This window comes from Mesorhizobium sp. CNPSo 4670 (genome assembly GCF_057784235.1).
On record NZ_JBWJFQ010000030.1, the window covers coordinates 1 to 57,671 of the forward strand.

The 57,671-nt window shown below is 59.5% G+C and carries 46 protein-coding genes, 1 tRNA gene and 1 riboswitch (1 of these 48 running past the window's edge); of the genes, 24 read left to right on the top strand and 23 right to left on the bottom strand.

The genetic code is table 11. The features are described from left to right. The first annotated feature begins 104 nt into the window (after nt 1–104). Complete coding sequence (locus AC0ZT5_RS32320; RefSeq protein ID WP_488499727.1) at nt 105–854, top strand: enoyl-CoA hydratase-related protein; 750 nt, start codon at nt 105–107, stop codon at nt 852–854. Nucleotides 855–922: 68 nt separating this feature from the next. Here AC0ZT5_RS32320 and ppk2 read toward each other — a convergent pair whose 3' ends face one another. Beyond that, complete coding sequence (ppk2, locus tag AC0ZT5_RS32325) at nt 923–1,831, bottom strand: polyphosphate kinase 2 (protein WP_488499728.1); 909 nt, start codon at nt 1,829–1,831, stop codon at nt 923–925. Nucleotides 1,832–2,012: 181 nt separating this feature from the next. Between ppk2 and AC0ZT5_RS32330 the strand changes: the two genes are divergently transcribed. From AC0ZT5_RS32330 to AC0ZT5_RS32340, 3 genes are all read left to right on the top strand, one after another. Continuing rightward, nucleotides 2,013–3,278 carry an ATP-binding protein gene (locus AC0ZT5_RS32330; RefSeq protein WP_488499729.1) on the top strand — a complete coding sequence of 422 codons (1,266 nt, stop codon included), beginning with the start codon at nt 2,013–2,015 and terminating at the stop codon, nt 3,276–3,278. Nucleotides 3,279–3,394: 116 nt separating this feature from the next. Continuing rightward, nucleotides 3,395–4,120, top strand: a complete 726-nt coding sequence (phoU, locus tag AC0ZT5_RS32335; RefSeq protein WP_184877678.1) for a phosphate signaling complex protein PhoU — start codon at nt 3,395–3,397, stop codon at nt 4,118–4,120. 91 nt (nt 4,121–4,211) lie between these two features. Next, a complete protein-coding gene (locus AC0ZT5_RS32340) occupies nt 4,212–5,222 on the top strand; it encodes a magnesium and cobalt transport protein CorA (protein ID WP_095082303.1) in 1,011 nt (336 codons plus the stop codon). Between the two features lie 147 nt (nt 5,223–5,369). On the opposite strand, the gene AC0ZT5_RS32345 is transcribed toward AC0ZT5_RS32340, so the two are convergent. Continuing rightward, nucleotides 5,370–5,888, bottom strand: a complete 519-nt coding sequence (locus tag AC0ZT5_RS32345; RefSeq protein ID WP_457152058.1) for a GcrA family cell cycle regulator — start codon at nt 5,886–5,888, stop codon at nt 5,370–5,372. A 356-nt stretch (nt 5,889–6,244) separates the two neighbouring features. On the opposite strand from AC0ZT5_RS32345, the gene AC0ZT5_RS32350 reads away from it, so the two are divergent. The 3 genes from AC0ZT5_RS32350 to AC0ZT5_RS32360 all read left to right on the top strand — a co-directional run bounded on the left by AC0ZT5_RS32350 (nt 6,245) and on the right by AC0ZT5_RS32360 (nt 9,486). Continuing rightward, on the top strand, nt 6,245–7,444 hold the full coding sequence (locus AC0ZT5_RS32350; protein WP_488499730.1) for an acetylornithine transaminase: 1,200 nt from the start codon (nt 6,245–6,247) through the stop codon (nt 7,442–7,444). Between the two features lie 17 nt (nt 7,445–7,461). Beyond that, nucleotides 7,462–8,373, top strand: coding sequence for an ornithine carbamoyltransferase (argF, locus tag AC0ZT5_RS32355; RefSeq protein ID WP_457152060.1), 912 nt, complete (start codon nt 7,462–7,464; stop codon nt 8,371–8,373). A gap of 78 nt (nt 8,374–8,451) precedes the next feature. Next, nucleotides 8,452–9,486 (top strand): Hsp33 family molecular chaperone, encoded by a 1,035-nt coding sequence (locus tag AC0ZT5_RS32360; protein ID WP_488499731.1) that lies wholly within the window; start codon nt 8,452–8,454, stop codon nt 9,484–9,486. Between the two features lie 42 nt (nt 9,487–9,528). Here the strand turns inward: AC0ZT5_RS32360 and apaG are convergent, their stop codons facing one another. Further along, nucleotides 9,529–9,921, bottom strand: a complete 393-nt coding sequence (apaG, locus tag AC0ZT5_RS32365; RefSeq protein WP_095084266.1) for a Co2+/Mg2+ efflux protein ApaG — start codon at nt 9,919–9,921, stop codon at nt 9,529–9,531. Between the two features lie 221 nt (nt 9,922–10,142). Between apaG and AC0ZT5_RS32370 the strand changes: the two genes are divergently transcribed. Next, a complete protein-coding gene (locus tag AC0ZT5_RS32370; RefSeq protein ID WP_488499732.1) occupies nt 10,143–11,294 on the top strand; it encodes a ceramide glucosyltransferase in 1,152 nt (383 codons plus the stop codon). Between the two features lie 14 nt (nt 11,295–11,308). Here AC0ZT5_RS32370 and AC0ZT5_RS32375 read toward each other — a convergent pair whose 3' ends face one another. Further along, nucleotides 11,309–12,499, bottom strand: a complete 1,191-nt coding sequence (locus tag AC0ZT5_RS32375) for an O-succinylhomoserine sulfhydrylase (RefSeq protein WP_488499733.1) — start codon at nt 12,497–12,499, stop codon at nt 11,309–11,311. A gap of 57 nt (nt 12,500–12,556) precedes the next feature. Further along, nucleotides 12,557–12,634: riboswitch (SAM riboswitch) on the bottom strand. A 138-nt stretch (nt 12,635–12,772) separates the two neighbouring features. Between AC0ZT5_RS32375 and AC0ZT5_RS32380 the strand changes: the two genes are divergently transcribed. After that, nucleotides 12,773–13,867, top strand: a complete 1,095-nt coding sequence (locus AC0ZT5_RS32380) for a 2'-deoxycytidine 5'-triphosphate deaminase (RefSeq protein WP_457152064.1) — start codon at nt 12,773–12,775, stop codon at nt 13,865–13,867. Between the two features lie 100 nt (nt 13,868–13,967). Beyond that, nucleotides 13,968–14,741: an ABC transporter substrate-binding protein gene (locus AC0ZT5_RS32385; RefSeq protein WP_095084265.1), complete on the top strand. Its 774-nt coding sequence runs from the start codon at nt 13,968–13,970 to the stop codon at nt 14,739–14,741. A gap of 17 nt (nt 14,742–14,758) precedes the next feature. Here the strand turns inward: AC0ZT5_RS32385 and AC0ZT5_RS32390 are convergent, their stop codons facing one another. The 5 genes from AC0ZT5_RS32390 to chvE form a co-directional block, all read right to left on the bottom strand. Beyond that, on the bottom strand, nt 14,759–15,193 hold the full coding sequence (locus AC0ZT5_RS32390; RefSeq protein ID WP_488499734.1) for a hypothetical protein: 435 nt from the start codon (nt 15,191–15,193) through the stop codon (nt 14,759–14,761). Nucleotides 15,194–15,218: 25 nt separating this feature from the next. After that, on the bottom strand, nt 15,219–16,211 hold the full coding sequence (gene araD1 / locus AC0ZT5_RS32395) for an AraD1 family protein (protein WP_488499735.1): 993 nt from the start codon (nt 16,209–16,211) through the stop codon (nt 15,219–15,221). Between the two features lie 193 nt (nt 16,212–16,404). Then, a complete protein-coding gene (gene mmsB / locus AC0ZT5_RS32400; RefSeq protein ID WP_095082262.1) occupies nt 16,405–17,697 on the bottom strand; it encodes a multiple monosaccharide ABC transporter permease in 1,293 nt (430 codons plus the stop codon). Continuing rightward, a complete protein-coding gene (gene mmsA, locus AC0ZT5_RS32405; RefSeq protein WP_488499736.1) occupies nt 17,694–19,226 on the bottom strand; it encodes a multiple monosaccharide ABC transporter ATP-binding protein in 1,533 nt (510 codons plus the stop codon). The genes mmsB and mmsA overlap by 4 nt, the downstream gene beginning before the upstream one ends. A gap of 121 nt (nt 19,227–19,347) precedes the next feature. Beyond that, a complete protein-coding gene (chvE, locus tag AC0ZT5_RS32410) occupies nt 19,348–20,418 on the bottom strand; it encodes a multiple monosaccharide ABC transporter substrate-binding protein (RefSeq protein WP_184877702.1) in 1,071 nt (356 codons plus the stop codon). A gap of 311 nt (nt 20,419–20,729) precedes the next feature. On the opposite strand from chvE, the gene AC0ZT5_RS32415 reads away from it, so the two are divergent. Beyond that, nucleotides 20,730–21,719 carry a LysR family transcriptional regulator gene (locus AC0ZT5_RS32415; protein ID WP_477225371.1) on the top strand — a complete coding sequence of 330 codons (990 nt, stop codon included), beginning with the start codon at nt 20,730–20,732 and terminating at the stop codon, nt 21,717–21,719. Nucleotides 21,720–21,828: 109 nt separating this feature from the next. Next, nucleotides 21,829–22,080 (top strand): hypothetical protein, encoded by a 252-nt coding sequence (locus AC0ZT5_RS32420; RefSeq protein ID WP_477289846.1) that lies wholly within the window; start codon nt 21,829–21,831, stop codon nt 22,078–22,080. Here AC0ZT5_RS32420 and AC0ZT5_RS32425 read toward each other — a convergent pair. Next, nucleotides 22,069–22,164 (bottom strand) — tRNA-Gly (locus AC0ZT5_RS32425). The two genes, AC0ZT5_RS32420 and AC0ZT5_RS32425, sit on opposite strands and share 12 nt — an antisense overlap. Nucleotides 22,165–22,416: 252 nt before the next feature. Further along, entirely contained in the window at nt 22,417–23,325 is a 909-nt protein-coding gene (locus AC0ZT5_RS32430) for a hypothetical protein (RefSeq protein WP_488499737.1), read from the bottom strand. Between the two features lie 131 nt (nt 23,326–23,456). On the opposite strand from AC0ZT5_RS32430, the gene AC0ZT5_RS32435 reads away from it, so the two are divergent. The 3 genes from AC0ZT5_RS32435 to AC0ZT5_RS32445 all read left to right on the top strand — a co-directional run bounded on the left by AC0ZT5_RS32435 (nt 23,457) and on the right by AC0ZT5_RS32445 (nt 25,492). Further along, nucleotides 23,457–24,242 (top strand): hypothetical protein, encoded by a 786-nt coding sequence (locus AC0ZT5_RS32435; RefSeq protein WP_488499738.1) that lies wholly within the window; start codon nt 23,457–23,459, stop codon nt 24,240–24,242. 331 nt (nt 24,243–24,573) lie between these two features. Further along, entirely contained in the window at nt 24,574–24,984 is a 411-nt protein-coding gene (locus AC0ZT5_RS32440) for an XRE family transcriptional regulator (RefSeq protein WP_488499739.1), read from the top strand. Nucleotides 24,985–25,168: 184 nt separating this feature from the next. After that, on the top strand, nt 25,169–25,492 hold the full coding sequence (locus AC0ZT5_RS32445; RefSeq protein WP_488499740.1) for a hypothetical protein: 324 nt from the start codon (nt 25,169–25,171) through the stop codon (nt 25,490–25,492). Nucleotides 25,493–25,759: 267 nt separating this feature from the next. Here the strand turns inward: AC0ZT5_RS32445 and AC0ZT5_RS32450 are convergent, their stop codons facing one another. The 4 genes from AC0ZT5_RS32450 to AC0ZT5_RS32465 form a co-directional block, all read right to left on the bottom strand. Beyond that, nucleotides 25,760–29,095 carry an AAA family ATPase gene (locus tag AC0ZT5_RS32450; RefSeq protein WP_488499741.1) on the bottom strand — a complete coding sequence of 1,112 codons (3,336 nt, stop codon included), beginning with the start codon at nt 29,093–29,095 and terminating at the stop codon, nt 25,760–25,762. Between the two features lie 206 nt (nt 29,096–29,301). Continuing rightward, complete coding sequence (locus AC0ZT5_RS32455; RefSeq protein WP_488499742.1) at nt 29,302–30,744, bottom strand: exonuclease domain-containing protein; 1,443 nt, start codon at nt 30,742–30,744, stop codon at nt 29,302–29,304. A gap of 1,176 nt (nt 30,745–31,920) precedes the next feature. Then, on the bottom strand, nt 31,921–32,244 hold the full coding sequence (locus AC0ZT5_RS32460) for a hypothetical protein (protein WP_488499743.1): 324 nt from the start codon (nt 32,242–32,244) through the stop codon (nt 31,921–31,923). A gap of 332 nt (nt 32,245–32,576) precedes the next feature. Further along, nucleotides 32,577–33,068 (bottom strand): hypothetical protein, encoded by a 492-nt coding sequence (locus AC0ZT5_RS32465; protein ID WP_488499744.1) that lies wholly within the window; start codon nt 33,066–33,068, stop codon nt 32,577–32,579. A 172-nt stretch (nt 33,069–33,240) separates the two neighbouring features. On the opposite strand from AC0ZT5_RS32465, the gene AC0ZT5_RS32470 reads away from it, so the two are divergent. After that, complete coding sequence (locus tag AC0ZT5_RS32470) at nt 33,241–34,242, top strand: hypothetical protein (protein WP_488499745.1); 1,002 nt, start codon at nt 33,241–33,243, stop codon at nt 34,240–34,242. Between the two features lie 380 nt (nt 34,243–34,622). Here the strand turns inward: AC0ZT5_RS32470 and AC0ZT5_RS32475 are convergent, their stop codons facing one another. From AC0ZT5_RS32475 to AC0ZT5_RS32495, 5 genes are all read right to left on the bottom strand, one after another. Beyond that, a complete protein-coding gene (locus AC0ZT5_RS32475; RefSeq protein ID WP_488499746.1) occupies nt 34,623–38,048 on the bottom strand; it encodes a DEAD/DEAH box helicase family protein in 3,426 nt (1,141 codons plus the stop codon). A gap of 57 nt (nt 38,049–38,105) precedes the next feature. Continuing rightward, complete coding sequence (locus AC0ZT5_RS32480; RefSeq protein ID WP_488499747.1) at nt 38,106–38,453, bottom strand: protein NO VEIN domain-containing protein; 348 nt, start codon at nt 38,451–38,453, stop codon at nt 38,106–38,108. Between the two features lie 67 nt (nt 38,454–38,520). Then, entirely contained in the window at nt 38,521–38,739 is a 219-nt protein-coding gene (locus AC0ZT5_RS32485; protein ID WP_488499748.1) for a hypothetical protein, read from the bottom strand. Nucleotides 38,740–38,931: 192 nt separating this feature from the next. Then, nucleotides 38,932–40,110, bottom strand: coding sequence for a restriction endonuclease subunit S (locus tag AC0ZT5_RS32490; protein ID WP_488499749.1), 1,179 nt, complete (start codon nt 40,108–40,110; stop codon nt 38,932–38,934). Next, nucleotides 40,110–41,684, bottom strand: coding sequence for a type I restriction-modification system subunit M (locus AC0ZT5_RS32495; RefSeq protein WP_488499750.1), 1,575 nt, complete (start codon nt 41,682–41,684; stop codon nt 40,110–40,112). The genes AC0ZT5_RS32490 and AC0ZT5_RS32495 overlap by 1 nt, the downstream gene beginning before the upstream one ends. Before the next feature lie 272 nt (nt 41,685–41,956). Between AC0ZT5_RS32495 and AC0ZT5_RS32500 the strand changes: the two genes are divergently transcribed. The 7 genes from AC0ZT5_RS32500 (at nt 41,957) to AC0ZT5_RS32530 (ending at nt 54,007) form a co-directional block, all read left to right on the top strand. Continuing rightward, the gene (locus tag AC0ZT5_RS32500) at nt 41,957–43,951 is read left to right on the top strand and encodes a hypothetical protein (RefSeq protein WP_488499751.1); all 1,995 of its coding nucleotides are present in this window, start codon (nt 41,957–41,959) and stop codon (nt 43,949–43,951) included. Continuing rightward, entirely contained in the window at nt 43,951–44,922 is a 972-nt protein-coding gene (locus AC0ZT5_RS32505; RefSeq protein WP_488499752.1) for an OmpA family protein, read from the top strand. The genes AC0ZT5_RS32500 and AC0ZT5_RS32505 overlap by 1 nt, the downstream gene beginning before the upstream one ends. Beyond that, nucleotides 44,919–46,247, top strand: a complete 1,329-nt coding sequence (locus tag AC0ZT5_RS32510) for an EH signature domain-containing protein (RefSeq protein WP_488499753.1) — start codon at nt 44,919–44,921, stop codon at nt 46,245–46,247. The genes AC0ZT5_RS32505 and AC0ZT5_RS32510 overlap by 4 nt, the downstream gene beginning before the upstream one ends. Further along, nucleotides 46,244–49,333 carry a DEAD/DEAH box helicase gene (locus tag AC0ZT5_RS32515; RefSeq protein ID WP_488499754.1) on the top strand — a complete coding sequence of 1,030 codons (3,090 nt, stop codon included), beginning with the start codon at nt 46,244–46,246 and terminating at the stop codon, nt 49,331–49,333. The genes AC0ZT5_RS32510 and AC0ZT5_RS32515 overlap by 4 nt, the downstream gene beginning before the upstream one ends. 475 nt (nt 49,334–49,808) lie before the next feature. Beyond that, complete coding sequence (locus AC0ZT5_RS32520) at nt 49,809–51,659, top strand: DUF262 domain-containing protein (protein ID WP_488499755.1); 1,851 nt, start codon at nt 49,809–49,811, stop codon at nt 51,657–51,659. Between the two features lie 144 nt (nt 51,660–51,803). Beyond that, entirely contained in the window at nt 51,804–53,600 is a 1,797-nt protein-coding gene (locus tag AC0ZT5_RS32525; RefSeq protein ID WP_488499756.1) for a DUF262 domain-containing protein, read from the top strand. A 20-nt stretch (nt 53,601–53,620) separates the two neighbouring features. Further along, complete coding sequence (locus AC0ZT5_RS32530) at nt 53,621–54,007, top strand: hypothetical protein (protein WP_488499757.1); 387 nt, start codon at nt 53,621–53,623, stop codon at nt 54,005–54,007. Between the two features lie 68 nt (nt 54,008–54,075). Here the strand turns inward: AC0ZT5_RS32530 and AC0ZT5_RS32535 are convergent, their stop codons facing one another. The 3 genes from AC0ZT5_RS32535 to AC0ZT5_RS32545 form a co-directional block, all read right to left on the bottom strand. Continuing rightward, nucleotides 54,076–54,897 carry a hypothetical protein gene (locus AC0ZT5_RS32535; protein WP_488499758.1) on the bottom strand — a complete coding sequence of 274 codons (822 nt, stop codon included), beginning with the start codon at nt 54,895–54,897 and terminating at the stop codon, nt 54,076–54,078. Between the two features lie 117 nt (nt 54,898–55,014). Further along, complete coding sequence (locus AC0ZT5_RS32540; RefSeq protein WP_488499759.1) at nt 55,015–56,097, bottom strand: hypothetical protein; 1,083 nt, start codon at nt 56,095–56,097, stop codon at nt 55,015–55,017. Nucleotides 56,098–56,276: 179 nt separating this feature from the next. Continuing rightward, nucleotides 56,277–57,209, bottom strand: coding sequence for a 5'-nucleotidase (locus AC0ZT5_RS32545; RefSeq protein ID WP_488499785.1), 933 nt, complete (start codon nt 57,207–57,209; stop codon nt 56,277–56,279). A 115-nt stretch (nt 57,210–57,324) separates the two neighbouring features. On the opposite strand from AC0ZT5_RS32545, the gene AC0ZT5_RS32550 reads away from it, so the two are divergent. Then, on the top strand, nt 57,325–57,671 hold the 5' end (the start) of the coding sequence (locus AC0ZT5_RS32550; protein WP_488499760.1) for a hypothetical protein. Its footprint extends 739 nt past the window's final position; only the first 347 of its 1,086 coding nucleotides appear in the window; it begins with the start codon at nt 57,325–57,327; the stop codon falls past the right edge of the window.

Below are 57,671 nucleotides of genomic sequence, written 5' to 3' on the forward strand. Positions count from 1 at the left end.
CTCGATGTGGTGCGTTCGCGCCGCAATCATTTTGCTCCCGTGCTGACCAGGGGATACCCCGACATGCTCGGCCAAAGGCGTGCGTCGTGAAATCGGAGACAGTCATGAGCCCCCATCCGCAACCAGAACTCCGCAACCACACGTTAATGGTCACCGTATCGTCGAATGACGGCCGGCCGGTGCTGGACAGAAGAGCCTATGAAAGCCTGGCAAAGACCTTCCATGAAGCCGCCGACAATGAGGAGGTGCGCGTCGTCGTGCTGCGCGGCCTGTCAGGCTGCTTCTGTCTCGGCGGCGATTTCTCCGAATTCCTTGACGCCACCAAGCACCAGAAACTGATCGCCGCCGTCACCGATCTGTTTCGCACGCTGGCGACGTTTCCCAAGCCCATCCTAGCCTGCGTCGATGGCGATGCCGTCGGCGTCGGCTGCACGATCCTGTTCCATTGCGACATGGTGATCGCGTCCGATCAAAGCACGTTCCGGGTGCCGTTCGTCGATTTTGGCCTGGTCCCGGATGCCGCGACCAGCATCCTGGCGCCGCAGAAACTCGGCTATGCCGGTGCTTTCCGCTTCTTCTGCCTCGGCGACACGCTTCGCGCCGAGGATGCCAGGGCGCTCGGCCTCGTCGCCGAGATCGTGCCGGGCGGCAGCGTCGAGGACGCGGCCCTCGGCCGGGCGAGACAACTTGTCAAGAAGCCGGTCGCCGCCTTGCTGCAGACGCGGGGCCTGCTCAAGGGCAACACCAGCGCGCTGTGCGACCGTATCGATCAGGAGATTTCGCTTTTCCAGCAGGCGCTGCAGGACGACACCACGCTGCGGCGCCTGCAGCGCATAGCCCGGCTGGTGGCTTGAACGGTCCGACCGAAAGGCGTCGACGACGAACGCGCCGCGCGGCCTCTGGCAGCGCGGCGCAAAAGACGTCAGTCTTGCTTTCCCAGAAACGACGGCCCTTCGCCAATGATTTTCCTGTCTTCCTTGCCGATGATGTCGAGATCGCGCCCGTCATAGGGCAGCGACAGGAGGATGCGCCGAATGACCGCCAGTCGGGCGCGCCGCTTGTCATTGGCCCGTATGATGATCCACGGCGCGAATTCCTTGTGGGTGCGCTCGAACATCGTGTCGCGGACCTTGGTGTAGTCGTCCCACTTGGTGATGCCGGCAACGTCGATCGGCGAAAACTTCCAGCTTTTCAGCGGGCTGAAGCGGCGATCGTGAAAGCGCTCGAGCTGCGTCTCCTGGCCGATGTTCAGCCAGAATTTGAAGAAGTGGATGCCCTCATTGGCGATCATCCGTTCGAAATGCGGTGTCTCGTCGAGAAATTGCTCGTGCTGCTGCGGCGTGCAAAAACCCATCACCGGCTCGACGCCGGCGCGGTTGTACCAGGAGCGGTCGAAGGTGAGGAACTCACCCGATGTCGGAAAATGGTCGACATAGCGCTGGAAGTACCACTGCCCCTGCTCGGTCGGGGTCGGCTTGGTCAGCGCCACGTTGCGCGCGGTACGAGGGTTGAGGTACTGGCGCAGCACGAAGATCGTGCCGCCCTTGCCAGCGGCGTCGCGGCCCTCGAACAGCGCCATCACCCGTTTGCCGGTCGACTGCAGCCACGCCTGCGCCTTGACCAACTCGATCTGCAATTTCTCGAGCGTCTCGTCATACTCGTCGCTTTTCATCTTCTTGTCGTAGGGGTAACCGCCGGCGGTCAGCTTTTTGTCTTCGACCCAGTCGGGAAGCACGGGATTTTCAATGTCGAATTCCCGCTCCTTGCCGCCGATCCTGATCTTCAGCGGGCCCGAAGTCGGCGCGGCGGGAGTTTCCTTGGCTTTTTTCATCGAGACGAACCCTTTTCTGCTTCCGGACTCATGCTATTGGGAGCCACTACAGCACTTTTGATTTTGCGCATGATCCTTTCAGAAAATCGATTCCGATTTTCTAGGTCATGCGTTAGACCGGTCCAGCGGAAGTTCCCGTCACCGGTCGGGTGCGAGGCATAGGGTGCGGGCGCGCGAGCGAATGGCTGACCTGGACGCAGAGCAGAGAGGCACGGCGCAAGGCCTGGCCATCCGACTGTGGAACAGCCGCTGGCTGCTGATTGCCGGCGTCGTCGCGATTCTCGCCGTCTATGCTTTGGCCGCGATATCCGGCTTTGTCGTCCTTGCGGCGCTGGCGCTGCTGCTTGCAGCGGCAATGCTGCCGGTCACCGGCACGCGCCAATCGGCCGAGAACGCCGCGGCAATCGAGGCAATCGGCCTGCAACGGCTCTCCGGCGAATATCTTGCCGCCGCCGTCGCCGACCCGCTGATCATCTTCGACCGGACCGCCACCATCGTCCACGCCAATGCCGCCGCTTTCGCCGCCTTCGGCGGGATTGCGCCCGGTCTGTCGCTGTCGCTGAAATTCCGGGCGCCGGAAATGCAGGCTTTGCTGGACGGCGTGCTGTCGGGCGATGTCGCCTCTGACGTCGTCGACTATACGGAGAAGCTGCCGGTCGAACGGGCTTACCGGGTGAGTGCCTCCTCGGTCGGCCACGGCACCGATCTCTATGTGCTGGTGTTCAAGGACCAGAGCGAAGCGCGCAGGATCGACCGCATGCGCGCCGATTTCATAGCCAATGCCAGCCACGAACTGCGCACGCCGCTCGCCTCGATCTCCGGCTTTATCGAAACGCTGCGCGGACCGGCCCGCAACGACCCGGCGGCGCGCGACCAGTTCCTGCAGATCATGCAGAGCCAGACCGGGCGCATGGCGCGCCTGATCGATGATTTGTTGTCGCTGTCGCGGCTCGAGATGAAGCCCTATCTGAAGCCGGGAACCGAGGTCGACCTGCGCGAGACGGTCGACAGCGTCATCGATTCGCTCGGACCGCTGGCCACGGAAAACAGCGTTGTCATTGAACGGGACTACGCCGACGGGCCGCTTGATGTGCCGGGGGATCGCGACGAGCTCTTCCAGGTTTTCGAGAACCTCCTGGAAAACGCCTGCAAGTACGGGCAGTCGGGCGGCCGCGTCGTGGTGTCGATCGCGCGCGGCGATCCCGGCTCGGAGCCAGGCATCGACGTCACCATCAGGGACTTTGGCCCCGGCATTCCCGAGGAACACATTCCGCGCATCACCGAGCGCTTCTATCGCGTCGATGTCGAGACCAGCCGCACCCAGAAGGGAACAGGCCTCGGTCTGTCGATCGTCAAGCATATCCTGACCCGCCACAATGGCCGGCTTTCGATCAAGTCCGAGTTCGGCAAGGGCGCTGCCTTCTCGGTTCATTTGCCGACGCACTGATACTGCCCTAGTTTTCCACGGGACCGTTTCTTTTTTCTGTCATCCGGCTAGCGTATCAGCGGGGGATTCGAGGAAACGACTCAAAAACAAGACACCCCGTGGGAAGGCATTTTGCCATGCAGTCCGTGCATATCATGAGCGCCTATGACGAGGAGCTGAAATATCTGTCGAAGCGCATCGCGGCGATGGGCGGCCATGCCGAGCGTATGGTCGAACAGGCGGTTGCCGCCCTCGTCAATGCCGACCCCGGCCTCGCCCAGAAGGTCATCCGAGACGATGCCGTGCTCGATGAAGGGCAACGCGAAATCGACGACAAGGCGATCATCATCATCGCCAAGCGCCAGCCGATGGCGACGGACCTGCGCGAGATCGTAGGCGCCATCCGCATTTCCGCCGACCTCGAACGGGTCGGCGACCTCGGAAAGAACGTTGCCAAGCGGGTGGGCGCCGTCACCGACGGACGCCAGCCGACCAGCCTGTTCCGCGGCCTCGAAGCCCTGGCCAATCTGGCGCTGACCCAGCTCAAGGAAGTGCTCGACGTCTACGCTTCGCGCTCGGTCGACAAGATCGGCTTTGTGCGCGACCGCGACGACCAGATCGACGCCATGTACACGTCGCTGTTTCGCGAATTGCTGACCTACATGATGGAAGATCCGCGCAACATCACGCCATGCACGCATCTGCTGTTCTGCGCCAAGAACATTGAGCGCATCGGCGATCACGCCACCAACATCGCCGAGACCATCTACTACATCGTCACCGGTGAGCAGATGCCGGCCGAGCGGCCGAAGGGCGACAAGACCGACAAGATCAGCCTTTCCGTAACGCCTCCGGTTAATTGAACGGTCGCGCTCTCGAACCATCGTCCGAATTGCGCTAGACTTTCCGGGCTTTCCTGTATCCTCGTCCGTGGATTGGCTTCGGGAGGTTGTGATGGAAAATGTTCGGAACCTGACTCCGGCGCCTGCGCCGACATCCGGCATTATCGCTTGCGGCGTCTACACGGCTGGGCGTCGCATCGCCGATATTCCCATCGAGGAAGCCGGCGAATGGGCAAAAAAAACCGGTCATGTCGTCTGGATTGGCCTGCTCGAGCCCGACCGCAACCTGCTGCTTCGCGTCCAGGCGCAGTTTCACCTGCATGAACTGGCGATCGAGGATGCCGAGCACCCGCACCAGCGGCCGAAGATCGAGCAATATGGCGACGCCTTGTTCATCGTCGCCCGCACCGCGCAGCTGATCGACGGCCGGGTCACCTTCGGCGAGACCCATTTGTTCGTCGGCAGCGGCTATATCGTCAGCGTCAGGCATGGCCCGTCCACGTCCTATGCCGCCGTTCGTCAGCATTGGGAAAGCTGCCCGCATTCGCTGGCCAAAGGCGAGGATTTCGTCCTCTACGCCATTCTCGATTTCATCGTCGACAATTACATGCCCGTGCTCGAGCAGATCGAGGACGAGGTCGAACTGATCGAGGACAGGGTCCTCTTGAAGCCGATGACAGGTCCCGACATCGAGCGGCTCTATATGCTGCGCCGCGATCTTTTGCGCTTGCGCAATGCGGCACTGCCGCTGGTTGAGGTTTGTCGCCGGCTGACCAGTGCCGACCTGCCGCAGATTCACACCGCCATGCATCCGCTGTTTCGTGACGTGACCGACCACATCCGCACCGTGCAGGAAAAAATCGACAGTCTGCGCGAGGTGCTGGCGTTTGCTTTCGAGGCCAGCCTTCTGGTCGGCCAGAGCCAGGAAACGGCGATCTCCAAGAAACTCGCCTCCTGGGCCGCCATCCTGGCGGTGCCGACGGCATTCGCCGGCATTTACGGCATGAATTTCAGCGACATGCCGGAACTGAAGATGGAATATGGCTACCCGGTGGTGCTGGCCACGATCGCGCTGATCTGTTCGTTTCTCTACTGGCGCTTTCGCAAGAATGGCTGGCTGTGAAAGAAGCGAATAGCGAACAGGGAGTGGCGAATAGGGGAAAAACTGGATTGCCTCCTCGCGGACGCTCAATCAGTTCCTATTCGCTATTCGCTATTCGCTATTCGCTATTCGCTATTCGCTATTCGCTATTCGCTATTCGCTATTCGCTCAGCGACTCCGCCGCCGCTCCGATGCCGGCTGGAACGCCACGCGGGCGTGGTACTTGCAGTAGGGGCCGGTTTCGGCGGCTTCGTTGCCGCAGAAATTGAAGTCCTCCGAAAGCGGATCGCCGTTCGGCCATTTGCAGGTCCGCTCGGTCAGCTCGACGAGCTGCAGATGCCGTGAGATCGGCACCACGACATTCTCGACCGGGCGGATATAGTGGCGTGCCACAGGTTCGGCGTCGAACTGCGTCTGCAACGCCGTTGCGCCGATCGATGTCGTGACATGACGGACCGTGCTTGCGGCGCGCGACACCGATTTCTGAACGGTCGATCCTTGCGCCGCCTTCTTCTGGCGTGCCGGCGTGGCGGTCGACCGCCCGCGGCCCGACAGTTTCAGCCGGTGCACCTTACCGATGACCGCATTGCGGCTGACCCCCCCAAGCTGCGCAGCAATCTGGCTTGCGCTCAGACCCTCGGACCACAGTTTTCTGAGAAGTTCTACCCGCTCGTCAGTCCAGTTCATGAGACCGCTCCTGCTAAGCGTGCGGCAATCGGAATCCACTCCCGGCCCGGCAACATTTGCCGGGGCAGACACCACATATATCTGGTGATTAGGTCCGCCGCACGAAATCTAGTTATTTCTTGACTACAACTACTCTATGCGCTGACTCGGTGACAAGAGTCCCAAGTGCAACACGAATCGGTTTTTTAGGTTTTCCCCAACTTGCCCGGTCGCTCGTGAGCCGGCGTTGCGTCGGAGGGCTTGCCGCGGGGCACTACGCGACGTTTTCGTTGACTTCATGGCCGAAAAACACGATAAGCCGCACAGGCCGCCGCTTTGGCGGCTTTTTTGATTTTCCGGTACCGGAGACGCATATAATGAGCGGTTCGGCGCTTTACGAGACCTTTGCTCGCGCACCCCTGGCCTTCGACCATGGGGAAGGCACCTGGCTGGTTACCGACAAAGGCGAGCGATATCTCGATTTCGCCGGCGGCATCGCCGTCAATTCGCTGGGTCACAGCCATCCGCACCTGGTCTCAGCACTGACCGAGCAAGCCGCGAAGCTCTGGCATGTTTCCAATCTCTACGAGATTCCGGGGCAAAGCCGGCTCGGCGAGCGGCTGGTGGACGCCACCTTCGCCGACAAGGTGTTCTTCACCAATTCCGGCGCCGAGGCCCTGGAATGCGCGATCAAGACGGCGCGGCGCTACCATTTCGTCAAGGGACATCCCGAACGCTTCCGCATCATCACCTTCGAGGGCGCCTTCCACGGCCGCACGCTGGCGACCATCGCGGCCGGCGGTCAGTACAAGTACCTTGAAGGGTTTGGACCCAAGGTCGAGGGCTTCGACCAGGTCGGCTTCGATGACATCGATGCGGCCGAAAAGGCGATCACGCCGGAGACCGCGGCGATCCTGATCGAGCCTGTACAGGGCGAGGGGGGCATCCGCCCGGTGCCGACGCAATCGCTGAAGCGGCTCAGGCAGTTGTGCGAACAGCACGGCCTGCTGCTGATCTACGACGAGGTGCAGTGCGGCATCGGCCGGACCGGCAAGCTGTTCGCGCATGAATGGTCCGGCGTCACCCCCGACATCATGGCGATCGCCAAGGGCATTGGCGGCGGCTTCCCGATGGGCGCCTGCCTTGCCACGGATGAGGCGGCCATTGGCATGACGTCCGGTGTGCATGGCACCACTTTCGGCGGCAACCCGCTGGCCATGGCGGTCGGCAACGCGGTGCTCGACGTGGTGCTGGAAGACGGCTTTCTGGAAGATGTCCAGCGTAAGGCGTTGCTGATGAAGCAGGGGCTGGCGGCGGTCGCCGACGAGTTTCCCGAGGTCATCGAGGACATCAGGGGCACCGGGCTGATGCTCGGTCTCAAGTGCGCCATGCCCAACACCAAGGTGAACATGGCATTGCGCGACCAGCACCTGCTGGCGGTTCCGGCCGGCGACAACGTCATTCGCCTGTTGCCGCCGCTCACTGTCACTGATGCCGAGATCCACGACGCGCTCAACCGCATCCGCGCCGGCGCCAAGGGCCTGGCGGAGGCGATCGCCGCCGCCGCCGCGAAGTAATCCCGGAACCATTGCTGATGTCAGTTCGCCATTTCACCGATCTTTCCGCCGTTTCCGAAGGCGATCTGCGCTTCATGCTTGATGATGCGGTGGTGCGAAAGGCTCGCCTCAAGGCCGGCGAGCGGACCAGGCCGCTCGAAGGCAAGGTGCTGGCGATGATCTTCGACAAGCCCTCGACGCGCACCCGCGTGTCCTTCGACGTCGGCATGCGCCAGCTCGGCGGCGAAACCATCATGCTGACCGGCACCGAGATGCAGCTCGGCCGCTCCGAGACCATTGCCGACACCGCCAAGGTGCTGTCCCGCTACGTCGACGCGATCATGATCCGCACCACCTCGCATGAGCGGCTGCTCGAACTGACCGAGAATGCCACCGTTCCGGTCATCAATGGACTGACCGACGACACCCATCCCTGCCAGCTGATGGCCGATATCATGACCTTCGAGGAGCACCGCGGTCCGGTTGCCGGCAAGACCATCGCCTGGACCGGCGACGGCAACAATGTGTTGCATTCGCTGCTCGAGGCCTCGGCGCGGTTCCGCTTCAACCTCAACGTCGCCGTGCCCGAAGGCAGCGAGCCGGAACAGAAGCATATCGACTGGTCGCAGGCGCATGGTGGCAAGCTGCACTTCACCCGCTCGCCCGAGGAAGCCGTCGACCAGGCCGACTGCGTCGTCACCGATTGTTGGGTGTCGATGGGCCAGGAGCATCGCGCCCGCGGCCACAACGTGTTCTCGCCCTACCAGGTCAATGCCAAGCTGATGGCGAAGGCCAAGCCGGAGGCGCTGTTCATGCACTGCCTGCCGGCGCACCGCGGCGAGGAAGTGACCGACGAGGTCATTGACGGGCCGCATTCGGTGGTCTTCGACGAGGCCGAGAACCGGCTCCATGCCCAGAAGGCCGTGCTCGCCTGGTGTCTCGGCGCTTGATCTCTGGGGGTGTGATGCCTATCTGCGCCGCATCACGCAAATCAAGCGCGTTTCGAAGCATGCGCCCTCCAGGGCGGCATGGCCGCGCCCTGGAGCATTGTCATGTTGGAAACCTATCAAGTGACTGAACATCACCCCAAACTCGGCGAATTCGGCTACGCCGGCGACGATCACGTCGTACCCTTCGAGGTCGGCCCGCTCGATGTGCGCGGCCGCACCGTCCAGCTCGGGCCGATGCTCGACGCCATCCTCAGCCGTCACGACTATCCCGAGCCGGTCGCCCGCCTGCTGGCGGAAGCCTGCGTGCTGACGGTGCTGCTCGGCACCTCGCTCAAATTCGAAGGCAAGTTCATCCTGCAGACCCGCACCGACGGGCCGGTCGACATGCTGGTGGCGGATTTTTCCACGCCCTCGGCACTGCGCGCCTATGCCCGCTTCGATGCAGACCGGCTGGAGGCGCTGGTCGCGGCCGGCGAAACGTCTCAGCAGACGCTGCTCGGCAGCGGCGTGCTGGCGCTGACCATCGACCAGGGCGCTCACACGCAGCGCTATCAGGGTATCGTCCAGCTCGATGGCGAAACGCTGGAAGACGCGGCCCGCACCTATTTCCGCCAGTCGGAGCAGATCCCGACCGATATCAGGCTTTCGGTGGCCAAGCTGCTGACACCCGGCGTCGGCGGCGCTCGCCAGCAGTGGCGTGCGGGCGGCATCCTGGCGCAGTTCCTACCGCAGTCGCCCGAGCGCATGCGCGTTCCGGACCTGCCGGGCGGCGATGGCGATCCGCGCGAGGAGATCCACGATCCGGCCGACAATTCCTGGCAGGAGCTGCTGGCATTGCTTGGCACCATCGAGCCGACCGAACTGATCGACCCGACGATCGGCGCCGAGCGGCTGCTGTACAGGCTGTTCCACGAGCATGGCGTGCGCGTCTTCGGCGGCGTACCGGTTGCCGACCAGTGCTCATGCTCGAGGGACAAGATCCGTGGCATCCTCGAGGGATTCTCGGCGCAGGAGATCAAGGACAGCACCGAAGACGGCGGCATCCACGTCGCCTGCGAATTCTGCTCGAAGCAATATGACTTCGATCCGGCGGAATTTGTGGCGGCCCAGTAGAGAACGCGCCTCACCGGCTGCTTGGCGGCCGGTGAGGCGAAGCTAATTCACCGTCCGCCGCGTCCCCGGCAGATCGAGCGAGAAGGCGGGGATGGCGATGTCGAACGTCTCGCCCCGCTTGTTGCGCATCGTATAGTGCCCGACCATGATGCCGGACGGTGTCGAAAGCGGGCAACCGGACGTGTATTGATAGCTGTCGCCGGGATTGAGTTCGGGCTGGTCGCCGACGACGCCGGGACCGCGCACCTCCTCGACCCTTCCGGTGCCGTCGGTGATGTGCCAATAGCGCGACAACAGCTGCACGAACTCATCCGACTGGTTGTCGATCGTTATCTGATAGCCCCAGACATAGCGGTTCTCCGACGGGTCTGAGCGGTCCTCCAGATAGAACGGCCTGACCTGCACTTCGATGTTGCGCGTCACGGCGCGGTACATAAGCGGCTCCAAAACAATCCAGGTCGAACTGTCCTCGCTCCGGGCGAGCAGGTCAACGTGCGCGTCTTGTCGCGCCCGGCCTGAAAGGCAGGTGCCGACAAAGAATGTCATTTAAGTGACACATGACAATGGTGGTGTGCACGAAGCGGGCGACTCGGCGCTCTGTCGAACTGTTGAAAACGGCCATCACGCGCCGTCTTTTCTGGAATGGCCAGGTCTCGATGGAACTCACCCTCATAGCCGCCGCCCTTTCGATCGCTCTCATCCTTTCAAACCTCGCCAGCATCCTGCTCGCCGCTTCGCGTCTGAAGCGGCGCAGCACCGTCGCGCCGCCGGCCGGCAGGTCGCGGCCGGTGTCGATTATCGTGCCGTCGCGTGGCGTCGAGCCGTTCACGCAGGAGACGCTGGAGCGCGCCCTCTCGCTCGACTGGCCGCGCTACGAACTGGTCTTCTGCGTCGCCCATGCCGACGATCCGGTGGTCAGGCTGATCCGTGCCGCCATCGCCCGTTCTCCCAAGGTGCCGGCGCGGCTGCTGATCGGCGACGACCGCATCAGCGCCAACCCGAAACTCAACAATTGCGTCAAGGGTTGGGAGGCAGCGCGCCACGATTGGGTTGTCCTGGCCGATTCCAACGTGTTGATGCCGAGAGACTATGTGCAGCACCTGATGGCTGCATGGCGGCCCGACACCGGCCTTGTCTGCTCGACGCCGATAGGCTCACGGCCCACTGGCTTCTGGGCCGAGGTCGAATGCGCTTTCCTCAACACGCTGCAAGCGCGCTGGCAATATGCTGGCGAGGCGCTTGGCCTCGGCTTTGCCCAGGGCAAGAGCATGCTCTGGAACAAGCCGATGCTCGACGCCAGTGGTGGCATCCGTGCGCTCGCCGCCGAGATCGCCGAGGACGCTGCCGCAACCAAGCTGGTCAATGGCCTTGGCCTGCGCGTCAATCTCGTCGCCGCGCCCTTCGAGCAACCGCTCGGCCGGCGCACCTTTGACGAGATCTGGTCGCGTCAGGCCCGTTGGGCGCGCCTGCGCCGCGTCACCTTCCCATGGTTTTTCGCACCCGAAATCCTGACCGGGGCAGTGGTGCCGCTGGCACTCGCGCTGTTGGCGGCGGCAAGCGCCGGCGTCAGCATCTGGGCAACCGCCATTGCCGTGCTGGCGGCCTTCTACCTTCCGGAATGCGCCCTGGCCTGGTCCAAGGGCTGGTACCTGTCGCCGCGCATGGTCGCGGCGATCATGTTGCGCGACCTGATCCTGCCGGCGATGTGGGCGCGCGGCTGGCTGGGTGGCGCCGTCGACTGGCGCGGCAACGCGATGACCATCGGCACCAAGGCAGCCGAGCTGGAAGAGACGCCGTCCGGCGCCTGATGGCCAAAGGCCTTTTACTTTGCCGACTTCAGCGCCTGTTCGATGTCTTCCAGAAGATCGTCGGTATCCTCCAGGCCGACCGACAGCCTGAGCGTGCCCGGCCCGATGCCGAGTTCGGCACGCGCCTCGTCGCTCAGATTCTTGTGCGTCGTCGTCGCCGGATGGGTGATCAGGCTCTTGGCATCGCCGAGATTGTTGGAGATCAGCACGATGTCGAGCGCGTTCTGCAAGGCGAAGGCCGCCTGCTTGCCGCCCTTGACGTCCAGGCAGATCAGCGTCGAGCCGCCCGACATCTGCTTCTTGACGATGGCCGCCTGCGGGTGGTCGGAGCGGCCGGGATAGATGACGCGGGCGATTTCGGGCCGCTCGGCCAGGAAATCCGCGATCCTGCCGGCGCTTTCCGTCTGCTGGCGCACGCGCAGCGGCAGCGTCTCCAGCCCCTTCAGCAGCGTCCAGGCATTGAACGGCGACAGGCTGGGGCCGGTGTGGCGGAAATAGTCGTGCAGATTCTCGTCGATCCACTTCTTGTCCGACAGGATGACGCCGCCGAGACAGCGGCCCTGGCCGTCAATATGCTTGGTCGCCGAGTAGACGACGATGTGCGCACCGAGCTGCAGCGGCTTCTGCTGCAGGGGCGTGGCAAAGACATTGTCGACGATCAGCCGCGCACCGATCGAATTGGCAAGCGCGGCAACCGCGGCGATATCGACCACTTCCAGCGTCGGGTTGGTCGGGCTTTCCAGGAAGAACAGCTTGGTGTTCGGCTTGACCGCTTTTTCCCAGTTGGCGATGTCGGTGCCGTCGACCAGCGTCGCCTCGATGCCATATTTCGGCGCCAGCGTCTCGACCACCCAGCGGCAGGAGCCGAACAGCGCGCGTGCTGCCACGATATGATCGCCGGCCTTGGCGCTGCACAACAGCGAGGCCGTCACCGCGGCCATGCCGGATGCGGTGGCGCGCGCGTCCTCGGCGCCTTCGAGCGCGCACATGCGCTTTTCGAACATGTCGACGGTCGGGTTGGCGTAGCGCGAGTAGATGAATCCCGGCTCCTCGCCCTTGAAGCGGGCTTCGGCGGCCTGCGCCGTTTCGTAGACATAGCCCTGGGTCAGGTACATCGCTTCGGAGGTTTCGCCGAAACCGGAACGCAGGGTTCCGCTATGCACGAGTGTCGTTTGAGGCTTCCAGTTACGCTTCTTGGTGCTCATCGCTTTTGTTCCAGACACAAAAAAACCGGCCGCGAAAGTCGCAACCGGTCCATACGGCCTTGCGGCCCGACGGTCCTTTAGCGACTTGTTTAACGTGGCTGCAAGCCGACCGGCCAAATCACCACGGGATAACGACCCTTTAGACCCGCGCCACGCTTGCGTCAATTGCCGGCTTGATTAAGAGGTTTGTACCAAGCAGGTTCCGCAGCAGTGTTCCGCGGTTTCGCGGCAAGAGCCTGCGAACAGAAAATCGCCTGGCCTAGGAGTGGAGCCTTGCGGCAGACAGGCATTCTTCCCGATCAGGACATTTCGGCGCTGTTCCGGTCCGGCGCGCTGAAGTCGGCGCGCGCGTTCGATGCCGATCAGATCCAGCCGGCGAGCCTGGATCTGCGGCTCGGCGACAAGGCCTGGCGGGTGCGGGCCTCGTTCCTGCCGGGCCCCAACCACAAGGTTTCGGAAAAGCTCGACCGGCTGCAACTGCACGAGATCAATCTTGCCGAGGGCGCGGTGCTGGAGACCGGCTGCGTCTATATCGTGCCCTTGCTTGAAAGCCTGGCATTGCCGGCGGACATTTCGGCCTCGGCCAATCCGAAGAGTTCGACCGGGCGGCTCGACATCTTCACCCGCGTCATGACTGATCGCGGCCACGAGTTCGACAAGATCGCCGCCGGCTATCACGGCCCACTCTATCTCGAGGTCAGCCCGCGCACCTTTCCGATCGTCGTGCGTACCGGTTCGCGTCTGTCCCAGATCCGTTTCCGCACCGGCAATGCACTGCTCTCGGAAGCCGAGCTGCATGACCTGCATCGCGCCGAGATGCTGGTCGCAACCGAGCCGCCGAACATTTCCGGCGGCGGCATCGCACTGTCGATCGATCTCAACGGCGATCAGAACGGCCTGGTCGGCTATCGCGGCAAGCATCACACCGGTCTCGTCGATGTCGACAAGCGCGCAGCACAAGAGGTCGTCGACTTCTGGGAGCCGATCCACAAGAGCGGCGCCGGCGAACTGGTGCTCGATCCCGATGAATTCTACATCCTCGTCAGCCAGGAAGCGGTGCATGTGCCGCCGCTCTACGCCGCCGAGATGACGCCGTTCGATCCGCTGGTCGGCGAGTTCCGCGTCCACTATGCCGGCTTCTTCGATCCGGGTTTCGGCCATTCGGCGTCCGGCGGCACCGGCAGTCGCGCAGTGCTCGAAGTGCGCAGCCACGAAGTGCCGTTCATCCTCGATCATGGCCAGATCGTCGGCCGGCTGGTCTACGAGCATATGCTGAAGCGGCCGCAGGCGCTCTACGGCACCGATCTCGGCTCCAACTACCAGGCGCAAGGCCTGAAGCTGTCCAAGCATTTCCGCCCCGCGCGCTGAACCCAGTTCCCGTCGGGCAATAGACTTGCCTGCGCTGGCTCGCCATGCTTGGCTGCCTTTCTGGTCGCCAAGCTGGCGGCGTTCAAGGGGAACCAAGAAAATGCGGATTTCGAAATGGATCATATCGGCAGCAGGTGCTGCCGTGTTGCTGATGGCGGCCGGCTCTCTGTCGGCGCAGGCTGCTGAGAAACTGAAGATCGGCACCGAGGGTGCCTATCCGCCGTTCAACACCATCACCCCCGACGGCAAGGTCGTCGGCTTCGATATCGACATCGCCAATGCGCTGTGCGCGCAGATGAAGGTCGAGTGCGAGATCGTCACCCAGGACTGGGACGGCATCATCCCCGCCCTGCAGGCCAAGAAATTCGATGCCATCATCGCCTCTATGAGCATCACCGAGGAGCGCAAGAAGCAGGTCTCCTTCACCAACAAATACTATACGACTCCGCTCGCGCTGGTGGCGCCGAAGGATACCGAACTCACCTCGACTGAACCGGCGGCCCTTGCCGGCAAGACGGTCGGCGCCCAGGCCTCGACCACGCAGGCCGACTATGCCCAGAATGTCTATGGCAAGGCTGGCGCGGAGGCGAAACTCTACCCGACCCAGGAAGAGGCGATCACCGATCTGACGAACGGCCGTCTCGATGCCGTCATCTCTGACAAATTCGTGCTGGTGGACTGGTTGAAGAAGGCAAGCGACGGCTGCTGCAAGCTGGTCGGCGACGTCAAGGGCACGGAGACCCAGGCCGGCATCGCCGTTCGCCTGGAAGACACCGCGCTGCGCGACAAGCTCAATGCGGCGATAGACGCCATCGTTGCCGACGGCACCTACAAGAAGATCCAGGCCAAGTACTTCGACTTCGATATTTATTGAGGCCGGCTGCAGCTCGGTCAGCCGCGAAACAGATGCTCTTTTGCGGCGCCGAGGCATGCGTGAAAACGGCCGATAAAGAGCAATTCTCGCACAGCCAACCGCTTTCTACCCCAGAAAGCGGTGGTCTGCTTCTTCTCGTCAAGCGAGGCCCCCAAGGGAAACAGCTGCTTGTCCAGGCACCCGAAGACATGGGCCCTGGCGGAATCGATGCCACAGGCTTTGGCACTATCGTTCAATCTGTTGCTGCGAAGTGCCGAGGTCATCCGATCCGCATTGCGTATCAGGAACCCGATCTGCGCTCTCGAGTATCCCGTGGTCAGAAGCCGGTTCGTCATCGCCGTACGGGCTTCGCGATAGGATTTTGCGCTCCATTGTCCCGCACTGTAAGCCACTGAAGGAGAGGCGAGGACGATCGCCAGGCCTACGGATGCAAGACCAAGTCGCATGCCCATCGCCCGATCCTTCTGGCGCCTGGCCTCAAAGCGCCTTCACCGCCACCTTCACCGGCTGCTCGATTTCGAGTGGATTGCGCAGCGGCAGGCCGAAATCCTTGGCCTCGATCTCGAACACATCGCCGGCCTCTGTCTTGATGCCGTCGGCGAAGGACAGCGTCGCCGTTCCGAACATGTGCACATGCACGTCGCCCGGCTGGCGGAAGGCCGCATATTTGAAGTGGTGGTGTTCGAGATTGGCGATGGTGTGCGACATGTTCGCTTCGCCAGACAGGAACGGCTTTTCCCATAGCACCTTGTTGCCGCGATAGATGCGCGAGCTGCCGCGGATGTCGGCGGGTAGGTCGCCGATCAGGATTTCCGGCCCGAACGCCGCGTTGCGCAGCTTGGAGTGGGCCAGGAACAGATAGTTCACGCGCTCGGTGACGTGGTCGGAAAACTCGTTCGACAGCGTGAAGCCGACGCGGAACGGCGCGCCGTCGTCGCCGATGACATAGATGCCGGCCACTTCCGGCTCTTCGCCGGCGTCCTTGGCGAAGGCCGGTGACAGCAGTGCGGCGCCTGGCGCCACCGCCATCGTACCGTTGCCCTTGTAGAACCATTCCGGCTGCACGCCGATCTGGCCTTTGGCAGGCTTGCCGCCCTCCAGCCCCATGCGGAACATCTTCATCGAATCGGTCAGTTCCTCCCGGCCGTCGGTGCTGAGCTTCTTGTGCATGGAATCACGCGTCGCGGCCGATCCGAGATGTGTCAGTCCGGTGCCGGTCAGATGCAGGTGCGCCGGGTCGGGGTGGTTGATCGGCGACAGCAGCCGCCCCTTCTTGTAGGCGGCATCGAGATCGATTGTCTCGCCAAGCCCCTTGCGTTCGATCAGCGCGACGAGGCCGACGCCGGTGCGAGCGGCCTCCATCGCCAGCGAATAGACGCTGCGCGCGCCATTGATGATCCGGGTCTTGCCGCCGTTGCGGGCTACGACACGGATGGTCTCGGCGTCATCGAGAATCTGGGAGATCAGCATGATGAATCCTCTCTCATTTGCCTTGGCACGGGCTGCCGGAACGGCAAACCTTGCCAAGCGCGGCCAGGACCTCGTCCATGCCACGGGTGAAATTCTCCATTCGGATTGCGCTCGCGAGCCTGGTCCCTCAGGGGGACTTCTTTTCGTGCCGCCGGGCTGCGCCGCGATGTGACCCGTATGCCTTCCTGTTTCCTCAGCCCTTGTTCTTGTTGTAGACGTCGAACACCACCGCGCCGAGCAGCACCAGGCCTTTCACCACCTGCTGCCAGTCGACATTGACGCCCATGATCGACATGCCGTTGTTCATCACGCCCATGATGAAACCGCCGACCACAGCGCCGATGACCTGGCCGACACCACCCATCGCCGAGGCGCCGCCGATGAACACCGCGGCGATGACGTCGAGCTCGCTGCCAAGGCCTGCCGCCGGCACCGCCTGCCCAAGGCGCGCCGCGATGATCAGGCCGCCAAGCGCCGACAGCACGCCCATATTGACGAACACCATCAGGGTCAGTCGCTCGGTCTTGATGCCCGATAGCTGTGCCGCCTTGGCATTGCCGCCCATTGCGTAGATGCGCCGGCCGATCGTCATGCGTTTGGTGACGAACACGAACAGTGCGATCAGCACGCCCATCACCATGAGAACGATCGGCAGGCCCCTGTAGCTGGCGAACTGGTAGACAAGGAACAGCGCCAGCGCGCTGGTCACCAGGGTCTTGATGACGAACAGCGTGAAAGGCTCGGCTTCGTAGCCGTGCTGCTCGCGCGTGCGCCGTGCCTTGAGCCCGAAATACGCATAGGCGAGCACGGCGACGACGCCGATCAGGATCGTCGTCATGTGCAGTGTCAGGCCGCTGCCGATGATGGTCTTGCCGGCGGCGTTCACCGTTGGCGGGATCAGCGTCAAGGGGCCGATCACGTCCGGAATGAAGCCGGAACTGAGCGCCTTGAAGCCATCTGGAAGCGGCCCCACGGAAGACCCGCCACCCAGCAGCGCCTGGCAGATGCCGCGGAAGATCAGCATCCCGGCCAGCGTCACGATGAAGCTCGGTATTCGGTGATAGGCAATCCAGTAGCCTTGGGCCGCGCCGATGCCGCCGCCGATGATGAGGCAGATGATCGACACAACCAGCGGATTGCTGAGGGGGCCAAGCGGCCAGATGACCATCATCATTGCCGCCAGCGCGCCGATGAAGCCGGCGACGGAGCCGACGCTGAGGTCGATATGGCCCGAAACGATCACCAGAAGCATACCCAGCGCCATCACGATGATGAAGCTGTTCTGCTGCACCAGATTGCTCAGGTTCACCGGCTTGAAGAGCGTGCCGGACGTGGTGAACTGGAAGAACACCATGATGGCGATCAGCGCCAGGATCAGGCCGTATTCGCGCAGATTCGTGATCAGCGCCGAGACGGCCACACGCGGCCCCTGCTGCACATCTTCGGCGACGCCGCTTTTCGGCGCGGGAGCGCTTTCGGTGGTCATGATGCTTTTCCTTCTCCCCGAACGATGGCGCGCATGATCTTTTCCTGGCTGGCGTCGCTCGCCGCCATTTCGCCGACGATCCGGCCTTCGTTCATGACGTAGATGCGGTCGGTGATGCCGAGCAGTTCTGGCATCTCCGACGAGATGACGATGATCGCCTTACCCTCGGAGGCGAGGCGGGCGATGATGGTGTAGATTTCATACTTGGCGCCGACGTCGATGCCGCGCGTCGGCTCGTCGAGGATCAGCACTTCCGGATTGGCGAACAGCCATTTCGACAGCACCACCTTCTGTTGATTGCCGCCCGACAGATTGCCAGTCATCTGATAGACGCTGGACGAGCGGATGTTGGTCTTGGCCTTGTAGTCATTGGCGACGGCAAGTTCGCGCAGGTCGTCGATCACGGCGCGGCGCGACACGCCGGGTAGGTTGGCCAGTGTGATGTTGTGCTTGATGTGATCGATGAGATTGAGACCGTAGGTCTTGCGGTCCTCGGTGACGTAGGCAATGCCGTGCTCCACCGCCTTGCTCACCGACGAGACATCGATCGGCTTGCCCTTGAGCAGCACCTCGCCAGTGATGCGGCGACCATAGGAGCGGCCGAACAGGCTCATCGCGAATTCGGTGCGTCCGGCGCCCATTAGCCCGGCGATACCCACCACCTCGCCTTTGCGGACATTGATATCGATGCCCTTGATCACTTGTCGCTCGGCATGGATCGGGTGATAGACCGACCAGTTCTTCACCTGGAGCACGACCTCGCCGATCTTGGGCTCCCGCGGCGGATAACGGTCGTCGAGCGAACGGCCGACCATCGAGGTGATGATGCGGTCCTCCGAAATGTCTTTCTTGGCAAGTGTTTCGATGGTCCGTCCGTCGCGGATGATGGTGACCTTGTCGGCGACCCGGTTCACCTCGTTGAGCTTGTGCGAGATCAGGATCGAGGTGATGCCTTGCCGCTTGAATTCGAGCAGCAGGTCGAGCAGTGCCTGGCTGTCTTTTTCGGACAGGCTCGCCGTCGGCTCGTCGAGGATCAGCAGCTGCACTTCCTTGCTGAGCGCCTTGGCGATCTCGACCAGTTGCTGCTTGCCGACGCCGATATTGGTGATCAGCGTCTTGGGGTCCTCCTTGAGGCCCACCTTCTTCAGCAAGGCGCTGGTACGTGTCTCGTTGGCATTCCAGTCGATGATGCCAAATCTGGCGTGTTCGTTGCCAAGGAAAATGTTTTCGGCGATCGACAGCATCGGCACCAGCGCAAGCTCCTGGTGGATGATGACGATGCCCTTGTGTTCGCTGTCGTGAATGCCCTTGAAATGGCATTCCTCGCCACGGTAGACGATCGCGCCATCATAAGTGCCGGACGCATACACGCCCGACAGCACCTTCATCAGCGTCGACTTGCCGGCGCCGTTCTCGCCGACCACGGCATGGATCTCGCCTTCCTCGACGCTGAGGTTGACGTTCGACAGCGCCTTCACGCCGGGGAACGTCTTGGTGATGTCGCGCATCTCCAAAATCGTCGAGGCCATTGGGACTACCGCTCCCTGAGAGGTCGGCAAACACTGCCGGCGAGGTCGGTAACAATACCGGGCCTGCTGGTGAACGAAAAGGGGCCCTGCGTTGCGCAGGACCCCCCGATTTGCAACCGGATTACTTCAGCTCGTCAGCCTTGATGTAGCCGGAGTCGACCACCAGTGCCTGGTAGTTCGACTTGTCGACTTCGTGCGGCGTCAAGAGGATCGAGGGAACGACCTTGACGTCGTTGTTGTAGGTCTTGGTGTCGAGGGCATCCGGCTTGCCGCCCGAGAGCACCTTGTCGACGAGCTCAACGGTCGACTTGGCCAGTTCGCGGGTGTCCTTGAACACGGTCGAGTACTGTTCGCCCGAGATGATCAGCTTGACCGAGGCGGTCTCGGCGTCCTGACCGGTCACGATCGGCCAGGGCTGAGCGTCCGTGCCGTAGCCGACAGCGCGCAGCGATGCGGTGATACCACGCGACAGGCCGTCATAGGGCGACAGAACGCCATCGACGCGGCTGCCGTCCGAGTAGTTGGCCGAGAGCAGATTGTCCATGCGGGCCTGAGCGGTTGCCGCCAGCCAGCGCAGCGTCCCGACCTTGTCCATGCCGGTCTGGCCGGACTTGATCTTGATCGAGCCGTCGTCGATCAGTGGCTGCAGGACGGAAATCGCGCCATTGTAGAAGAAGAAGGCGTTGTTGTCGTCGGGCGAGCCGCCGAACAGTTCGACGTTCCACGGCTTGGTGTTCGGGAAACGCTCCTTGAGACCCTTGACCAGCGAATTCGCCTGGATGACGCCGACGCCGAAATTGTCGAAGGTCGTGTAGTAGTCGACATTGGCGGTCTTTTTGATCAGGCGGTCATAGGCGACGACGACGACGCCGGCGTCAGCGGCCTTCTGCAGCGCGTCCGACAGGGTGGTGCCGTCGATCGAGGCGATGATCAGCGCCTTCGGGCCCTTGGTGATTTCATTTTCCAGCTGGCTGAGCTGGTTCGGAATGTCGTCCTGCGCATATTGCAGGTCGACGGTGTAGCCCAGAGCCTCGAGCTGGGACTTGACGGCGTCGCCGTCATTGATCCAGCGCTGCGAGGTCTTGGTGGGCATCAGCACGCCGACGAGGCCTTTGTCGGCTGCGTAGGCGGTGGCCGACATGGCCGCGATGCTGACCGCCAAGGCGGCGACTAACGTCTTGATGATTTTCACTTAACTCTCCCTGGTTGATGGACGCGGCACCCCGGGGGGCGCGGGCCGCGCAATCGTGCAGAAGCGCCAAGGCACTGCTGCCGTCATATCGATCTCCGGTATCCTCCCATGGCCCCGAGGCGCTGATTTCAATCGATACGATTTTTCTCGTCTGCGACCGTCACGTCTCGGAACGCGCGAAGGTTGTGACCCTTTGCCATAACTGTCAAATGCGATCTTTGATGATTGCTATATCATGATTGGTATATGCTATCGAGGCGAGACGGCTGGCGCGACCGCTGGCAGCCTGCGAGCAGAAGCAAGGAGAGGCTATGGCGGCGCTAAGGAATCCGACTGCGATTTCAAACGGTTACAGAGAGATGCCGGGCGACGGCGAAACCTTGCTGCGCAGTGGTCTCAGCTTGCGCCACATGCGCATGATCGTAGCGCTCGACGACCATGGCCGGGTGAGCGCGGCAGCCCAGGTTATGAACATTTCTCAGCCGGCGGCTTCGCGCATGATCAGTGAGATGGAGGCCGTGCTGGAGGTCAAGCTGTGCGAAAGGCTGCCGCGCGGCATCACCTTGACGCCTTTCGGCAAGGCATTATCCAGGCGCGCGCGCTCGATCCTGCTCGAAATGCGCGAGGTCGACCGCGAGATTTCCGAACTCAAGGCGGGCAAAGGCGGCTCGGTGTTCCTCGGCGCTGTGACGGCACCGGCGATCGAGCTGGCGGTGCCGGCGATTCGCGAAATCCGCCGCATCTATCCGCGCATAGAGATCACCATGCAGGTCGAGACCTCCAACGTGCTGGCACGCGAATTGATCGCCACGCGCCATGATTTCATCATCGCGCGCATCCCTGACGATCTCAATCCACGGCTGTTCGAGTCGCGCGTCATCGGCGTCGAGAAGGCCTGCCTGATCGTGCGCCGGGGCCATCCGCTCACCAAGGGCGAGGCGGTGCGGTTGGAGGACACCGCCGCCTACGACTGGGTTTTCCAGTCGGGCGGGTCGCCTTTGCGCCAGGCGATGGAGAGCAATTTCCTCAACCGCAACATCGCTTTGCCCGACCGTATCCTCAACACCAGCTCGCTGCTCTTGACCCTGGTCATGGTCGCACATTCCGATGCGATTGCGCCGGTATCGGTCCAGGTGGCGAAATTCATCCAGAATCCCGACGGGTTGGCCGGCGCCATCGACGTGGTCCAGACCGAATTCGACATCGAGGTCAGGCCCTACAGCCTGATCACGGTGAAGAACCGTGTGCTGTCGCCGGCCGCCAAGATGCTGCACGACTTCATTCTGCGAGAGGTGGGATGACGGCTCGGCCAGGCGTCGAGTTCGGGGCTGGCGAACAGCAAGGCGGGAACATTATTTCCCGCCGATGCGTTCATATCCCTGCAAGGGATGTTTCTTCAGGAGGCTGAACATGCGCAGCTTCGAAATGATCGACCTGCTTTGCGTGGTCGAGGCCTGCAAGCACGAACGATCGGTCGGGAATTTCGTGTCGATGGCTGAAGGCGTGGAAGAATTGCGGGTACTGACCGGCGATTTCGTCTCATCGGATGACGTGGTGGCAAACGCGCTTGCAACGGTCGCGCTTGCACGAGGCTGCTCTGTTTTGTTCGACGAACAGGCAGGCGCTGAAATTGTTTCTGGCGCCATGGGCTGGAGCGGGTAGAGGGAATCGAACCCTCGCGTTCAGCTTGGGAAGCTGGGCTTATTTCAGCAACTTCAATTGTTTAGCTGTAAAACGGGCATCCGCTTGACCAGAAAATTCCCAATGAAATCAATGACCCTGTAAAACCAGGTCGGCCCCTTTTGGGACCGTCGCTGTTCTCCGGCTGAGGATCCATAGTCGCCCGGCGGGTCTCAATCGGGCCGCCAGCCATCTCGTTGCCGCTAGGTGCTTGTCGTCGCGCCATCGCAGTTAGCGGCGACCTCTACCCGTGTTGAACTGCCGTATACCCCTTGGCCTCGGGGCCGACTTAGGCGATCACGTAGATAGGCGCATGAACTAGTTCATATCGATTTTGAAGGTGTCTTTCGGGACCGTTTTCGGTGTCATTCCGAAAAGTCGGATTAGGTGAGGCATCACCTTTGGCGCATTTTCCTGCTCCTCCAGAGCATAAAGTCGCGCGGAAATCGAACTCGCAAATTCTTGGCGATCTATGAAAAATTGAGAGGCGTCATCACTGCGGAACGGAAAGGGACGTTGACCGTCAAGAATGTTGGGCACTCGGGAGTTGCTCAAACGATAGAGCCCGGCGGCGATGTGACCGAACATGGCCAAACCCTCCTGGTCTACGCGGTCCACAAACTCCTCAAGCCAATCGAGATAGAATTCCACATTGCACTTGTAGGTTAAGCCCGAGTGGCAGTTAGAGACTATCTGAACTTGGTTGACGTCAAGATGCTCTCGTAGTGGTAGGATCAGGTTGCAGACCCTCGGATCGCCGAGCACAAGCAGCCCCCCAAACGCCGCCGCCGGATTGCGCGGGATGGCTCTCCTAATCATCGTCGCCACGTCTTTAGGGCGACTCATCGGATCTCCATCGATCACCGGAGAGAAGCTACAATAGTCGATGGCAGCTGTCGAAACGATGCCAACGTCATCGTCGAGGAGCAAGAATGGATTGAACGCGCAAGCGACGTCGCCGCCCAGAGCAGTCACCATCCCTTTGACGTGTTCGAAAACCTCTTTTCGTCGATCCAATGGAGCCGGCAGGAAATATTCATTGTAGAGCGCTTTAAGGCTTGGCAACTCCATTTCGCTTCTGAAGATCCCGTGCCGCAGAATTTCACAGGTCATCAAATCATCAAAAGTCTTGAGCGTCCTCACCCGAACTTCGGGGTCATCATTTCGGACCACATCTAGGAATGCATGAGGATCCTTTCTAAGGAGCAATTCCATCGTTTGATCCATCCAACATCTCCAAAAATTCTGTCGCCCCTTCTGTGAGGTATTGTCGTTAGATGAAATGCTTGCGTCCGGGCAAGGTGGAACGGCTGTTGCTCCGCGGCGCGACCGCCCGCCGACTATGCCGGAGAATTTGAGTGATCGCAAAGAACTGCGGTGCTAGTCGAGCTGAAACACACCAGTGCATTGTCGCTGGCATACCGCTGATGGCATGGTGGCCGTTGGAGCAAGCGTTTTTGCAGGTGAAGCACGTGAACCAAAAGGGGCAACTCGAGGCTGCCTTGATGAGGCTAACAACCCCGATCAACGGACAATATCCTCGTCCTTGGATGACAACATCCACAACTCCCTACGAGGCGAAAGTCTTCACTGTTGGTCGCAATCAGCGGAATGGGTTTTCTGCGCACTTGGTCGGTGACCACGACGCCTACCTCGATGCGCTCTTCAACCGAGGCGGCCAAAGCTGTCGTGAACTCTACGACCGGATCGTTGGCATGCCTTCGCCCACCAGGATAAATACAGACCGGCTTGTCGCGAAGTTGCGCGCCCACGGCATCGTTGACGTCATCGAAACAAATGTAACCTGCTATTCTACTCCCATGAGTTCCGATCTTCGGCTTACGAAACACGACGGCGGACTGGAACGAGGGACAGAGATATTTCGAACCATTTTCGACATCATCAACCCGCGGGTTTTGGTGGTGCATGGGGCCGGCACCTCAAAGGAGCTAGGCCGCCTGCTAAGCTTGAAATTGCCTGCAGTCCCAACGAGCCCAGATGAGACTGCACGAACCCAAATGGGGTCAACGGGAATCTGGGTTATACCTAGCTTGGCGCCGCCGAAATGGAACGCGTGGTCACGCTGGGCCGAGCGGCACATCGATCTGGTCTGCAACGAAGTCGGTGAATACGTGTCCGCTTGAGCTGCGCCTAAGGGGGATAAGTTTCTTCGAACAAGTCGCTGTTCCGTTTCTTTGATCTCCAAGCATCGCGCCTGGCCGACAGAACAAACCCAGCAACAGCCGACTTGGTGACATTCGCGACGATTCCATAAGATGCTTTGCGCCCAAGGGCGGGCCACCACCTGCAAGTCGACTGTTGCTTGCTAATCTGCCCGGCTTGCGGGAAACCAAAACTCGGCAAAGTCATGTTCAAAGCGCTTTGCCGTATCCCCTCCGAGTTATCCATCGATCGATAGCTATAAAGACATCAAACAGATCATCGAAGATCTGGACCGATGAAAGGCTATCGAACATGAAACATGCAACGGGAAAACCTTACGCCGACACGAGGTTGGCCAGATTCCTTGAGAGGCGGATTCTTGAACTGAAGCCACGCAAAACTCAGTCGCTCATCTCGAGCGAAGCAGGTTTTGCCCAACATAACATGCTCACGAACATCAAGGCTGGCACTAGCAAGCTGCCGCTCGATCGCGTCCCAGCGCTCGCCAAGGCACTCGAATGCGACCCGGCCTTACTCTTCATGATGGCAGTCGAGCAACTCGGCGGCGATACGACAGAATTAGCGATCCGAAAGATCTTCGGGACCCTCGTGACTGAAAACGAGACGGCTTGGCTGGAGGAAATCCGCAAGGCTTCCAACTATTCCGACCCAAACCTGACATCGAGGGCCAGGGCTGCGCTGCGCGGGATCTTCGGCAAATGACGGGCGCACGGAAGGAAGTGTCGGTGGTCTCCTTCCGGAGGCGCACCGCGGAGATGGCTATTACGCCAAATGAACTCGCTTGGGTTCAATTCATGAGACTTGCGAGCGGCGACACCGACCCGGCTCCGACATTGGATCGAGTTCAGCAGCTCCGACAACTGTTCCACAAATGGAGCAGCTGCCGATGAGTAAGAAGCCTTACTTCAATCCACGGTGGCTCGGCGCTTCCATCCCTAAAAAGCATTGGCATTTTCATCGGCAGCTCTGGCGGCGATACAGCATTGTCCTCCAGCCTGGCGAGTTTTCGGACATGGTTCACGACATCAAGACCGGGTATGCCAAGGTGATAGAGAAGCGTTCGCAAAAGATGGCCATTTACTCTGTCAAGATCGATCGCCTCGGTGAACGGATCTATGTTCTGTCGGACGGCAAGCACATCATCACGGCGTGGCCGCCGGCGAAGCGGCTAAATGAGAAGCGACGCCGAATGCGAGGGCCAGATGACTGACGAATCGATTAAATTTGGGCACGCATAAATGGCGATGTGAAGCTGTCCGTTTCTTGAGCGACCTCGGACATCGAGCTTCCTGCCGCACACGTCGCAGATGCGCCATGTTCGGACCTACGCGCGGACAAGCGTGAACGTCTCATCTCAACCATTCCGTTACCTTCCAGTCCACACGGACGAACGCGCGTCTTGGGTGCGCAATGAGCCAAGCTTGCATCAAATCGACGCAAACGGCGTTGTCCGGAACCGACGCAGATAGGTGCGACCTCAACGGCTCAGGGCGTCCAGCGCCCTTTGTGCCGCGATGAGGTCGACGATTGGATACCTAGTGTTAAATGTGTGGACCACCGCTTGCAGACGCGTCGCGGCCTCATGGACACGACCTTGACGTGCCAGAACCGGTGCTAGTTGCGTTGAGGCGCGAAGCTCGAAGAGTCTCGCTTGCTGCCGACGGGCGGTGGCAATTGCTGTTTCGAATAGGTGCGTGGCACCCGTCAGGTCATCTCTGCCCACGGCGATTTGGCCACGAAGCCGAATACCTTCTGCTAGGTAGCTCGCCTCGTCCGTATCGAAAACGAGGGTATCGACATCATCAAGCATTTGCGATGCGTCTTCGATGCGACCGGCCCGCAGGAGAAGATCACAAAGTTCGCATGCTTTCTCAGGGGTATGAAATACGACGCCCTGCCCACGCCAAAGAACCACACTCTCCCGGACGTCATCGATGCCGGCATCCATGTCACCTAGATGCGAGCGGGCATGGCCACGCCACCTGAGGCCACTGCTTCGACGCGCCGTGTAGCCATGCCGTTCGCAAATCTCGACGATCTTAGTAGCGTTATCGAGTAATTCCTCGTATTGGCCGAGTAGCGCGCACAATTGGCACTGCACGAGAAGATGCCACGCGAGGTCGAAGGGCTTATCGAGCTGGTCAAAATTTTGCATCAGGCGCTCTTTCTCTTCAACTGCAGCATCAAAGAAACCCAATATGATCAGCGATTCGCTAAAATATGCCTGGGCAGATACACGTTGATCTGCACCGGCGAACGAAATGCGACGACTTGGGTCAATCCGATCAATCAGATCTAGGGCCTTGCGCAAGGCCTCCACTGCCAGCGGCTCTTCTCCCCGGTTGGAATGAGCGATCCCCTTTGTTGCCCAAAGGCCACTCAGATAGGCCGTTGGAAGGAGATCGGCGCCGTTTGCGAGCTGCTCTTCGGCCAGGGTCAGGTAATCGTGATTGCGCCCGGTGGCATAAAAAAATGGAGCGAGTGAAAGCGCAACGTCACATTGCAATTCGACCGATGCGGTGTTCGCGGCGGCAAGACGTGCATCCTCAAGCGTCTTCCCAAGGCGCTCAGAACGGTATCCTTCAGCCTGCATCAAGGCATTGGCCATCGCAAGGTGGAGCCGTGTCATCCGTTCGGCGCCGCCGGACACATCGCCAAGTCTTCTGCTGCAGTCAATGGCACTGGCAAAGTGCGACACGGCTTCCCGAGTGGCAGCTCTGGCCAAGGCGGCCGTTCCCGCCTTTTGCCAGTGATCGAGCGCGCCCGCCCAATCCCCAGCCTCCTGAAAGTGGTGCGCGAGGAGCTCGGGTTGCGCTTCAGTGATTTCGGTCCACTTTTCCTCCAACACATCTGCGACACGCTTATGTAGCTCCTGGCGCTTAGCGCGCAGCAACGTGCCATACGCTGCGTCCTGAACGAGCGCATGCTTGAAGAGGTAAGTGGCCAATGGCCGCGTCCCGCGGCAGAACACCAGACCGGCGCCGACGAGTCGATCCAGTGCGCCATTTAGATCAGCGGTATTTCGCTGTGCGACCGCTGCCAGCAATTCGTAGGAGAACTCGCGACCGAGAACCGCGCCGACCTGTGCGACCTCCTTAACGGTTGAGCCGAGGCGATCGAGCCGCGCCATCAACGAGGCATGCAGCGTGGCGGGGACGTTCAACGCCGTCGCAGCAGCTCTTGAGAGCACTGTCCTGGCGTTGCCGCCCTCCAACACCGCCTTGGTCAGCTCCTCGACGAACAGTGGCACCCCGTCAGTGCGCTCGATGATCTCCGCGACGACGTCGCTCGGCAGCACTCCGGTGCCGACGACCCGCTGGACCAGCGCGGCGCCTTCACGACGGTCGAGCCGATTGAGGACAAGAACCGTGACGTGCGCCTGTCCGGTCCAGGGCGGTTGAAACTCGGGGCGGAACGTGAGGAGAAGCAGCACTGGCAGGCGCTGCACCCGCTCGACTACAAGGTCGAGTAGCTCGCGCGAGCTGGGGTCGGTCCAGTGCACATCCTCGAAGAGCATCAGCACCGGACGTTGTCGCGCCAGGTCTTCGAGCTGCCGGAGCAACGCATCGAAGGTCTTCTCTTTCTTTCGTTGGGGCGTCAGTTGGTGAGGCGGGAAACGACCTTCGGTCGGCAACGACAGCAGCTCGGCCAGCAGCGCCACGTCCTCCAGCGAGGCTGGGGCAAGCAGGGCCGCAAGCTTATCCAGCTTCCTCTCAGGCGGGTCGTCGCGCTCCAACCCTGCGGCACGTTCTAGCTGGGCAATGGTTGGGTGGAGCGCGCTGTCTTGATGGTGCGGCGAACAGAAATAGCGCAAGCGGGTGTGCGGCTCATTCTGGATCCGCTCCTGCAAGGTGACGGTGAGGCGCGACTTTCCGATGCCGGGCTCGCCTGAGAGCAGCACCACACGACCTTCACCACTTGTCGCACGATGCCAGTGGCGCTGCAGAAGGTCGACCTCCTCCTCACGCCCGACCAGCGGCGTGGGCGTCGTCCCATGCAGCGCCTCGAACCGGCTTTCGACAGCACTCTCACGAAACACTTGATAGGGATGGATCGGCTCCGGAAAGCCTTTCACCTCGACGGCGCCAAGATCGCGATACTCGAAAAGATCGCCGACCAGCTGCCGCGTCTGCGGCCCGATCACGACCGCGTCGGGTTCGGCAAGAGCTTGCAGGCGCGCGGCGAGGTTCGGCGTCTCACCGACGACGCCGCGCTCTTGCCCTTCGCCGGCGGTGATCAGATCGCCAACCACGACTTGTCCGGTGCCGATGCCGACACGAACCCGCAATGGCTCGGGGTCTGGGAGTAGCCTAACGGCATTGACAAGAGCAAGGCCAGCGCGCACCGCCTGCTCGGCGGCGTTCTCGTGCGCCTGCGGGTAGCCGAAATACACCAAAACTCCGTCGCCCATATACTTGGCAACAAAGCCGCCGAAGTGGGCGACCGTATCGGCGACACAGCGGTGATACACTCCGATGGTCTCACGTAAGTCCTCGGGATCTAGACGCGTCGCGAGCGCCGTCGAGCCGACGAGATCCGCGAACATGACGGTCAGCTGTCGACGCTCCGCGGTTAGCTCCGGGATGCGGCTCTGAACCGCGACGTCATCGGTGTTCGCGTCGAGATGGCTTGATGACGGCCCCAGCCCCACTACCGCCTTGCGGAATCGCTTGCGATGACCGAGGAGCATACCGAGCTTCTCGAGGTCGGCATCGGTCAGCTCCGGCAGGACTTCCGCGTCGATAGCGTTGTCGCGAAATGCCTGCTCGTATTGCTGGAGACCGAGGCCTCGCAACCAAGCGGCAACGTCCACACAGCCCTCCCAAGGCTGAATTCGGGTCCCTCAGCCGCAATATTAACCCAGATGCCAGGGAAATGCTGTAGTCAGGTTACCGCAGCGGTGACAGCTTCTGGCGGCAAAGCGGACGATACGCCCCTAGTGATCACGCGTCCGCATCGGGTCACGACTTCCATTCAACTTCTCGAAACGAAGGCAGAGAAGAGTCCGAACTCAGTCGTTCATAGTGATTGGGTTTTGACCTCAGCGTCCGGGCCGCCCAAAATCAGACTGGCTTCCTCTCGCCAAGCGACCAGCCTGTCGAGGTGGTCCCGCAGGATCGCCTCGCGGTCTGGGGATACATCCGTCAGCATTTTCTGTCCCTCCTCGATCGCCTCGTCGAGTGTGCTCCAGCGGCCGGTCGCCTCTGTCCGCGAATGAATTCTGGCCGCAATGGCGCGAGCATAGTCGGCACGCAACTCGGCGGGCATGACAAGGGGCGCGTCAAAGTAGATCAGTCGCCTCGACAGCCCTCTTAGGCGTCGGTCCTCAAATTGCCCGGAGAGTTCAAACCGACGCGGCCAACCAGCCTCGCGGAACTCGTCAATCAGCGATTGGTCTGACCGGGAGTAGAAGCCGCCGTAGATCTGCTCCTCGACATGAGGGCTTTCTGAGAATGGCGTGCGGCCCGACATGACGGCCGATATTAGCCGCTGTCGCAGACCTTCGTCGTTGCGCACCAGTTCGGCTCGACGCGCGATCTCCCCGAGCCCAATTTCGAATCCAGAAGCGTGTGCGCCGGCGACCTCGATGGGCATGAACAACGGACACGCGTTGAGCTTCAGCGAGGAGATTGGCCTCGGTTTCGTAGCGATATGTGCCGCTAGGTCCTCGCCAGTCATCGTTGAGAGGAGCGTTGGATCTTGCCTGAGATCGAGCGTGAAGAGCTCGCCCGAGTTGTCCGGATTGATCCCGATGGCTGTCACCAGGCTTGACGAGCAGAGACCAAATCGCAGGCGTGTCGCCATGAACACAGGATTCTGTTCGACAAACTTGGTCGCGGAGGCTTTCGAGCGGTATGCCATGGCGGATTGCCAAACCACAGGCGCACGGTCCTTGATCAGGCGGGCGATGTGGATAGTGGCATGAACGTCGGCCAAGGCATCATGGGCGTTGCTGTGCTCAAAGCCATTGGCCGGCGCCAGGCGATCGAGCTTGAAGCTTGTCCGTCCCTTTTCATTGGCAGGCCAATTGAAGCCATTGGGCGCGAACGTGTGCGCAGCCACTGCAAGCGGCAGGATGTCCAATCGCGAATTGCCGCCGGTGTTGGTCAGATAGATCGGCAAGAGGCTCGAATAGAGGGCCCGCCGAAGCAGTTCCTCGTCGAAGCTGATCGAATTGTAGCCGACCACGGTCGCAGGAGACCAAGCCGTCAAGACCTCGTGAATTCGTCTGCACATCTCGTAATGAGAGGGGATCCGCAAATCGAACAACTGATCGACCCCAACCCCAGTGACGACCATGGCGCCCGGCGACGGAACTATGTGTGGGAGCAGCCGACAACGTATCTCGAAACTGTCGATCACATTGAGATCATCATCGGTCAGAGCAGCTGCGAACTGCAGAATCTGATCGAAGCAACGGTCAGCGCCGGTCGTTTCAGTGTCGTAGAAGATAAAAGCCATCAGCCGCCCGTTCCTGACAGATCATGCAAGAAGTTCCGCACGTGGGGCAAGGTCGAATGCACCGAGGTGAGGGGACCTGTGTGTCGCTTTGTTGTCCGAGTTTGCCCACCTGACGACTGTTCGCGTTCTGAACGCTCCAAGCCAACGGTGCATCCCAATTCCTGAAGGGTTCCTGTCTCGAGCATGAGCCAAGCCGAAACGCCAGGAACCAACCGACATCCCTGCACGGGCAAAACGCCCCAGACACGAAGTCCTAGGACTACCGCGGTCCATCTATCCGGATGCCTTTTGGCGCCACCAAGATTAGAAAAACGGAAGCGCCTCACCTAATGGGAAGCTCTCGACTAGCGTCCGGCCCTATGGACCACGCGATAGCGAAGTCGCGAATGCACCTCACGATGTCACCGTCAACCAGAGGTCAACAACACTCGGCACGGTCCGCTCCCCCCGAGCCTTGGTTGACATGCATGTAAACCAAATCAGGCCCAATCCTGTAAAGTCATCATCCGCAACATGACAGCTGGTTTCCCTTAAGTTTACACCAAGTTGACAAACCAGAGCTCGAAAATAAAAAGACGCCTGATGTAAACTACGGTGGATCGGGACAGTGTCGACCGCTCTTTGTTGCTCCAGAGCACGTCTTATCAGCTCACGGCATTTCGGTCATGGCGCGTGGAATAGCTTAGGAGTGCTCAGGGCCACGAACTGAACCGGCTCAGACATCTCGATGTCTCAAGCCTTGGTCTGCAAGGCGAAATAAGTATTCAGGCGGCCTCACCACAGCGCAAAGGGAGACAGTCGCAAGGCTGATTGAGCGCTTTCAGAATGAACTTTATTACCGTCACCGCATCTCGCTCATGCATCTTCTCGTCGTTGATCAAGGCATAGAACAAGAATAACATACGCAGTATTCTGCCTGGAAATTTCAGCACCGCGTCATCGTCTACAACGTTTAGAAATTTGACCAGGCGCCTCTCCCATCGTCGGTTCACACCGTCTGATCCCCTGCGATCGGGCGCCGGTCTTGTCTTCGGACCTAAATAGAGTCCTCTACGCAATTCTATCGGCGCGGTCAGCCTAGGCTTCGACATTGAAAAAGCTGGCGAGCACCAGGAGGCTCAAAGCTCTAGTCCACCCGGCGCTCGCCGCGTCTATGCCAGTCCGTCGGCCGACGCTCTAACAGGAGAGCGAATAGGCGCAATTCGTGTTGAGGCCGGGCGCAAGTTGTAGTCCATTACCGCCGTAACCGCTGCCGGAATTGCCCGTGCCGTAACTGTTGCCATAGCTGCTTGGCTTCGTCCCTTGCGCGCCAGTATAAGGGTTTGTATTGCCCTGCGTCGAATAGTTATTGCTCGAATAGCCGTCCGGATTAGATCTGTAGTGCGGCTGAACGTAGGTGCCGCTTTGCTTGTAGTAGCCATTGACGAAGGTGTCAGCGAAAGCCGCTGTCGAAACCATCGCAACCATCACTGCGCCCGCCGCCGCGAGTTTCATTCTCATTTGCTATTTAGTCCTTCTGTTGGCAACCAAACGTGCCGCTGCCCACATACGCAGGCGCTACGGGAATGGGAAGCGGCGCGAGAAAAGAAATGGCAACGAGCCCGGTCTGATCCAGGCACGCCATTCACCAAGAGCCTCCGGCCAATCCGCCGGAAGCGGCGACCTCGAAGCTCAGCGGCCGAAAACGAGCTGACAACGCCGACTATGTTGAGCGTTCCGATCGCACTCCGGGCACGCCTGCCGCTAATGAGTCCTCTCCTGTCGTCGACCATGACCTCAGTAGAGTCCTCTACGGAAATACGGGTTTTCGGTAGAGCCCTCTACGGATCGGCTCAAACATGTCGATATCTGCGAATCCACTCCTCGAGAGCTATCGCCAGAGCAGGCCTTATGCGCGAAGGCTGCGAACGACGTATCGCTTTCCAGAGCGACGCGTCTAATGGCTTAAAGCCAAGCTCATGCATCACCACGGTTTCGTTGATACCACGCCTTCCCATGATGGTCTCGATGCGTTTCTTCGCCCATTCTAGGACATAGCTATCCGCGTCCACCACCGCCTTCGAGGCGGTCGGCGGCGAGGCTTTTCGGGCAGCGGTCCGGCCACGGACCCAGGAGATGAACTCTCGCTGTTCTGCCGGACTCGCCTTTGTCCAGGCGTTCTTAAGGGCATTTAGCGGGCGCGCTGGCTTTACGAGCCCGGCTGCCTTCGCAGCCTCGTTGACGCTTTTGAACTTACCAGCCTTGAGGTCCGCATTGATCGTCGGGAACTCGTCCCGCAGTCTGCGCTCAAAGTAGTCTCTGTCACGCTTTTGCGGCTTCGGCATCCTTGCCAGATCCTATCGCATTCGGAAATTCATCGAGCCGACGAACAATCCGCGAGCTTTTTGCTATAACGCCTTGCGCGCGCCGTTCAATCGGCACGTCCAGCTCAGAGAAATCTCCGCCCTGGCCACAACCGCATCCACGTTCAACGGGCTGCCGCCCGAAGGAGAAGCTATGTCTGAAAGTAAGGAAAAGGCGGAAAAGCGCCTTAACGATCTCATCGTCAGCCGGACTCTGATCCATCCTGAGTATCTGCGCCAGGAGGCGAATCTGATGACAACGAAATGGTTCAACTACCGCTTCCTGTCACCGCTCGAGGCCACCATGTTGTTTGGCGATATGTATGTGGCGGCTTTGCGCGGATACGTTCGACAGCACATGGACAGGGACCTCGCGCAGACCGTAAGGGGCATTAAGTCTGGGATTCCCAAACAGCGTGCCCGCTGGTTCACACAGCTCTGGGGGGCGCGGCAGCGTGCTGACGAGCTTCCGATCCCTTACGATCTACAACTCGCCTTTGCCTTTGACTTCGCTGCCGGGCGGAAGCGACGATGGTCGATGCTGCCCAACCAAGTTCATGCATCCGAGAACAACAACGAGGCATGGTGGGCGACCTTTCAGCCTTTTGTTGAAAATCACCTACCTACCTACATGCATAGGCTAAATGAGCTGCCTCAGTATCGGCTAGAACACGATCATGGTCTGGCCGCGCAGCACCATTTTCGCGAGGTCATGGCAGCGGAGCTTAAGGTGAGCTCAAAATCTAGGGTCGACTGGGTTGGCGAGATGGTCGTGGCGAGGCGGCATCTACGTGTGCGCGACGCATTGGAGTTGGTGCCTATCGACTGCCGGACTGAGGTCCGTGACAACGTCAGGAGCGACTACTTGGGGGGCCGCTGGACTCCTGCGCCTAAAGAGCTACTCGACGACGAAGACTTCTTGCTGAGCTGCTTCGGCGTCCAGGAGAGTATCGACCGGGGCTCTGAGCCTTGTGCCTCATGTCCCCTCTTTCAAAAATGCGGGGTAACGGCCGCAGTGGCGGTTGACGCCGTGGTATCGAAGACGGGCTCCTCGTCTCCGGTGCTTAACGCAGACAGGGAGCGCAACCGGAGGAACGTCGCCGCATTTCGCGCCCGACAGAAACTCAAAGCAGGGCGGACTTCGGTTAGCGTCTAGGGCTCCTCCTAGCCGGAGAAGAGTCCGTGGCCGGGAGCCTCCCTGTAAGCGCTTCCTACGCTTGTTCCGTGTGTAAGCGTTTCCTATGTTAGTTACTACTTTTAGTAAGTAACAGGACACCTAGGAAGCGCTTACATATCCCATCCCCGCGGCCATCCCCGCGCCAGCGGCGCGGTCTCGAGGGCTACCGGAAAACGCAGGCGGTTCCGCTATGAAGATACCAACCAGCAACTTCCAATCCTTGACATGCCAACGACCACAAGCTCCCCAGCACACCCTGCAAGCACGAGAACCTGACCGACGCTGAAGAGCGTCGACAAGCCCGGTTCTGGCGCAACTACGATGTTCGACTTCCTGGCCCGCGCGAGCATGTCGACCCTCTATCCGATTGCACTGGCGTTCAGTCTCTCGATGGTGTCGATCAGTCGGTCTGTGCGTTCGATCGAAAATACCTGCTCCGGCCCCGTAGGAGCCAGATCGGTAAAGGGCGGCTCATAGAGCAAGCTCGGATCCATCGTGCCCTGGTCGGTCAGGTGCTCGATGATCATGCCGACGAACTCGATCTGGGCCGCCGACGCTGTCCCCGCTGACAGGAACTCGCCAAAGGCCTCCGCAACAGCTGCGCGGTCCAGACCTACCAATGAACGCACGAAGCGACCGAAGCCATGGCTCGTCTCTCGCGCGCGCTCGATGTCGCCGGCGTCACCAATGCCTGCGTCGAGCAGCATCCTCTCCAGTTCGGCCAGATCGATGGTAGTAAGCGGCTTGCCCTGCCTCAGCTTGTGCAGGACGATATGGTCCTCATGCTTCTTGAGAAAGTGGCGTGCCTTCTGTTTGAAACGGGCGAATTCGGCCTCTCCCACTTGGGGCAGGTCGATTTCCACGCCCTCGCCGATCTCGTCGGCGAAGTCGGAATAGACAATCGCTCTCCGGCCCTTTTCGATATGCTGGACGAGATCGCGAAGCCTTAGCCTAACTAGTTCGAGCAAGGGAACGCTGACGCCTTCCCACCAGCTGTCCGTCTGAATCTCCTCGATCAAGACGGCCTGATGAGCGATCGCAGGAATGCCAGTCTGGTCCTCCAGCACCGACGCGATCTCCAGCAGTTGCTTCTTTAGCGTGTCGAAGCGCTTGGAGCCCTTCAGCAGCGCAAGTTGCAGCGAGAACATCAACAGGTCGAACCGCTTCGCCTCCTCGGTTCCAAACTGCTTCGCCGACGGCAAAGGCGCAATCTCGTCGACAAGCTCGTGGCGCTTCTCGTCGTCGATCGCAATCCAGGCTTCCGGCTTTTGGTATTTTTCCACGGCGCGACGGCGCTGACGGACAATGAAATTTTCAAGGTTCAGCGCGGCTACGGTGTCGCGCAGAACGTCAACCGCCTCGGTTCTGATATCCTCCTCGGTCGGCGGCGAGGCGATATCGGTCGAGGCTTTGAAAGATGTCGAATTCTCGGCCAGGCCATTGGACTTAGTCTTCTTTTCGTCAAGCGCGCGCACCAGATCGAGCCGCGCCGCGAACAGCCGTTCTGACAGTGACTTCGCGGTGCTCGCATCCTTCAGTTCCGGGTTGGCACCGAAGAATTCGAGGTTTTGGCAGTAGTCGAAGACGCGGAAGAACTCCTTGTCCTGCCCGGGTCCGAACAAGTCCGGGCAGAGCCGGGTGCCACGACCCATCATCTGCCAGAATTTCGTCTTCGAGCGCACCTGCTTGAAGAAGACGAGATTCACCACCTCCGGCACGTCGATGCCGGTGTCGAGCATGTCGACAGAGATGGCGATATGAGGCGCCTTCGTTTTCTTCGAAAAATCGTCGATCAGCGTTTGCGCGTAGGGTCCGCTCTCATAGGTGATGACCCTTGCGAAATGGCCAGCGATGTTCGGATAGGCCGTGTTGAATCGCGCCTCGATGAAGACCGCATGCGCCTGGTTCTTGGCGAAGATGATCGTCTTGCCGAGCCGATCACCGCCTTCGACCTTCACGCCATTGGTCATGAGGTGTGCGATGACCAGATCGACAGTGTCGGTGTTGAACAGCCGCTTGTTGACCTCAGCCGCATCGACGCTGTCGGGGATCTCCTCCTCACCCCATTCCAACATGTCCCAGCGGTCTTTCTCCTCATCGCTGAGATCGTCGTAGCGCAGGCCCGAGCGCACGATCTTCAGCGGCACGGAAATCGCCTTGGGCGGCACCAGATGGCCGTCGGCCACCGCCTCGTCCAGCGAATAGGCATCGGTCGGCACACCGTCTTCCAGGTCGAACAGCGAATAGGTGTTGTGGTCGATCTCATCCTTCGGTGTGGCCGTCAGCCCGACGAGGAACGAGTCAAAATACTCGAAGATCGCCCGATAGCGCTGGTAGACCGAGCGATGCGCTTCGTCGATGACGATCAGGTCGAAGTGGCCCGGTCCGAACTTGCGCTTTTCGTCGGCCTTGCCATCGATCAGGTTCATCATCGTCGGATAGGTCGAGAGGAACACGCGGCCCTCGCTGGTGCGCTCCGTAACCAGATTGACCGGCGCCGAATCCGGCAGATGCGCCTTGAAGGCACCAGCCGCCTGGTTCACCAGCGCCACGCGATCTGCAAGAAATAGCACGCGCTTCACCCAGCCAGCGCGCATCAAAAGGTCGACCAGCGCTATGACGGTGCGCGTCTTGCCCGAGCCGGTGGCCATCACCAGCAGTGCCTTGCGCTCTCCCTCGTTCTCGAAAGCCTTGGCGATGGCGCGAATGGCACGCTGCTGGTAGGGGCGCTTGTCGCCGGCGATCTTCGTGTTGAGCTTTGTCTCGGCGAGCTTCCTGCGGCTCGTGCGGCGTTGAATCATCAACTCCAGTTCGTCGCGTTTGTAGAAACCGCCAATTTGGCGCGGCGGATTGCGAACATCGTCCCAGATCCAGTGCTCGTAGCCGTTCGAGTAGAAAATCACCGGCCGCTGGCCGTAGCGAGCTTCTAGTCGGTCGGCATATAGTTTTGCCTGCTGCTGCCCCTGGCGCGCATCCTTGCGGGTGCGCTTGGCCTCGACCAGGCCCAACGGCTTGCCGTCGGCGCCCCACAGCACATAGTCGACGAAGCCTACGCCCTGCTCGTTTGGCATGCCCTCGACGCGGAACTCGATGTCTTCCGGCTTGTCGAGCGCCCAGCCTGCCTCGCGCAGCAGCAGATCGATGTAGCGGTCGCGCGTCTCGGCCTCGTTGTAATCATGCGTAGACGGCGTCGCCTCGGCGGCATACCGGGCGGCAGCCACTTCGGCACGCAAGCGCTGCAGTTCGGCGTCGAGATTCTGCCTGTCGGAAAGCAGCTTGGTCAGTTCGCCGTTCTTGGCGTCTAGCTCGGCTTGCTGCGCCTTCAGATGCGCGAAGGCTTTCTTGAGCGTCTCGTCACGGCGCGCCAGCACCGAGGGGTCGAATGCCAGACCGTCCGCCGGCTTTGCCTTGCGCGCATAGGTGCGCGCCAGCCAGAAACAGACGTGGAACAATTCCTTGACCGCCCCGGCGGCGTCGCCTGGCCGGATGGTCTTTTCCTCGTGCACAGCGCGATTACGCAGCGTGTTGATGAATTTCGCCTTGGCGAACACCGCCTCGCCCGCCGCACGGCGAAAGCTCGGCTCATGCAGCAAGGCCGCGATGTTGTCCTGATAGGGCAGCTTCAGGCCGGGGTCGTTGCGGAATACCCATTTGACGGCGAGTTCTACCGTCTTGCCTGCGAAGAAGGCCGCCGCCGTCGGCGACACGCCCGCCTGCCGCTCAGCCTCCACCGCCGCCTCGTGGACGGTCGGGAACTCGGCGGTGAGGAAGGCGAAGTTGGACATCGCTGAAAACTACGGTAGCGGAAAGAATTCGCAAGCAGATTCAAATATTGAGCCGCGTCAGAACTCTGCCCGCCATGTCGCGGCCTTCAGCAGCACTGATTCTATCCAGCGGTGGCGTGAGTTCGAAGGCGAGCGGTTGGCGGGCGAAGTCGAACAGCCGCACCAGCCGGAAGGCATCGGGCCGCTCCTCCGAAAAAGCTCGTTCGTTCTCCGAAAGCAGGCAGGGGGTCTGCTTATGACCGGTGGGGTCTTCACCTCGATCAGCCGCTCGCGGCCGGCCGGATCGAATGAGCAGATGTCATAGCCGGCGCCATCGCCATCCTCAGCCGATACCAGCGCACCTTGCGTGCAAGATCGTCGCGCCCGGCCACGCGCAAGCCAGACTGCTCGGCAAAGAAGACGCATTCCTCGCCGTTCTTGCCCAATTGTCGGTTGCGGGCGTCCCGCAGTGCCGGATCAAACTTTCGGACGATCAGCTCCAGCGCACAGCCTCGAAAACCGCGACAGGCGGTGCTTCGAAGAAAAGGGACTGGGGCTCTTGCAAGTCGGGTGCGGACGCAGCCGAAACCGGGTTCTCGAAGAGCGCGAGATTACTAGCTATATGGCGCTCGGCGCCATCGACCAGCGCGTGCTGAAAGTTACCCATCGGCTTGTATCCGGCGATCCACCGCATGCCGAGCCAATACAGCATCGCGCTGATATTCTGGTGGCGAATTCCACCGAGCCGCAGCTGCGGCCAGTCAATTCCTGGAGTTGCGCTTTGCGTTGCGCCTTTACAAACGGACGGCCCCTCAGTTCGAGCGACAGCATGTCGAAATAGTCCGCAACGATCAGGGCGATCTCGCGATCCGTCAATCACTGCCAGCCAGCGCGTCGGGCATCGCTAGAGTTGACCCGAAAATGCGCGATGCTGGAGAGACGAGAAGAGATGAGCGGCAGTGGTTTCGTGTGTGGTGGCCAAGTGCCGCAATTTTGAGACTGAATCTGCGCTGCGGCTAAAGGTTGCCATCGCCACCATTGTCGGAAGTGGCACCACTGTCTCCGAAATTTGTTTGATGTTTAGCGTCGGTTGGCTAACGGTTCGCAGCTCCTTTGTGAAGTAATTAACCACAGAGGGTGTCTTCAAGAATTCAGCGACATATCGCCTCAGAAGAGGGTCTGAGATGGGCACTCTTGCTACTGCTCGTGCAACATTGAAGCCACGCTCTCTCTCAGTCGCGATTGCAACCTCTCCGATTGAGCCAACACAGCTTACAAGAATCTCGTAACCTCTCAGAACCGAGCGGCTGTGTTGATGGCTAGTCGCTTTAGACACCATCCGGAGCTTTCTATGGACCACAGCGCCCGCGAATAGGTCGGACACGCGAACCAGTGGAACTCCTTCCGGATCATCTTCTCCTGGCTGAACGACGCCGTAGTTTATGCGATCCGATGCGTCCACAATATCGGCCAAGGGCTTGGACCTTGGCGCCTTGCCGTCACCAAACATCTCCAGAAAAATCGACTGCGTGAGACTGTCGAGCAGCTCAATAGCGCGCTTGCGCTTGCGGCGTAGTGCATCCGCCTTGTCCAAGATCGCCGCGACGCGTTGCTGTTCGGAGAGCGGAGGAATCTCAAATTCAATCTTCGAGAGGTTTCCGCGCGAAATGCGTTGTCTTGTCGAGCCAGTAATCCAGTCGGCAATGGCTCGTCGAAAGCCGTCAGAATTGATTTTGTGAAGGAGCCATCTCGGACAAATGCGCCGCAGATCAGGCCTAACAATACACACGTCGACAACAGTCACCGAAGGTCGTTGGCCTTCTGGGAAAATGCAAGCCCTACCCAACGGATCGGGCATCCTCGCAATCAAAATATCGCCTGGTTTCAAGTAAGTGCAACGAAGTTGCGCGGCTTTCTGAGATGTCAAATAGCGTGCCGACTTGTCAAGGAAGATGCCGTCCCCGATGTCAGCAAGTTGAACAAGCCGGATGTCGCCATTCGGATCCTGATCCTTGCTTTCCACCCAGTCTCCATCCACGAAGACACCTTTCGAGTCGACGATATCAGGCAGCGTGGCCATCATCACAGCATCGCCTCCAATTCCTCCAGCCCTTCGGCAATCTCTTTCTCCAGCGCCTTCAATCCCGCGACAATTTCCTTCGGCGGACGGTGCTCTTGCGCCTCATGAACCACTTCCTTGTAACGATTGATGGACAGGTCATAGCCGGCGGCGACGATCTCGGCCTTGGACACGCAGAAGCTCTGGTCGGTGCGCGCGCGGCCACGCTCTGCGCCTGTGCGCTCTTCCCAGCGCACGGCGATATCCGGAAGATTGTTCTTCGCCAGTTCCTCGTCGGTGAGCGTCAGGTTGACGAAATGACCGGCTTCATGATGGCCTGGCGTTGGCCCGAGCTTTTCGCCCGGCAGCAAGGCATTGCGCTTGTCGTCCAGTGAGAAGCCGTCAGCCTGGCAGTCATAGAACCAGACGTGATCTGTGCCGCCTGAATTGGTCTTGGTGAGCAGGACGATGGCGGTTGAGACACCGGCGTAGGGCCGGAATACGCCCGAGGGCAGCTTGACGATGCCGTCCAGCCGGTGGTCCTCGACCAGCATGCGGCGGATTTCCTTGTGTGCGGTTGACGAGCCAAATAGCACGCCGTCCGGCACGATCACCGCCGCGCGGCCCCCTGGCTTCAATAGCTTGAGGAACAGCGCCATGAACAGAAGCTCGGTCTTCTTGGTCTTGACGATCGAGAGCAGGTCCTTGGCGGTCGTCTCGTAGTCCAGTGAGCCGGCGAAGGGCGGGTTGGCCAGCACCAGCGAATAGCGGTCCTCGTCGCCGGCATGCTCCTGGCTGAGCGAATCCTTGTAGCGGATGTCGGGATCCTCGACGCCATGCAGCGTCATGTTCATTGAACCAATGCGCAGCATGGTGTTGTCGAAGTCAAAGCCGTGGAACATTTCCTCGTTGAAATGGTCGCGGCTTTCCTGATCGTGGAACATCTTGGGATGGTTGTCGCGCAGATATTCGCCGGCCGCGACTAGGAAGCCGCAGGTGCCGCAAGCAGGGTCGCAGATGATGTCCTTCGGCGTCGGCGCCGTCATCTCCACCATAAGAGCAATGATGTGGCGCGGCGTGCGGAACTGGCCGTTCTGGCCGGCGCTGGCGATCTTGCCCAGCATGTATTCGTAGAGGTCACCCTTTGTGTCGCGATCCTGCATCGGCAGCTTATCGATGAGGTCGACCACCTTTACCAGCAGCGCCGGCGAGGGAATGGTGAAGCGCGCGCCCTTCATGTGCGTGGCGTGCGCAGTGCCATCTTCGGCCATGGTGCGCAGGAACGGGAAGACGTGCTCGGCAACGAGTTCGAACATCGTGCCGGCGTCTTTGTTCTTCAGCCTCGACCACCGCATGTCCACATAGGCGACGCCACCGTCCTTGCCGATGCCGTCCTTGCCGTCCGGGAAAATGTGCCGGCGCATCGGCTGGCCCGTGCGCGTCGAGCGGTTTTCCTCAAGCTGCTCAGCATCGTCCAGCCCGCGCATGAACAACAGGTAGGTGATCTGCTCGATCACCTCGAGCGGATTGGCGATGCCGCCCGCCCAGAATGCATTCCAGACGGCATCGATTTTCGAACGCAATTCACCTGTGATCATTCTTGCCCACTCGATTCGCACCAATGCCGGACTCTAGAAGGAGTTCGCTCGAGATGGAACCGGCCCGAAAGTGCGGCCTGAACAGGTCGGTTGGACTTGCCCTCGACTGCGCAAACATGAGACACGTAGTAGTGGATAAAGTCTTGCAGCAGTAGAAATTCAATAGCGGATGTCGGAGCTTCCCTAGCTGGGGCGGTAGTGCCGGAGGATTCCTTCGGCGGAGGGGTGAAATAACAGGGATGTTTAGTTCAGTTCTTGAGCTGGGGACCTTGGTGAAGGGCCTGGTTCTTTCCGCTGCGTCATTCCTGACGGGTGACGCAGCACCGGGCATCGTCGTGATCGTGCTGCTGATTGCGCTTGCGGTCGTTCTAGCGTCTGCGTGGCTCACCTTCCAGAAGCGGATCAGCTCGATCAAACGGTTGCGCCGCGAACTCGGCAGTGGCGACTCGCCGCTGCTTCAAGGCCGCGAGAAAATCAGTGCGTGGTTTAACGGCCAGAAGTTAGGCAAGGAGCAGGACGCCCTCCACGAAGCGTGGGATGAGTTCGACGAGACGCTGTTCATCGACGATTCGAGCGGCCAACCGGTGCTTCGCAATTCCGCTCGTCCGTCGGTATTCTTCAACATCGATGACCTGCATTTCGGCCCGGGTTTCTATCGGATCTGGCCAGGGCTGTTCGTCTCAATCGGTCTCGCGCTCACCTTTCTGGGCCTCATCGCGGCGCTGAATGCACTATCTGGAGAGCGGATCGACGAAACGGCCATGGCCAATCTGCTCCGAATCGCGTCGGCCAAATTCATCATGTCTTTGACGGGTCTGGTATGTTCGATCGTGCTAACGATTGGGCTTCGGATCTTAGTCGGCAGCCTTGATGAGCAGTTGCATCGGCTTTGCCGGACAGTTGAAGGTCGGATTAACTTCGCCAGCCTGGAGCAGATTGCTGTCGATCAGCTCCGCGCCACGATGGAAACTCGCGAGCACCAGCGACAACTCACGTTGCAGATGATAGCGGAGATCGGCGGGCCTTTAAGAACCGAACTTCCTCAGGCTATCTCGTCGTCAATCACGACAGCCATGCAGCCCCTCCTGGACAAGGTGAGCCAACAGGGCACCGAGAGCATTTCGACCATGGCAACTGACCTGTCGCAGCAGGTGACGCAAGGGGTCGCCGGTGCGCTTGGGCAGGCAAGTGAACACCTGGCGCGCGCCGGCGATAAGATCAGCCAGTTGGCCGAACGCATGGATCAGTCCTCCGGCCGCATGGGAAGCGAGATGGAGACAGCGGTTGCCCGCGTCGCCCAGGCCGTGGACGAGTTGCGCGGAGCGATGTCGGCTTCCGCGGAATCCGCAACCGGCGTGTTCAGCCAGGGCGCGGAGCAACTTCTTAGCGTTATGAACCGGACGCTGGAAAGCATCCGCGACAACACCGGCGAGGGTGCGCGCGCGATTTCGGCTGCGGCGGCAGATATGCGCGACGCTGCTGGCACCATGCGTAGCGAAATGGAGACAGCAGCGCGCAATGGTGCCGATGCGGCGAAGGCTCGCCTAGAGCTCGCGGGCGAAGATGCGGGCAAGGCGATTGGTGCAGCTGGGCAGTCAATGCTGGAAGCATTCAGCAAGGCGGGTGCCGAAATAACCGGAATGACCCAAGCGCTTTCGTCCAAGGCGGGCGAGGATCTGATAGCTCCGATCGAGGCAATCGCGCGCCAACTCGACGGCATGGTCGGTTCGCTCACCGGCGGTGTCGACCAGATGCGCAGACTCGCGGATGCCGTGCGTGACGGCGCGTCGGCCAGCGCTGAAGCCGCAGGCACCTTCCGTGGGGCATCCCAGGAGCTCGTCGCCGCAGCCGCGCCTGTCCGAGCGACCTCGGAGCGCATCGAGGGCACGCTGCGTCAATTTGCGGACGGCACACGCGACGCCGTCGCAACTGTCAGGGAAAGCTCACGCGCGACCGCAGAGGCGGCGGCCCAGACATTGGAGGCAGCGCGCGAGACGATTGCCGCGGAGCGCCAGGGTGTCGAAAGCTCGCTTGCTGCGGTGACGACGATGCTCGAGCGGTTGCGTGGTCAGGGTGATCGCATGGATACGATCGACGAGAAGCTTGGCCATGCGTTCGATCTCTACTCCAGCCAGACCGAACAGGCGATGCAGGCCGTTCGCAGCCACGTTCAGACTATGGCAAGTCAATTGAACACGGCGCTGTCGACGCTTCAAACGATCCTTGATGGACTGCAGGAGTTCCAGCCGCAGCAGGGGCGTAGCTGATGCGTGTCGCCTCCATGCGTCGGCGCCGGCACGAGGAGGAAGAGGAGTCCGCATTCGTGTCCATGACGGACATGACTGTTGGCTTTCTCTTCATCGTCATCCTGCTGCTCGCCTTCTTTGCGAGTCAATACAATCCGTCTGAGATGGTGCCTCGTTCCGAACACGAGCGGGTCCTGAAAGAACGCGACGCACTGGCTGAAGAACTCAAACACCTGCAGCAGCGGATCGCGCAACTGGAGACGGAGCGCGACACGGCCATCGCTGCCCGAGAAAGAGCGGACAAAGAAATTGCCGAGCTGAAGGCCCGGGTTACAGAGCTCGAGGCCGAACTGGAAAGGCTAAGAAAGCCAAATCCGCTCGAAGCCTACATCAATAACAGCATGGAGGCTCGGAGGCGCATCCTTCAGCAGTTGCGCGCCAGTATCGCTCTCGACTTTCCGGATCTCCAGCTGATGCCAAGCGAGGAGTCGCTTCGCTTCCAGGGTGAAGGGCTTTTCAAGCGGGCGGAGTCTACGCTTCTCCCCGACCGGCTGCGCCTTGTGCAGGTATTGGCTGATCGCCTGCATGAGATTCTGCCTTGCTACACACTGGGCGCTGATGCCAGATTCGCCGCGAACTGCAATGCAGGGTTCGCCCTTATCGAGGCCATCCAGATCGAAGGCCACACCGACTCCGACGGCGACGATATGGCAAATCTCGTGCTGTCCACCAATCGTGCTACAACCACGTTCCGTGCGATGACCACGCACCAAGAGAAACTGTTGAATTACCTCAACTTCCAGCGGCAACCGGTCTTATCAGTGGCTGGCTATGGCCGGATGCGTCCAATCGCTCCGAATGACACTGTCGCAGATAAGGCATCGAACCGGCGCATAGACCTGCGAATTATTATGTATGTTCCCCACGACACTGACGAGATCGAGAAGGTCCGCGATGCGCTGCGCATCGGATCTCGAATGAGTGACCCGTGACCAACGAAGCACACCAACGGTCGCTGTCCAGCCGCCTCGGCGATCTACGACCGCTCGCGACGCCGTCCGTGCCATCGTTTGAGTTAATCGAGCGGAACATCCGCCGGGTTCTTGACAGATACGACGCACCCGACAAACCTCCAGAGCGGGATGCTGAACGGCTCTTCTCCGAGATGCTGCGCAGGATCAGAGAAAGCGATTGGCACAAGGTGCCAATGAGTTTCGTGACCCGCATAGCTTCTCTCGTCTACGCGGCAACGCACCGGGTTCGTGATGATCTGGCCGAAATTCGCCGCTTCCTGTGTGCGGAGATTCGCGCATCGACGCGGCTAGGTTTTCTCAACCCTATGGTCCGGCTCTATATCGAGAGCTACGAGACAGGTATGGCCCATACCATGGAGTTGGCTGCGGCGCTGCAACACTCTCGCTCCAGGATCGGAGCACGTTGGCAGCCCCTGCTAGAGAACGTCCCGGAGTTGCTCGACGCGCAGCATGCGCCCTCGGCGCTTGCCGCCATAATGCACAGTATGCCGGATCCTTGGCATGGCCTTAGGGCGTTGGGGCTTCATCAGCCGCATGCGCCCGGTCTGATGGACGCTGCTCATCTCAAGTTTCTCGATATCATCGCCCCGCAACTCACATCGCTGAACGAAATTGAGCGATTGCTGGGATGGCTTAAACCGGATGATCGGGCGTTAAGACAGGTTGGAGCGGGTAAGGCTATCGAAGTTCTGCTGGGCCACTGGCGGACACGCAACCCTTCGGCGGAGATTCAGAGCCTGCTGGTCGATCGATTGACGCAACTCTACAGTCATCCTCGTGTCAACCCTCATCCTGCCTGGAATGAAGTCGATCCGGATCTCGTTCAGATTTTCCTGCGTTGGCTGATGGGTGCGGATATCCGGTTCTTGTTCCGGGTTCTAACGGAAGTCGAACGTGGTCACATGTGGGCCGACAGAGAGAAGTTCTGGTGGACACTCCATGAGCAGGGGCGCATCGATGAAGTCTGGATCGCCTTCAACGATGAAGGACACCGTGTGGCGCTGTCGAAACTGCCCACAGATGCCCGTCAAAATGCGCGGCGTTTCGGCCGACAGGTCGGCGACCGCGACAAGTCTTTGCTTGTCATGCGTATCCGCAACAAAATCGTCATTGAAGGAACATTCAACTTTAGAGTCCATTTCTTCAAGGCTGATGAGCCGCGCACCCCTGAGCTTTATCGACCGCGTTACGACGTGGCGGATATCCGGAATCTCTCAAACCTCGATGCCATCGCTCACCAGGGCGACTGGCAATCGCGTGTCCTGATGGCCTTGTCCCGATGACATTTGAACTCAGCTACGACGCTTCCAAGATCACGCTGCGTTTCCTATCCGACCGCTCTGGTCTGCTGGGGCGTTTGATGCCCGTCAGGAAAGTTGATCTCGAAACGCTTTCAGGCGCCGACCGTCGGCTGGTCCTGGCTCTCGCGGACCTCAAATCCACAGCCGACCGCCTTGACGAAACTATTGAGATATCGAGCGATCGCATCACACTCGGACATCATCTGGCCGCCGCACTGGACAACTCCACTGCTGTTGAGATCGGCTTGCCTCCGCTGACGGATCTGACCTTGCGCACTGACGTAGAGGGCGTGCTCGGGACGGAAGGCTTTCGACTTCGAGTCCAGTGGATGCGGTCGGGTCAGCAACGAACGCCGAAGAGAACTGGAGCCATTCTCGAAACGGATCGAGGCCTACAGCGGCTGCCGATATGGATGCTAGAGGCGATTCAGGTTGCCGAGGGGTTTCGTAAGTCCAAGGACGACGCTGAGCACTGGGAGGCCTTGGCACGCTTTCGCAAGGCGCTTGAACCAGGTGTCGAGATGTCGGCTGATAGTGCCATGGCTCGGCTTTCGATGACGGACTTCCTTTCCGGACTTGAAGTCTCGCTCGCCGACGGATTCTCAATCAGTCCGACACACGATGGTGACGACTTTGAAGTGTTACCCTTTGCCAACGAGAGGCTCGATCCTGAAGCGGTCACAAGTGAGGCCATGGCCGAGCTCGCAGGTGCCGATCTCGCCCAGTTTCAGCGGCGATTGCGTGAGCGCGGAGCGCTCAATGCATTTCGACTCGCACCGGGTAAGTTCCTGGTCGTTGATCGCAGCGCAGGGGCTGCACTTAAAGTCATGGCCGACATGCAGCGCGCGGCTCCCGAGGAGCGTAGGGCATTCGTGCGCAACCCTCGTGCACGAATAACCGAGGCGGTTGAGGCGCACCTACGGCGGCAAGGCGGTTTTCAGGAACTGTCTTCGGCGGCTCAGGAAGAAGCTATCGAGGCCGCGGCAGGCCCACTGTTCATCGAGACTGAGGAGTATTCCCGGTTCTCAGAACGCGTAACGGGCATTGAGGTTTACTCTGGAAACGTGGTGACCGAATTTGCACCAAGCGGCACGACATGGCTGCCCGAGGCATTTGCGGAGGCGGTGCTTAAGCGCCTGGATGGTCTCCCGACACCCCAACTCGAGGAGCTGCGTGATCGCGCGCAAGCGGCTATCGATGGAGGAGAAGCAACTCTGTTGTTCGAGGACATTGAACTTCCTGCGAACAACCAGACGCTTCAAATTCTCGAGGGACGCCTCCAATCGCGGAAACCTGCAGAGGCGGAATCGGATGACGATGGGACGGCCCGGAGCGGCCCCATAATTCTGAAGACCGAGGTAAACTTCGAGGACGTCACTTGGCGTCCCACACGGGGTCAACGACATTCAAATCTCGGAGATGGGGTGTCCCATGCGATCAAAACCAGGCTGAAAGACCATCAGGTCCAGGGTTTAGCCTGGCAGATTGAATCTTGGAAGGCTGGAATGCCGGGCGTCCTGAATGCCGATGAGCAAGGTTTGGGTAAGACGCTGCAGACAATCGCATTCCTGACTTGGCTGAACGACCATATGAAGGGTGACGGGACGGCGAGCCGCGGTCCAATGTTGATTGTTGCTCCGACCTCACTGCTCGAGAACTGGGAATTGGAGGTCACTCAACACGTCGAGTCGCCGGGGCTCGGACATCTCATACGGCTCTATGGATCCGCCACGGGGGCGAGGAAGCTTGCAGGGGCGAATGGACGCGATATCGAGAACGGCGAATCCAGGTTGGACTTCTCCGATATCCATGGTGCGCTTAACGCTGGTGCGGGGCACCTTACCTGGATCCTAACCACATATACGACGCTTACCAACTATCAGCATTCGCTTGGCAAGATTCCGTTCGCGGCAGCCGTCTTCGATGAGGTCCAGAATATTAAGAACCCTGGCACCCTAGCGGCAAACGCAGCCAGGGCAATGAATGCCGATTTCCGTATTGGTCTTACGGGAACGCCGATCGAGAATTCGACGGTCGATCTTTGGGCCATTATGGATCAGTTAGCTCCTGGCGCGCTGGGGTCTTTACGAGAATTTCGCGATCGATATGGAACTCCGGACGAAGGCAACATGTTGGAACTCCATTCTCGCGTGTTCCAGATGCAGAACGGCTTGCCACCGCTTGCTTTTCGACGCTTGAAGGAAACAGTCGCCCGCGACTTGCCGGCAAAGTCACGTTTCATGCATCCGCGAGCAATGCCGCCGCTTCAGGCAGATCGATATGAGGAGGCACGGGTCAAGCTCGCAAGTGGCGGCCCAGGCGCGGCGTTAAAGATGCTGCACCATATTCGCTCCGTATCTGTGCATCCGGCGATTGACGCGAAAGAAGACGCGCAGGGATTTATCGATGCGTCAGGCCGGATGGCGGCAACTTTCGACATATTGCGCCGCATCAGGTCGTCGCGTGAGCGTGCGCTAGTGTTCATTGAGAGCCGGCAGATGCAGTTTCGCTTCATGGAACTGGTGCGTGCCGAATTCGGCTTAGCTCGGGTTGATCTCATCAACGGAGACACACCCATCCAGAAGCGTCAGGCGATCGTAAACCGTTTCCAGGAGCATCTCACCAACGATCGCGGATTCGACCTGCTGGTTCTCGGTCCAAAAGCAGCGGGAACTGGTCTTACTCTAACGGCTGCCACCCATGTGATCCATCTATCTCGCTGGTGGAATCCGGCCGTAGAGGAACAGTGCAACGACCGTGTCCATCGCCTTGGTCAAACGAGACCAATATCTGTCCACGTGCCCATGGCAGTCCATCCGGAATATCGCGAACACTCTTTCGACTTGCTACTTCAGAGCCTCATGCAGAAGAAACGCAAGCTCGCCAGTTCCGCGCTTTGGCCGATGGGCGATTCCGCGGACGATGCAGCACATCTCCAGCATATGTTGCGGGAGGAAGGCGGACCAGTATCCGGTCGCACGATCGACGACGCCATGGCGGCGATGATGAGACGCGATGGTATTACCTCGGCCGCACCGAATGCCCTGGGTGCCTGGGAGTATAAATGATTGCTGGGAATAGCGACATTTGACTGCGCCCGCCCGGGCCTGTTCGTTATTGTGCTGGACTGTTATGCGGCAATTTAGTCGCGAAATTTGTGCCCGACTGACAAACGGGCATCTGTTCTCCACCCATGGGAACAATTCAGGCTGTCGCGGCGGCCTGACTGCTGGAGCGATCACAGCCGGATTGGAGATTCAGCACCGGATCCGATGGAGGAGACCGTGGCCATACATGGAACCTACCGACCGAGTTAGCGCCGTAATCGCTGCTTCCGCCAACCAAATCGGGAACCCTGAAGCCAGACAGTCTGGCCGGCTTCGTTTTCGTGGCGCGTGAACTCGGACCCTCCGCCCCGGAACCTCACGAATTTCTACGAGAAGAGCAGCAAAGAGTATTTTCAGCGGGCGAATACCGTTGCTAATGGCCCGCTCGATATGATTTAGGTTGTTCAATAAATAACAAGAATCGGGGGGATTCAGAGTGCAGCCGGCCTATCATCCACTTGCCAACATTTTCGGAACTCAAACCAGACATTTGGTGCCTTTATTTCAGCGGCCCTATGTCTGGGGCAAGGAAGAACAATGGGAGCCGCTCTGGGAAGACGTTTCTGACCTGGCGGATCGCATTCTTGCAGCTGGGGATCGGCCAATAGCGGGTCATTTTCTGGGCACGGTCGTTCTCGAACAAGCGCACACGCCGAGTGGACGTGTGACAAGGCGAGAAGTGATCGACGGTCAGCAAAGGCTCACCACACTGCAGATCGTGCTTCAGGCGGCAAAGCACGCCTTCGGCGAAATCATCGGCTCGGGAAATGAGCCCGCTGAGATATCCGCGCGGATCGAAATGACGCGGATCGAAGCGCTGACATTGAACCCACCCGGTTATGAAGAGGAAGAGAAATACAAAGTTTGGCCCACCAATGAGGATCGAGCAGCCTTTCGACAGGTCATGGATGCGTTCGGTTCCCAAGACCTCATCGGCGCAAAGACTCGGATGGCGGAAGCCTACACGTTCTTTGTCGATTCGATGCGAACCTGGTTGGGCAAAGGTCCGACAGAGCAGCGCGTGCCGGCACTTTCGTCCGCCCTCAAGGACCATCTCCGCCTGATTGTTCTCGATCTCGATAGTTCCGACGAACCCCAAGCGATCTTCGAGACGCTCAACGCCCACGGCACACCACTGCTCCCGGCCGATCTAATCAAGAACTGGCTTCTCTGGCAGTTCGCGCGACGAAACGTCGACGCGGCACCACCTTACGCGCAATACTGGAGCAGCTTCGATCGCGATCCTGGCTATTGGCGCTTGAAAATAGGCACCGGGCACGCAGCTCGTGCCCGAGTCGATACATTCCTCCAAAACTGGCTCATCTGTCGCGTCCGACAGTCGATCTCTGCGAGCCACTTATACGATCAATTCTTGAAATACGCGGAGCCTCGAGTTTCCCCTGAAGTGGCGCAGTCTGTTCATGACCTGATGAGTGACATTCAGGAGCATGGTAGACTCTTCCGCCAGATCGACCAACCAGTTGGACATTCGCGCTTCGCGACCTTCTGCGGGCGGCTGAAACCCTTGGATATGTCTGTGTTCCAACCAGTGTTACTGGCCGTCATGGACCGTAAAGAGTCAGACGCCGCCGACAGGGATGCCGTAGCTGAAATCCTGGAGAGTTATCTTGTTCGACGGATGGTTTGCGGCGCCCAGACGAGAGGTTATGGAACTCTGGCGATCGAGCTCATCGAGGTCATCCATTCGGTAGATCAGGAAGCCCCCGTCGCCCCCGCCATCTCTGGGTTTCTAGGCATTCTAGACGGCACGTTGTTCTGGCCTGATGACAAACGCTTTAGGTCAGAATGGTGCAGCCGGGTCTTCTACGGCAATTTCCGCCGCGCACGTGTTCTGATGATCTTGCAGGCTTTGGAAGAGCACTATCAAATGCCGGGAGTTTTAGGCGAACCGGTCGTGGGCTTTGATTTCTCCAAGCTCACAATCGAGCATATCATGCCCCAGAAATGGCGAGACCATTGGCCGCTCCAAGGTGGCGACAACGAACGGGTCAACAGGGATCGCGCACTTCATGGCATCGGCAATCTTACGCTGGTCAGCGATGCATTAAATCCGTCACTCTCAAACTCTGCCTGGAAGCTCCCGCCTCGGCCCGATGGCAAGGCAAACTGCAAGTCAGTCGCCCTAAAGGCCCACTCGAAACTGCAGATGAATGCGAAACTGCTCGACCGATGGTCGGACGTCTGGGGCGAGGAGCAGATAAACGAGAGGGCAAAGACTCTGTTCGAGGCAGCGCTCCAGATCTGGCCTGGGCCGTCGGGCCGTTGATTGGTTAAGTCAGGCACAGGGATCGTCCCTGCCACCTTTGCGGGTCCACGGCGGGTAAGCCTGAAAGCAGCCCTAGATTCTCAACCATCCTCGCCAATTCGATGAGGCTCGGAAATCAAACAAACCATATTGGATCGACCCAGAATGCCTTACACCGCCACGACCGTAGCAACCACAATTGATAAGATTAATCGGTCCTACTTCTTGCCCGCCATTCAGCGTCCTTTTGTCTGGAATGCGGAGCAGGTGCTATCTCTGTTCGATTCCTTGATGAAGGGCTATCCGATCAGTTCATTCCTGTTCTGGGATGTGGCTCCGGAGAACAAGCCGAATTGGCAGATTTACAAGTTCGCAGAGAATTTTCGCTACGGCGAAGTCCACAACGAAATCGCGGAGACTGACGGACGGGATGTTACCCTCGTGCTGGACGGTCAGCAACGATTGACGTCGCTCCTAATCGGCCTGCGCGGGTCCTTTACCGTCAAAGCCAAAAACAAACGCTGGGACAGCCCATCCGCCTGGCAGCGGAAACGCCTTTACATCGACTTACTCACAGACCCAACCCAGTCAGTGGCCGACGACAATGCCGAAGATGGCATCGAAAATCCCTACGGCTTCGAACTTTTCGAAAATGCGCCGCCGTCCGTTCCGGGCAGAGTCTGGATCAAGGTCGGCGAAATTCTCAACTACCCCGGCGATGACGCGTTCGACAGATACAAGGACAGCTTGGTCGATAAGCTGCCAGAGACGGCTTCGCGGTTGGATGAGAAGACAGTCAATAGAAATCTCGACCGGCTCCACCGCATGGTATGGAAAGATGAGATCATCTGCTATTACACGGAGAAGGATCAAGACTATGATCGCGTCCTGGGCATCTTCGTGCGAGCGAATGATGGCGGCACGAAGCTCAGCAAATCGGACCTGATGCTGTCGATGATCTCGTCGAAGTGGTCGGACATTTCAGCGCGCGAGGAGATCTATAGCTTCGTTGAGATGCTCAACACGCGGCTCGATCGGAAGAACGAAGTGAACAAAGACTTCGTGATGAAGGCATGCTTGCTGCTATCCGACCTGGATCACGTTTACCAGGTGAAAAACTTTACAAACCACAATCTTGAGATCATGCGGAAGAACTGGCCACGCATCAAAGCGGCGTTGCGGCGGACGTTTCTTCTCGTGAACCGGTTCGGCATCGATCGTGAGACCTTGACCAGTCTTAATGCCCTGCTTCCAATCGCCTACTATCTCTACAAGATCGACATGGATTTATTGGAAGGCAGCACAGCGTTTGATAGCCGCAACGCGGAGCGGATAAGGAGGTGGTTGATATCATCATTGTTGAACGGGGTCTTCGGTGGAAATTCGGACGGCACCATCGGAGCGTCGCGCAACACCATCCACTCATCGCTGACTGTGGAAAACGAATTCCCGCTCACTGAGCTTTATTCGGCGCTAACCAAGCAGCGAAAGCGGGCTGCGAACATTAACGCTGAATCGCTGGCAAACGTCATGGAGATCAAATACGGACAGAAGCAGACTTTTCTCGTGCTGTCGCTGCTCTATGATGACAAGAACTGGGGCGCGGTTCCCCATCATCTCGATCATATTTTCCCTAAGTCACTCATCAATCGGCGCGCCTTGATGGGGATGAATATTCCGTCATCTCGTGTCGACAAAATTCTGGAAACAGCAGACAGGGTCGGGAACCTGCAGCTGCTCACCTCGCATGACAACCTCATTAAGACCAATCAGAAATTTGAAGAGTGGATTCAGACGAGGAACCATTCGTTTCTCGCCCGTCATCTAATCCCAGAGGACCAGCATTTGTGGGACTTACGAATGCTGCCTGAATTCGTGGCTGCTCGTGAGAAGCTAATCGAAAAGCGTCTGCTCTCCCTTCAAGGTGACGTGATAGATACCAGTTCTCGTGCCTCAGCCTGACAGCATTCAACAGGACGAAAATGGAAACCATAGCCGAGAAGATGCGCCGCCTCACCGAGGAGCGAGAACGGATTGCTTCAGAGGAAGCCTCGATGCGCGATGAAGCGCTGGCAGAGCTTGAGCGAGTGAATGACGAGATCGAAGCTCTCGAAGTGCGGAAGGAAGAGCTTGAAGCCTTCTTGGGTCTGAACGAAACATCGCAGAGAGCCGGACATGGGCAGATTCTGCAACTTTGCCTTCGTGCGGTTTCAGAAAGTCCACGACCTCTCTCCTCTGGCGAGGTCAAAGACGCCCTCGAAAAGGACAATCCGGGTATGAAGTTGACGTCTGTCCCAGGGACACTCAGCCGACTGGTAACGCAAGGTCGAATGCGAAGAGATGAATTCGGCCGCTATTTGACGGCGTGAACATACCCAAGCCATCCCGAAGAGTCATGGGGCAACTCGAGGCCACCGTCGTGTTGCCGAAGTTGGTTTCACGGGCGTGGCTTTTCGCCGTCGTAAGCGCCACTCACGACCCAGATAAAACTCTGGATATCGATGTTGTCGCGAGGGTTCAGATCGGCGATTTTTGCACCGGTTTCCGCCGCAAGGTTCAGAAGGCTGACGTAGACCGACAACTCGAGGGAAGGCTCGTAGATTTCCCTGAATGCATGTCCCGTGCGCTCGGCAAAATCCTTGGTTGCTTCGGGCTTGAGGAACATATGTCTCTCTGGTCCCCAAAGAAACGGAAGATAGGTTGCGATCGTCCATTTAGCCGCGCCATCTCTTTGAAGGGCACGATCCATGTCATGCAAGGCCTGACGTGGATTGTCATCGAGCGTGAAGCGTGCTGCTGCCTGAATGAAGGGGTCGGCATTTGGTCCTCGGAGCAGATCCTGTGTTCGCGATTTCTCGGCCGGATGTAGTAAATCCGTTGCACGGAATACGGACAGAACTGCCTCTCCGAAGCCCGTGCCAACGGCTGCGTCTTCGACGGGCACTGTCTGCCTGAGTTTCGAACTGGCACGCACCTTGTAGCCGCGTTCGCTGAAGCTCTCCGTGTGGAGGCCATTCGGGTAGTAATGGAGGAACAGTTTCCTCGCGCCATCGAAGCCGACATATCGTGCTGCGGCGGGACCTCTTCCATCCATTAGGAGGCGCCAAACTTCGTCTGGCTCATCGCCTTCGACTTCTATCTTACCGTTGATCAACCCGCAGAAACGATCACCTTTTTGCGCAAGACGAAGCTCCATTTTGCCAACAGCTAATGTCCGCATCGTCACTGCCTTGCTGGACCGTCCGCCCACATCAGTCATCTTGCTCTTCCCCAACTTGTGGCCAACAATGCACGAGCGACCGCTCGTTTTTGCCAATCCAGTTTAGCTTCCTTGACCATTGAATTTCTTGGAATGTCTTCTCCCGGTCCATGCCACTTATAGCTTGGCCGGAAATTGCCACCTTAGCCGCAGTGCATCCTCCTCGGTAAGCAGGGTCGGCAAGCCATTTTTGAGGGGATCCACGCGGCTGACGTAGCCTTCGGCCCAAACGATCCATTCCCGGATTGCCGCTTCCGGTTCCGATTCTTGTGCAAGTCGGTTCTTTACGGCATCGATATACGATTGGAGCTGGCGCGCCTCTTGATGTGCAGATGCTTGCTGTTTGAATACCGCCCCTCGGACTCGATCGATCGCTTCCAGGCGCTCCTGTTCCTCTCTTCGCTTTCGCTCCTCCGCCCACTGTTGTTCTCGCTCTTCACGTTCCATTCGCCGTTGCTTCAAAGCGGCGGCAGCCCGCTCAATGCCTTCCAGGAAGCTCGGCAGAACATTCTCGATCCGCTGGTGCTTGCCGTCAGCCCATTTCTGCCGGACGCCAAGATAGGTCGCGTTTTTGATCGATAGCTGCAAAAGGCCGGACCGTATGCGATCGTGCTCGGGAATTGAGCGGCCATAGCTCCGGTAGTCACGAATTTCTGCGGCGGTAGGAGTGTGCGGGCTCAGCGCGTATGCTTCAGATAGCTGCAGCTCGATTTTCTGACCATCGACCACCACCCCGACCTTGGTATCGACGGCGACGTTCCACAACCGCTCTGCGACAGCTGCATTTAGGCTAGCGAGCAGATTTGCAGCACGAGGGATGCTGGCACGACCTATGTCGACATGTATGAGGCCCGATCGTAGATGGACATCGTCAGCCACTAACGATCGCCTCAGGTCCTTCTGTAGCGTGATCGCTAGCGGGTCAGTGACCTCGATTAGATGTGCGACGCGGATGGGTCCTTCTGAGCTCACGTCCGGCGTCGCGAGCCTCTCTTCGCTGAAAACCGGTTCCAGTTGGCTGCCTATCAGCACCGGCCGATTTCGTCTGAACTTGTCGATGGGTAGCGCTCGACGTTTCGGTGGGCTGCCATTGGCGACCATTCGCCAATAATGCGGCGGCGGAACTGGTATATCGATCTCTCGGCAAATCGCTGCGATCGCCCCGGCCGGAGCGCCGAGATCGGCGCCGACCTCTTCCAAGGGTTTCGTCCAGACGAGATTGTGGAGCGCTGTGCGGGTAACGGTTGTCATGCGACTACTAGCAAATGGTGACGCCACAATTTCCTGACGGAAGGATCCCTAACGATGTGCTCTTCATCCGATACAAGCGGATGCTCGCAATGTCGTTCACTAAAGCCCCTACTAAACCGGAAAGGCGTTCAAGCTGGAATAACCGGAGCTTCAGGATCATGGGGTCCTGGAACAAGCCCGGCCGCAACCACGTCGCCTGCTCCAATAATATGCTTCTCCTGGTCATCGAAGAAAATATGCGCACGGGTGGCTTTAAGAATTGGAGCCTTCTCGTGCCTGCCGACGAAATGCGCCTCATCGGCCGGTGTTCCCCATGCCCGCAAAGTATGGACAACCCTTTCATGCGCCGGTGCATTTCTGGCCGTTACTATGGCAATTCGGACACGACTCGTCCCGTCGGTCCTCATGAATTTTTGCCTCAGAGCAGCCAGCTTTGGAAGAAACGTCTTCCCAAATGGACCGCGCTCCATCGGCACTGTGGCGTTATCGCGTTCATACTGAAGAAAGTGTTCCAGCCCATGTTCGTTGTAAAGTCTGTCGGATGCCTCACTAAAGACCACTGCGTCACCGTCCAAAGCGATCCTAACCTCGTCTGAGGGGTTCTCATCGACATTGCTTGGGAGAGCGCCGAGCCTGGCCGCTGCAGTCCCAGCAAGCACTGCGGCTTTGACATCATAATCATCGTTCGAAAGGAAGAGGTCTACATTCCACGCCCTTACGAATGGCGCTACTGAACGACCGCTTGTGAAACTCCCTCTTCTAATCGGCAAGCGATAGTGGTCGAATGAATTGAAGGCTCTCAACGAGAGATCGGGTGAATTTTTGGAAAGCAAAATTACATCGACGAGCGGCTCTTGCTCGGCAGAGTTCAAGGCAAGCAAACGCCGCGTCACCTCGAAAGCCGCCCCAGGCTTGAGGGGTTCCTTTTCTCGAGCCCGCTGAAGTTCAGCATAGGCATGGACACCGTCTCGTTCGAAGACCGAGTGCTCCTCTACGAGGTCGAACATTGCCCTGGTCGAAATTCCTACCGTAAGCGGCAAACCACTCATTTGTTCGTTCATAACACTCACTATACTGCTTACACGTCCAATTTTCTCGACCAAGAAGCCAGATGCTCGATTATTAAGCAATTGTAGGCATGGTGCCCGCATCGGTTTTCACCAGCTAGAGATTTCAATGACGTCCACGATAGCGCTGTGGCATTTGCGGAAAGAGCAGCACGAGATTATCGGAAGGGCGCCGAGTCTCGAGGTTCATATCAACCTCTGGCGGCACAATCCCGGAAACGCCGACCACAATCTGCTGGATATCGGTATACGGGTTTTAGATACCCAGGACCTGAATGCCATTAAGCTCTTTGTCCCGGCCACTATTGCAAAGCCAGCAATCTCCGATCTTGGATCACTGCTACGCAACCAAGATACCTTAAGTGCGGTATTCAACGAAGTCCTGACTATTGGCACGAGTGATCCTGTCACCAAGGCGTTCACTGTAAAACGGGGCACCGAAGCATATGTTACAGT

Coding starts and splice junctions, on each gene's coding strand:
- phoU (WP_184877678.1), top strand. CDS start 3,395: ATGCAGTCCGTGCATATCATGAGCGCCTATGACGAGGAGCTGAAATAT.
- AC0ZT5_RS32390 (WP_488499734.1), bottom strand. CDS start 15,193: ATGGGCATGCGACTTGGTCTTGCATCCGTAGGCCTGGCGATCGTCCTC.
- AC0ZT5_RS32490 (WP_488499749.1), bottom strand. CDS start 40,110: ATGATGGCCACGCTGCCTGATATCGTCGACTCGAAAGGTGTCTTCGTG.
- AC0ZT5_RS32480 (WP_488499747.1), bottom strand. CDS start 38,453: ATGCGTCTTCTTTGCCGAGCAGTCTGGCTTGCGCGTGGCCGGGCGCGA.
- AC0ZT5_RS32340 (WP_095082303.1), top strand. CDS start 4,212: ATGGAAAATGTTCGGAACCTGACTCCGGCGCCTGCGCCGACATCCGGC.
- AC0ZT5_RS32475 (WP_488499746.1), bottom strand. CDS start 38,048: ATGTCCAACTTCGCCTTCCTCACCGCCGAGTTCCCGACCGTCCACGAG.
- AC0ZT5_RS32485 (WP_488499748.1), bottom strand. CDS start 38,739: ATGCTGTATTGGCTCGGCATGCGGTGGATCGCCGGATACAAGCCGATG.
- ppk2 (WP_488499728.1), bottom strand. CDS start 1,831: ATGAAAAAAGCCAAGGAAACTCCCGCCGCGCCGACTTCGGGCCCGCTG.
- AC0ZT5_RS32535 (WP_488499758.1), bottom strand. CDS start 54,897: ATGACTGATGTGGGCGGACGGTCCAGCAAGGCAGTGACGATGCGGACA.
- AC0ZT5_RS32545 (WP_488499785.1), bottom strand. CDS start 57,209: ATGAACGAACAAATGAGTGGTTTGCCGCTTACGGTAGGAATTTCGACC.
- AC0ZT5_RS32385 (WP_095084265.1), top strand. CDS start 13,968: ATGCGGATTTCGAAATGGATCATATCGGCAGCAGGTGCTGCCGTGTTG.
- AC0ZT5_RS32465 (WP_488499744.1), bottom strand. CDS start 33,068: ATGCCGAAGCCGCAAAAGCGTGACAGAGACTACTTTGAGCGCAGACTG.
- AC0ZT5_RS32415 (WP_477225371.1), top strand. CDS start 20,730: ATGGCGGCGCTAAGGAATCCGACTGCGATTTCAAACGGTTACAGAGAG.
- AC0ZT5_RS32370 (WP_488499732.1), top strand. CDS start 10,143: ATGGAACTCACCCTCATAGCCGCCGCCCTTTCGATCGCTCTCATCCTT.
- AC0ZT5_RS32430 (WP_488499737.1), bottom strand. CDS start 23,325: ATGGATCAAACGATGGAATTGCTCCTTAGAAAGGATCCTCATGCATTC.
- AC0ZT5_RS32530 (WP_488499757.1), top strand. CDS start 53,621: ATGGAAACCATAGCCGAGAAGATGCGCCGCCTCACCGAGGAGCGAGAA.
- AC0ZT5_RS32525 (WP_488499756.1), top strand. CDS start 51,804: ATGCCTTACACCGCCACGACCGTAGCAACCACAATTGATAAGATTAAT.
- AC0ZT5_RS32460 (WP_488499743.1), bottom strand. CDS start 32,244: ATGAGAATGAAACTCGCGGCGGCGGGCGCAGTGATGGTTGCGATGGTT.
- AC0ZT5_RS32420 (WP_477289846.1), top strand. CDS start 21,829: ATGCGCAGCTTCGAAATGATCGACCTGCTTTGCGTGGTCGAGGCCTGC.
- araD1 (WP_488499735.1), bottom strand. CDS start 16,211: ATGCTGATCTCCCAGATTCTCGATGACGCCGAGACCATCCGTGTCGTA.
- AC0ZT5_RS32375 (WP_488499733.1), bottom strand. CDS start 12,499: ATGAGCACCAAGAAGCGTAACTGGAAGCCTCAAACGACACTCGTGCAT.
- AC0ZT5_RS32445 (WP_488499740.1), top strand. CDS start 25,169: ATGAGTAAGAAGCCTTACTTCAATCCACGGTGGCTCGGCGCTTCCATC.
- AC0ZT5_RS32440 (WP_488499739.1), top strand. CDS start 24,574: ATGAAACATGCAACGGGAAAACCTTACGCCGACACGAGGTTGGCCAGA.
- AC0ZT5_RS32345 (WP_457152058.1), bottom strand. CDS start 5,888: ATGAACTGGACTGACGAGCGGGTAGAACTTCTCAGAAAACTGTGGTCC.
- mmsA (WP_488499736.1), bottom strand. CDS start 19,226: ATGGCCTCGACGATTTTGGAGATGCGCGACATCACCAAGACGTTCCCC.
- apaG (WP_095084266.1), bottom strand. CDS start 9,921: ATGTACCGCGCCGTGACGCGCAACATCGAAGTGCAGGTCAGGCCGTTC.
- AC0ZT5_RS32505 (WP_488499752.1), top strand. CDS start 43,951: ATGCGTGTCGCCTCCATGCGTCGGCGCCGGCACGAGGAGGAAGAGGAG.
- AC0ZT5_RS32360 (WP_488499731.1), top strand. CDS start 8,452: ATGGCCGCGCCCTGGAGCATTGTCATGTTGGAAACCTATCAAGTGACT.
- AC0ZT5_RS32455 (WP_488499742.1), bottom strand. CDS start 30,744: ATGGCTTTTATCTTCTACGACACTGAAACGACCGGCGCTGACCGTTGC.
- AC0ZT5_RS32320 (WP_488499727.1), top strand. CDS start 105: ATGAGCCCCCATCCGCAACCAGAACTCCGCAACCACACGTTAATGGTC.
- AC0ZT5_RS32470 (WP_488499745.1), top strand. CDS start 33,241: ATGTCTGAAAGTAAGGAAAAGGCGGAAAAGCGCCTTAACGATCTCATC.
- AC0ZT5_RS32495 (WP_488499750.1), bottom strand. CDS start 41,684: ATGATCACAGGTGAATTGCGTTCGAAAATCGATGCCGTCTGGAATGCA.
- AC0ZT5_RS32350 (WP_488499730.1), top strand. CDS start 6,245: ATGAGCGGTTCGGCGCTTTACGAGACCTTTGCTCGCGCACCCCTGGCC.
- mmsB (WP_095082262.1), bottom strand. CDS start 17,697: ATGACCACCGAAAGCGCTCCCGCGCCGAAAAGCGGCGTCGCCGAAGAT.
- AC0ZT5_RS32330 (WP_488499729.1), top strand. CDS start 2,013: ATGGCTGACCTGGACGCAGAGCAGAGAGGCACGGCGCAAGGCCTGGCC.
- AC0ZT5_RS32515 (WP_488499754.1), top strand. CDS start 46,244: ATGACATTTGAACTCAGCTACGACGCTTCCAAGATCACGCTGCGTTTC.
- argF (WP_457152060.1), top strand. CDS start 7,462: ATGTCAGTTCGCCATTTCACCGATCTTTCCGCCGTTTCCGAAGGCGAT.